This window comes from Streptomyces sp. NPDC037271 (assembly GCF_055603605.1).
This window is the reverse complement of the sequence record NZ_JBVJVN010000001.1, coordinates 431,223-486,729: the sequence shown is the minus strand read 5'-3', so window position 1 is coordinate 486,729 and position 55,507 is coordinate 431,223. Positions and strand designations below refer to the sequence as shown.

At 72.3% G+C, this 55,507-nt stretch carries 54 protein-coding genes (1 of these 54 running past the window's edge); 27 read left to right on the top strand and 27 right to left on the bottom strand.

What is annotated here, in order from left to right; all coding sequences use genetic code 11:
- On the top strand, positions 1-133 hold the 3' portion of the coding sequence (locus ACZ7G3_RS02335) for a maleylpyruvate isomerase family mycothiol-dependent enzyme (RefSeq protein WP_470922887.1). 533 nt of this gene lie to the left of the window's left edge; only the last 133 of its 666 coding nucleotides appear in the window; its start codon lies off the left edge, out of view; its stop codon occupies positions 131-133.
- 27 nt (positions 134-160) lie between these two features.
- On the opposite strand, the gene ACZ7G3_RS02330 is transcribed toward ACZ7G3_RS02335, so the two are convergent.
- Both ACZ7G3_RS02330 and ACZ7G3_RS02325 read right to left on the bottom strand, forming a co-directional pair.
- On the bottom strand, positions 161-760 hold the full coding sequence (locus ACZ7G3_RS02330; protein WP_426597048.1) for a TetR/AcrR family transcriptional regulator: 600 nt from the start codon (positions 758-760) through the stop codon (positions 161-163).
- Between the two features lie 263 nt (positions 761-1,023).
- Positions 1,024-2,064 (bottom strand): NAD(P)-dependent alcohol dehydrogenase, encoded by a 1,041-nt coding sequence (locus ACZ7G3_RS02325; RefSeq protein WP_426597049.1) that lies wholly within the window; start codon positions 2,062-2,064, stop codon positions 1,024-1,026.
- A gap of 170 nt (positions 2,065-2,234) precedes the next feature.
- Between ACZ7G3_RS02325 and ACZ7G3_RS02320 the strand changes: the two genes are divergently transcribed.
- Complete coding sequence (locus ACZ7G3_RS02320) at positions 2,235-3,110, top strand: helix-turn-helix domain-containing protein (protein WP_426597050.1); 876 nt, start codon at positions 2,235-2,237, stop codon at positions 3,108-3,110.
- 282 nt (positions 3,111-3,392) lie between these two features.
- Here the strand turns inward: ACZ7G3_RS02320 and ACZ7G3_RS02315 are convergent, their stop codons facing one another.
- The 3 genes from ACZ7G3_RS02315 to ACZ7G3_RS02305 form a co-directional block, all read right to left on the bottom strand.
- A complete protein-coding gene (locus ACZ7G3_RS02315) occupies positions 3,393-6,782 on the bottom strand; it encodes a S8 family peptidase (RefSeq protein WP_470922886.1) in 3,390 nt (1,129 codons plus the stop codon).
- A 330-nt stretch (positions 6,783-7,112) separates the two neighbouring features.
- On the bottom strand, positions 7,113-8,360 hold the full coding sequence (locus ACZ7G3_RS02310) for a L,D-transpeptidase (RefSeq protein ID WP_426597052.1): 1,248 nt from the start codon (positions 8,358-8,360) through the stop codon (positions 7,113-7,115).
- A 224-nt stretch (positions 8,361-8,584) separates the two neighbouring features.
- The gene (locus tag ACZ7G3_RS02305) at positions 8,585-8,938 is read right to left on the bottom strand and encodes a hypothetical protein (RefSeq protein ID WP_470922885.1); all 354 of its coding nucleotides are present in this window, start codon (positions 8,936-8,938) and stop codon (positions 8,585-8,587) included.
- A gap of 109 nt (positions 8,939-9,047) precedes the next feature.
- On the opposite strand from ACZ7G3_RS02305, the gene ACZ7G3_RS02300 reads away from it, so the two are divergent.
- Complete coding sequence (locus ACZ7G3_RS02300) at positions 9,048-9,365, top strand: hypothetical protein (protein ID WP_470922884.1); 318 nt, start codon at positions 9,048-9,050, stop codon at positions 9,363-9,365.
- A 137-nt stretch (positions 9,366-9,502) separates the two neighbouring features.
- Here the strand turns inward: ACZ7G3_RS02300 and hutH are convergent, their stop codons facing one another.
- The 3 genes from hutH to ACZ7G3_RS02285 all read right to left on the bottom strand — a co-directional run bounded on the left by hutH (position 9,503) and on the right by ACZ7G3_RS02285 (position 13,279).
- Positions 9,503-11,071, bottom strand: coding sequence for a histidine ammonia-lyase (hutH, locus tag ACZ7G3_RS02295; RefSeq protein WP_470923184.1), 1,569 nt, complete (start codon positions 11,069-11,071; stop codon positions 9,503-9,505).
- A gap of 95 nt (positions 11,072-11,166) precedes the next feature.
- Complete coding sequence (locus ACZ7G3_RS02290) at positions 11,167-12,315, bottom strand: GGDEF domain-containing protein (RefSeq protein ID WP_470922883.1); 1,149 nt, start codon at positions 12,313-12,315, stop codon at positions 11,167-11,169.
- A gap of 163 nt (positions 12,316-12,478) precedes the next feature.
- Positions 12,479-13,279: an enoyl-CoA hydratase/isomerase family protein gene (locus ACZ7G3_RS02285; protein ID WP_470922882.1), complete on the bottom strand. Its 801-nt coding sequence runs from the start codon at positions 13,277-13,279 to the stop codon at positions 12,479-12,481.
- 224 nt (positions 13,280-13,503) lie between these two features.
- Between ACZ7G3_RS02285 and ACZ7G3_RS02280 the strand changes: the two genes are divergently transcribed.
- Positions 13,504-14,181 (top strand): hypothetical protein, encoded by a 678-nt coding sequence (locus ACZ7G3_RS02280; protein ID WP_470922881.1) that lies wholly within the window; start codon positions 13,504-13,506, stop codon positions 14,179-14,181.
- 133 nt (positions 14,182-14,314) lie between these two features.
- On the opposite strand, the gene ACZ7G3_RS02275 is transcribed toward ACZ7G3_RS02280, so the two are convergent.
- Both ACZ7G3_RS02275 and ACZ7G3_RS02270 read right to left on the bottom strand, forming a co-directional pair.
- The gene (locus ACZ7G3_RS02275; RefSeq protein ID WP_470922880.1) at positions 14,315-15,466 is read right to left on the bottom strand and encodes an adenylate/guanylate cyclase domain-containing protein; all 1,152 of its coding nucleotides are present in this window, start codon (positions 15,464-15,466) and stop codon (positions 14,315-14,317) included.
- 140 nt (positions 15,467-15,606) lie between these two features.
- On the bottom strand, positions 15,607-16,473 hold the full coding sequence (locus tag ACZ7G3_RS02270) for a biotin--[acetyl-CoA-carboxylase] ligase (protein WP_470922879.1): 867 nt from the start codon (positions 16,471-16,473) through the stop codon (positions 15,607-15,609).
- A gap of 112 nt (positions 16,474-16,585) precedes the next feature.
- Between ACZ7G3_RS02270 and ACZ7G3_RS02265 the strand changes: the two genes are divergently transcribed.
- From ACZ7G3_RS02265 to ACZ7G3_RS02250, 4 genes are all read left to right on the top strand, one after another.
- Positions 16,586-18,178 carry an acyl-CoA carboxylase subunit beta gene (locus tag ACZ7G3_RS02265; RefSeq protein WP_470922878.1) on the top strand — a complete coding sequence of 531 codons (1,593 nt, stop codon included), beginning with the start codon at positions 16,586-16,588 and terminating at the stop codon, positions 18,176-18,178.
- Between the two features lie 10 nt (positions 18,179-18,188).
- A complete protein-coding gene (locus ACZ7G3_RS02260) occupies positions 18,189-18,395 on the top strand; it encodes an acyl-CoA carboxylase epsilon subunit (protein WP_470922877.1) in 207 nt (68 codons plus the stop codon).
- Between the two features lie 110 nt (positions 18,396-18,505).
- Positions 18,506-18,634 (top strand): morphogenic membrane protein MmpB, encoded by a 129-nt coding sequence (mmpB, locus tag ACZ7G3_RS02255; RefSeq protein WP_426597061.1) that lies wholly within the window; start codon positions 18,506-18,508, stop codon positions 18,632-18,634.
- Between the two features lie 48 nt (positions 18,635-18,682).
- Complete coding sequence (locus ACZ7G3_RS02250) at positions 18,683-19,306, top strand: Maf family protein (RefSeq protein ID WP_426597062.1); 624 nt, start codon at positions 18,683-18,685, stop codon at positions 19,304-19,306.
- Here ACZ7G3_RS02250 and ACZ7G3_RS02245 read toward each other — a convergent pair.
- Positions 19,275-19,754, bottom strand: a complete 480-nt coding sequence (locus ACZ7G3_RS02245) for a hypothetical protein (protein WP_470922876.1) — start codon at positions 19,752-19,754, stop codon at positions 19,275-19,277. The genes ACZ7G3_RS02250 and ACZ7G3_RS02245 overlap by 32 nt on opposite strands.
- A gap of 430 nt (positions 19,755-20,184) precedes the next feature.
- Here ACZ7G3_RS02245 and ACZ7G3_RS02240 point away from each other — a divergent pair, with 430 nt between their 5' ends.
- Complete coding sequence (locus ACZ7G3_RS02240) at positions 20,185-21,957, top strand: acetyl/propionyl/methylcrotonyl-CoA carboxylase subunit alpha (RefSeq protein ID WP_470922875.1); 1,773 nt, start codon at positions 20,185-20,187, stop codon at positions 21,955-21,957.
- 267 nt (positions 21,958-22,224) lie between these two features.
- Here ACZ7G3_RS02240 and ACZ7G3_RS02235 read toward each other — a convergent pair whose 3' ends face one another.
- Entirely contained in the window at positions 22,225-23,232 is a 1,008-nt protein-coding gene (locus ACZ7G3_RS02235; RefSeq protein ID WP_470922874.1) for a DeoR/GlpR family DNA-binding transcription regulator, read from the bottom strand.
- A 179-nt stretch (positions 23,233-23,411) separates the two neighbouring features.
- Positions 23,412-24,860 carry an NAD(P)H-quinone dehydrogenase gene (locus tag ACZ7G3_RS02230; RefSeq protein ID WP_426526475.1) on the bottom strand — a complete coding sequence of 483 codons (1,449 nt, stop codon included), beginning with the start codon at positions 24,858-24,860 and terminating at the stop codon, positions 23,412-23,414.
- 84 nt (positions 24,861-24,944) lie between these two features.
- On the opposite strand from ACZ7G3_RS02230, the gene ACZ7G3_RS02225 reads away from it, so the two are divergent.
- The 3 genes from ACZ7G3_RS02225 (at position 24,945) to ACZ7G3_RS02215 (ending at position 28,362) form a co-directional block, all read left to right on the top strand.
- Positions 24,945-25,382 (top strand): gamma-glutamylcyclotransferase family protein, encoded by a 438-nt coding sequence (locus ACZ7G3_RS02225; protein WP_426597066.1) that lies wholly within the window; start codon positions 24,945-24,947, stop codon positions 25,380-25,382.
- A gap of 121 nt (positions 25,383-25,503) precedes the next feature.
- The gene (locus ACZ7G3_RS02220) at positions 25,504-26,340 is read left to right on the top strand and encodes a purine-nucleoside phosphorylase (RefSeq protein ID WP_470922873.1); all 837 of its coding nucleotides are present in this window, start codon (positions 25,504-25,506) and stop codon (positions 26,338-26,340) included.
- A 375-nt stretch (positions 26,341-26,715) separates the two neighbouring features.
- Positions 26,716-28,362 (top strand): phospho-sugar mutase, encoded by a 1,647-nt coding sequence (locus ACZ7G3_RS02215; RefSeq protein WP_470922872.1) that lies wholly within the window; start codon positions 26,716-26,718, stop codon positions 28,360-28,362.
- A 174-nt stretch (positions 28,363-28,536) separates the two neighbouring features.
- Here the strand turns inward: ACZ7G3_RS02215 and ACZ7G3_RS02210 are convergent, their stop codons facing one another.
- Positions 28,537-29,226, bottom strand: coding sequence for a PH domain-containing protein (locus ACZ7G3_RS02210; RefSeq protein ID WP_470922871.1), 690 nt, complete (start codon positions 29,224-29,226; stop codon positions 28,537-28,539).
- A gap of 107 nt (positions 29,227-29,333) precedes the next feature.
- Between ACZ7G3_RS02210 and deoC the strand changes: the two genes are divergently transcribed.
- The 5 genes from deoC (at position 29,334) to ACZ7G3_RS02185 (ending at position 33,256) form a co-directional block, all read left to right on the top strand.
- Complete coding sequence (gene deoC, locus ACZ7G3_RS02205) at positions 29,334-30,305, top strand: deoxyribose-phosphate aldolase (protein WP_426597070.1); 972 nt, start codon at positions 29,334-29,336, stop codon at positions 30,303-30,305.
- A gap of 5 nt (positions 30,306-30,310) precedes the next feature.
- Entirely contained in the window at positions 30,311-31,747 is a 1,437-nt protein-coding gene (locus tag ACZ7G3_RS02200) for an aldehyde dehydrogenase family protein (protein ID WP_470922870.1), read from the top strand.
- On the top strand, positions 31,740-32,639 hold the full coding sequence (locus ACZ7G3_RS02195) for an aldehyde dehydrogenase family protein (RefSeq protein ID WP_470922869.1): 900 nt from the start codon (positions 31,740-31,742) through the stop codon (positions 32,637-32,639). Before ACZ7G3_RS02200 ends, ACZ7G3_RS02195 begins: the two co-directional genes overlap by 8 nt.
- 116 nt (positions 32,640-32,755) lie before the next feature.
- The gene (locus ACZ7G3_RS02190; protein ID WP_426597073.1) at positions 32,756-33,004 is read left to right on the top strand and encodes a type II toxin-antitoxin system Phd/YefM family antitoxin; all 249 of its coding nucleotides are present in this window, start codon (positions 32,756-32,758) and stop codon (positions 33,002-33,004) included.
- Positions 33,005-33,256, top strand: coding sequence for a type II toxin-antitoxin system RelE family toxin (locus tag ACZ7G3_RS02185; RefSeq protein ID WP_470922868.1), 252 nt, complete (start codon positions 33,005-33,007; stop codon positions 33,254-33,256).
- Positions 33,257-33,278: 22 nt separating this feature from the next.
- On the opposite strand, the gene ACZ7G3_RS02180 is transcribed toward ACZ7G3_RS02185, so the two are convergent.
- The gene (locus tag ACZ7G3_RS02180) at positions 33,279-33,638 is read right to left on the bottom strand and encodes a hypothetical protein (protein WP_470922867.1); all 360 of its coding nucleotides are present in this window, start codon (positions 33,636-33,638) and stop codon (positions 33,279-33,281) included.
- 181 nt (positions 33,639-33,819) lie between these two features.
- Between ACZ7G3_RS02180 and ACZ7G3_RS02175 the strand changes: the two genes are divergently transcribed.
- Positions 33,820-34,422, top strand: a complete 603-nt coding sequence (locus tag ACZ7G3_RS02175) for a uridine kinase (RefSeq protein ID WP_470923183.1) — start codon at positions 33,820-33,822, stop codon at positions 34,420-34,422.
- Between the two features lie 239 nt (positions 34,423-34,661).
- On the opposite strand, the gene ACZ7G3_RS02170 is transcribed toward ACZ7G3_RS02175, so the two are convergent.
- Complete coding sequence (locus ACZ7G3_RS02170) at positions 34,662-35,441, bottom strand: SigE family RNA polymerase sigma factor (protein ID WP_470922866.1); 780 nt, start codon at positions 35,439-35,441, stop codon at positions 34,662-34,664.
- A 224-nt stretch (positions 35,442-35,665) separates the two neighbouring features.
- Here ACZ7G3_RS02170 and afsQ1 point away from each other — a divergent pair, with 224 nt between their 5' ends.
- The 5 genes from afsQ1 (at position 35,666) to ACZ7G3_RS02145 (ending at position 39,655) form a co-directional block, all read left to right on the top strand.
- Positions 35,666-36,343 carry a two-component system response regulator AfsQ1 gene (gene afsQ1, locus ACZ7G3_RS02165; protein ID WP_426525625.1) on the top strand — a complete coding sequence of 226 codons (678 nt, stop codon included), beginning with the start codon at positions 35,666-35,668 and terminating at the stop codon, positions 36,341-36,343.
- Positions 36,340-37,974, top strand: coding sequence for an ATP-binding protein (locus ACZ7G3_RS02160; RefSeq protein ID WP_470922865.1), 1,635 nt, complete (start codon positions 36,340-36,342; stop codon positions 37,972-37,974). The genes afsQ1 and ACZ7G3_RS02160 overlap by 4 nt, the downstream gene beginning before the upstream one ends.
- On the top strand, positions 37,974-38,594 hold the full coding sequence (locus ACZ7G3_RS02155) for a hypothetical protein (RefSeq protein ID WP_470922864.1): 621 nt from the start codon (positions 37,974-37,976) through the stop codon (positions 38,592-38,594). The genes ACZ7G3_RS02160 and ACZ7G3_RS02155 overlap by 1 nt, the downstream gene beginning before the upstream one ends.
- Positions 38,595-38,805: 211 nt before the next feature.
- Positions 38,806-39,357, top strand: a complete 552-nt coding sequence (locus ACZ7G3_RS02150; protein ID WP_470922863.1) for a VanZ family protein — start codon at positions 38,806-38,808, stop codon at positions 39,355-39,357.
- A gap of 94 nt (positions 39,358-39,451) precedes the next feature.
- On the top strand, positions 39,452-39,655 hold the full coding sequence (locus ACZ7G3_RS02145; RefSeq protein ID WP_426597080.1) for a PspC domain-containing protein: 204 nt from the start codon (positions 39,452-39,454) through the stop codon (positions 39,653-39,655).
- Positions 39,656-39,830: 175 nt separating this feature from the next.
- On the opposite strand, the gene ACZ7G3_RS02140 is transcribed toward ACZ7G3_RS02145, so the two are convergent.
- Positions 39,831-40,160 (bottom strand): ATP-binding protein, encoded by a 330-nt coding sequence (locus ACZ7G3_RS02140; RefSeq protein WP_426597081.1) that lies wholly within the window; start codon positions 40,158-40,160, stop codon positions 39,831-39,833.
- A 178-nt stretch (positions 40,161-40,338) separates the two neighbouring features.
- The gene (locus ACZ7G3_RS02135; RefSeq protein WP_470922862.1) at positions 40,339-41,565 is read right to left on the bottom strand and encodes an adenosine deaminase; all 1,227 of its coding nucleotides are present in this window, start codon (positions 41,563-41,565) and stop codon (positions 40,339-40,341) included.
- A gap of 145 nt (positions 41,566-41,710) precedes the next feature.
- Here ACZ7G3_RS02135 and ACZ7G3_RS02130 point away from each other — a divergent pair, with 145 nt between their 5' ends.
- Entirely contained in the window at positions 41,711-42,472 is a 762-nt protein-coding gene (locus ACZ7G3_RS02130) for an alpha/beta hydrolase (protein WP_470922861.1), read from the top strand.
- Between the two features lie 49 nt (positions 42,473-42,521).
- Here the strand turns inward: ACZ7G3_RS02130 and ACZ7G3_RS02125 are convergent, their stop codons facing one another.
- Complete coding sequence (locus ACZ7G3_RS02125) at positions 42,522-43,475, bottom strand: LysR family transcriptional regulator (RefSeq protein ID WP_426597084.1); 954 nt, start codon at positions 43,473-43,475, stop codon at positions 42,522-42,524.
- A 63-nt stretch (positions 43,476-43,538) separates the two neighbouring features.
- Between ACZ7G3_RS02125 and ACZ7G3_RS02120 the strand changes: the two genes are divergently transcribed.
- Positions 43,539-44,840, top strand: coding sequence for an MFS transporter (locus tag ACZ7G3_RS02120; protein WP_470922860.1), 1,302 nt, complete (start codon positions 43,539-43,541; stop codon positions 44,838-44,840).
- A gap of 107 nt (positions 44,841-44,947) precedes the next feature.
- A complete protein-coding gene (locus tag ACZ7G3_RS02115; protein WP_470922859.1) occupies positions 44,948-45,952 on the top strand; it encodes a sigma-70 family RNA polymerase sigma factor in 1,005 nt (334 codons plus the stop codon).
- On the opposite strand, the gene ACZ7G3_RS02110 is transcribed toward ACZ7G3_RS02115, so the two are convergent.
- Positions 45,845-46,231: an STAS domain-containing protein gene (locus ACZ7G3_RS02110; protein WP_470922858.1), complete on the bottom strand. Its 387-nt coding sequence runs from the start codon at positions 46,229-46,231 to the stop codon at positions 45,845-45,847. The two genes, ACZ7G3_RS02115 and ACZ7G3_RS02110, sit on opposite strands and share 108 nt — an antisense overlap.
- A 126-nt stretch (positions 46,232-46,357) precedes the next feature.
- Between ACZ7G3_RS02110 and ACZ7G3_RS02105 the strand changes: the two genes are divergently transcribed.
- Positions 46,358-47,278 (top strand): AEC family transporter, encoded by a 921-nt coding sequence (locus ACZ7G3_RS02105; protein WP_470922857.1) that lies wholly within the window; start codon positions 46,358-46,360, stop codon positions 47,276-47,278.
- A 1-nt stretch (position 47,279) separates the two neighbouring features.
- On the opposite strand, the gene ACZ7G3_RS02100 is transcribed toward ACZ7G3_RS02105, so the two are convergent.
- From ACZ7G3_RS02100 to ACZ7G3_RS02070, 7 genes are all read right to left on the bottom strand, one after another.
- Positions 47,280-47,864 (bottom strand): Uma2 family endonuclease, encoded by a 585-nt coding sequence (locus tag ACZ7G3_RS02100; RefSeq protein WP_470922856.1) that lies wholly within the window; start codon positions 47,862-47,864, stop codon positions 47,280-47,282.
- A 102-nt stretch (positions 47,865-47,966) separates the two neighbouring features.
- Complete coding sequence (locus tag ACZ7G3_RS02095; RefSeq protein ID WP_470922855.1) at positions 47,967-49,250, bottom strand: thymidine phosphorylase; 1,284 nt, start codon at positions 49,248-49,250, stop codon at positions 47,967-47,969.
- Positions 49,251-49,279: 29 nt separating this feature from the next.
- On the bottom strand, positions 49,280-49,672 hold the full coding sequence (locus ACZ7G3_RS02090; protein ID WP_426597090.1) for a cytidine deaminase: 393 nt from the start codon (positions 49,670-49,672) through the stop codon (positions 49,280-49,282).
- Complete coding sequence (locus ACZ7G3_RS02085; protein ID WP_470922854.1) at positions 49,669-50,934, bottom strand: ABC transporter permease; 1,266 nt, start codon at positions 50,932-50,934, stop codon at positions 49,669-49,671. The genes ACZ7G3_RS02090 and ACZ7G3_RS02085 overlap by 4 nt, the downstream gene beginning before the upstream one ends.
- Entirely contained in the window at positions 50,931-52,055 is a 1,125-nt protein-coding gene (locus ACZ7G3_RS02080; protein ID WP_073724795.1) for an ABC transporter permease, read from the bottom strand. Before ACZ7G3_RS02080 ends, ACZ7G3_RS02085 begins: the two co-directional genes overlap by 4 nt.
- Complete coding sequence (locus tag ACZ7G3_RS02075; RefSeq protein WP_470922853.1) at positions 52,055-53,614, bottom strand: ABC transporter ATP-binding protein; 1,560 nt, start codon at positions 53,612-53,614, stop codon at positions 52,055-52,057. Before ACZ7G3_RS02075 ends, ACZ7G3_RS02080 begins: the two co-directional genes overlap by 1 nt.
- Positions 53,615-53,836: 222 nt before the next feature.
- Entirely contained in the window at positions 53,837-54,883 is a 1,047-nt protein-coding gene (locus ACZ7G3_RS02070; RefSeq protein ID WP_426597093.1) for a BMP family lipoprotein, read from the bottom strand.
- Positions 54,884-55,507 lie beyond the last annotated feature (624 nt).

Genomic DNA, 55,507 nt, shown 5'->3' with positions numbered 1-55,507 from the left:
GACCGGCTCCGGGCCTCTCGTGTCCGGGCCCACGCTGGCGCTGGTGATGGCCATGACCGGGCGCGCGACGTACTGCGACGACCTCGAGGGCGACGGTGTGGAACTCCTCCGCAGCCGCTGCGGGGCGGGGTGACGCGAGGTCGCGCCGTGCGGCCCCGGGTCATTCCGGCCGGCGCAGCCCCGCGACGAGGAGCCCGACCAGGCGGCGCGCGTCGTAGCGGGGATCGTTCTCCGCGCCGATGCAGAGGTTGCCGACGCCGCGCATGAGCTCGTAGGCGGACAGGTCGGACCGGATCTCGCCGGAGGCGGTCGCGGCGTCGAGGAGCTGGGTGCACACGGGCACGAGGCGGTCGAGGAAGTACGCGTGCAGCGTCTCGAAGCCGGCGTTGTCGGACTGCAGGACGGCGGCGAGTCCGTGCTTGGTGACCAGGAAGTCGACGAAGAGGTCGATCCACCCGCCCAGTGCGGCGTACGGGGTCGGACTGCTCGCCAGGAGCGCCGGGCCGGCCTCGGCGCAGGACTCCACCTGGTGCCGGTAGACGCCGATGATGAGGTCCGCCCGCGTCGGGAAGTGGCGGTAGATCGTGGCCGTTCCGACGCCGGCCCGGGCCGCGATGTCGCGTACCGGCGCCTCGACGCCCGACTCGACGAAGACCGCGGCGGCCGCGTCCAGCAGGGTCTTCTGGTTGCGCCGTGCGTCCGCCCGCCGGGGCCGGGCCGCGTGCGCCGTGGCCTCGTCGCCGTCCTGCTCCTGCACCACGTCGTTTCCTCCGCCACCCGGGATCATCAAACGGGACACTGTTCCGTATCGTCAAGCGGGACAGGGTTCCATTTGACCGCCATGATGCCAGAGCCCGGAGCCGTCACCAAGCTTCGCATCGACATGGGGCGGGAGCGCCGGGTCCTGGCGCCCGGACGGGCAGGTTCCTGTCTCCTGGTGCCTGCCCGTCCGGGCGTCCGCCCTGTGTGTCCACGGCGGTAGGGCCCGGGGCGTCGCGACCGTGCGACAGCCGAGGGGACGGCTCAGATCGTCGCCGTGTCGATCACGAAGCGGTACCGCACGTCGCTCGCCAGGACCCGCTCGTACGCCTTGTTGACCTCGGACGCGGCGATCAGCTCGATCTCCGCGCCGATGCCGTGCTCGGCGCAGAAGTCCAGCATCTCCTGGGTCTCCCGGATGCCGCCGATCATGGACCCGGCGAGGGTCTTGCGGCCGCCGAGCAGCGTGAACAGGTTGAGGGAGACCGGCTCCTCGGGGGCGCCGACGTTCACCAGGGCGCCGTCCGTCTTCAGCAGGCCCAGGTAGGCGCCGAAGTCGAGCGGGGCCGAGACCGTCGAGACGATCAGGTCGAAGGTGCCCGCCAGCTGCTCGAAGGTGGCCGGGTCGCTGGTGGCGTAGTAGTGGTCGGCGCCCAGCTTCAGGCCGTCGTCCCTCTTGCGCAGCGACTGCGACAGCACGGTCACCTCGGCGCCCATGGCGTGCGCGAGCTTGACGCCCATGTGGCCGAGGCCGCCCATGCCGACGACGGCGACCTTCTTGCCGGGGCCGGCGTTCCAGTGCCGGAGCGGGGAGTACGTGGTGATGCCGGCGCACAGCAGGGGCGCGGCCTCGTCCAGCGCGATGCCCTCGGGGATGCCGAGGACGAAGTTCTCGTCGACGACGATCTTCTCGGAGTAGCCGCCGTAGGTCGGCTCCCCGTCCTTGCCCACGGCGTTGTAGGTGCCGATGTTGCCGCTGGCGCAGTACTGCTCCTGGCCGGCCTCGCAGTTGTCGCACTCTCCGCAGGAGTCGACCATGCAGCCGACGCCCACCCGGTCGCCGACGGCGTACTTGGTGACGCCGGGGCCGACCTCGGAGACGATGCCGGCGATCTCGTGGCCGGGGACCATCGGGAAGATGGCCTCGCCCCAGCCCTCCTGTACCTGGTGGATGTCCGAGTGGCAGATGCCGGCGAACTTGATGTCGATCAGGACGTCGTGCTCGCGCACCTCGCGCCGCTCGATGGTGGTCCGCTCCAGCGGGGCCTTGGCGGCGGGCGCGGCGTATGCGGCGACAGTGGTCATGCAGGGTTCTCCGGGAATCTCGTGACAGCGGTGTGGGTATGGCCTCCAGCCTGCCTCCGATCCGGACATCCACCCAGACCACGGCTTTGCCTACGACCAGCGTGCGTACCACCGACGGGGACAGGCTCCGGGGCGTACGACCGGGAATACGACCGGCGATACTGGAGGGTATGGATGGACAGCTGGACCGGCGTGCCGAACTGAGCGAGTTCCTTCGCACCCGGCGGGCCCGGCTGAAGCCGGAGGACGTGGGGCTGCCGTCGTTCGGGCGGCACCGCCGCGTGCCGGGGCTGCGCCGGGAGGAGCTGGCGCAGCTGGCCGGGGTGTCGGTGGCGTACTACACACGCCTGGAGCAGGGCAACGGCCGGAACGTCTCGGCGGAGGTCCTGGACGCGATCGCCCGCGCGCTCCGGCTGACCGACGCCGAGCAGGCGCACCTGACGCATCTGGCGAAACCGAAGCAGCAGCGCCGGCGGTCGGCGGGTGCGCGGGCGCAGCAGCCGGTCCGGGTGGCGCTGCTCCAGCTGCTGGACTCGATCGAGACCGTGCCGGCGTACGTGTCGGGCCGGCGCTCGGAGATCCTCGCCTGGAACCGGATGGCGGCGGCCCTCTTCGGTGACTGGGGCAAGCTGCCGGCCGAGGAGCGGAACTGGGCGCGGCTGGTCTTCCTGAACCCGGACTACCGCGACCTGTTCGTGGACTGGGACCAGAAGGCGTCCGACATGGTCAGCTTCCTGCGCATGGACGCGGGCCGGCACCCGGACGACCCCCGGCTGTCCGCGCTGGTCGGCGAACTCTCCGTGAAGAGCGAGGAGTTCCGGCGGCTGTGGGCCACGCACGACGTCAAGGAGAAGAGCTACGGCGTCAAGCGGATGCGGCACCCGCTGGTCGGTGACCTGACGCTGTCCTTCGAGACGTTCCGCCTGGTCGACGACGACGAGCAGGCCTTCGTCACGTACCACGCCGAGCCGGGCTCCCCGTCGGCTGAGGCGCTGCGGCTGCTGGCGAGCTGGGGGACGGACGCGGCGGCCTCGCTCACGCCGTGAGCTCCGCGGCACGATGCGCGGAGTGATCCGACGCCGCTCGGCGAGCCCCGCGATCCGGTGGAGCGATCCGGTCGAGCGGTCCAGACGAACTGTCCGGTCGAGCGGTCCAGACGGACTGTCCGGCCGTCTCCCCCTGCGGCACGCCCGGGTCGAGCGGCAGCGACTCGTGCGGGATCGCCCAGGAGGTCGGCGAGGGAAACGCGGTGCGGTGCCGCACGCGGCGGCGGCACAGCGGCCCGGCCGGGGCCGTCGGCTCCGGCCAGGCCGTTCGCGTGGCGCGGCCTACCTGCCGTGGTACGCGTCGTAGATCGTGATCACCGACTCGTTCTGCTTCTTGTCGGTGATCGTGGCACGGAAGGAGACGGACTTCCCCTTCGCCGGGTTCCTGACGGTGACCTTGCCCTTCTTGACCGTGGCCTTCTTCCAGGTCTTGCCGTGGTCGTAGGACAGGTGCACGGTGAGGGACTTGAGGTTGCGGCCCGCGGCGGCGCCCTCGACGGTGACCGGGACGGTGACCCGCTTGCCTGCCGTGACCCTGCTGTCCAGGCCGGTGGCCGCTGCGAAGCGGGCGGTGGAGGCGGGCAGCTTGGTGAGTTCGGCCGTCTGCTCGGAGCGGAACGTCCAGCTCGCGTCGATGCGGCTGGAGGCCGCGGCGACCTCCGCGGACCGCTTGACCGACGTCGTCAGCCGGTACCGGGCGTCACCGGAGGGGACCTCGAACCCGTCCTCGCCGAAGAGCGGGTCCTGGTGGGAGCCGACCTTGGTGCCGTTGCGGTAGAGCGTGGTGGCGACCGAGGTGAAGGCCGAGGAGCCCGCGTGACCCTTGCCGTCGGCGAAGAGCGGGAGGGCGCCGGTGATGGTGTCGCCGTCGCGGTAGAGGCCGACGTCCGAGGTGAGGCGCGGACCGAAGACGGCCGTGTTGAAGGTCGCCGTGTAGCTCTTGCCCGCCTTGTAGCGCTGGGGCGTTCCGAGCGTGTAGCCGGCCTCGACGGTCGGGAAGCCCTCGGCGTCCCGGCCGCCGTACTGCTCGAAGCCGAGGTTCCACGTCACGCCGCCCCCGGTGGACAGGTGCAGGGTGCGGATGCCGGGCAGGGGCTGCTCGATGCCGATCGAGGAGCCGCCGAAGCCGCCGGGCAGCCAGCCGACCGCGGAGACCGCGCCCTTCTTCCCGCTCGCGGAGGCGCCGAGGCCGGCCTTGAGGGTGGCCAGCTCGCCCGCCTTGTAGTGCCGGGTGTGGCCGGTGGCGAGCTGTTCGGTCCTGCCGCCGGCGACCAGGTCGTACTGCTCCGTGGCGCTCTTGCTCCAGTGGCCGTCCCACTGCTGGCTGAGCGAGCCGTCGGTGATCCGCGGGCCGAGGTGCCTGGTGCGCAGGCCCTCGTAGGTGTCCAGCCACCAGCCGAAGCCGTAGTGGCCGTCGCCCGTCTCCACCGTGAAGTCGACGGCGGCGAGTTCGGGCTTCGCGGCCTTGTCCGGGACGGTGATGTTCACCGGCTTCGCGGTGCGCGCGTCCAGGGTGACGGTGGTGTTCCCGGTGACGTCCAGTTTCGGCTGGGCGAGCCAGTCGGCGCCCTTCCAGGTCCCCGGGTCGTCGCTCACGCGGATCGCGGAGTTGAGGATGTAACCGCCCTTGGGCACGCGGACGGTGACGGTGCCGTCGGCCTCGTACGGAGTGACCCAGAGGTCCTTGCCGAGGCCGGAGGTGCCGGCCAGGTCGATCTCGTAGTTCGGGGTCGGTTTTCCGTCGCGGCCGATGACCTTCAGGGTGACCTCGTGCGTCTCCACCTCGCGGTGTACGGCGGCGGCGGTGCGGACGGTCTGCCCGCCGCCGTCCGCCGTGACGTACGCGGAGTAGGTGCCGTCGACGGTGCCGCCGAGCCGGGTGTCGGCGGTGAGGGCCACGGAGGCCCTGCCGCCCGCCGGGACGGTGACCGAGGTGGCGCCCAGCTCGAAGAAGCCCGCGGGGGCCGCCTCGCCCCTGGGGTCGGTCGCGGTCGACGTCAGCCTGAGCGTGACGTCCTCGGTGCCGAGGTTGCGGTACGTCAGCTGCTTGGTGACCGGCTTGTCGTCGGTGTGCGGCCACTGCTGGGTGCCGAAGGCGGCCGACACCGGCTCGGCGATCACGGTCTGCCCGATCGCTCGGTCGACCTGGACGCGGCCCGAACCCTGCTGGAAGGGCGTGTACGCGCCGCCCTTCGCCGATCCCGTCAGCGCGCCCTTCAGCTCGGCGTACGTCCAGTCGGGGTGCTGCTGCTTGAGGAGGGCCGCGGCGCCCGCGACGTGCGGGGTCGCCATCGACGTACCGGAGATGGTGACGTATCCGGCGGGCTTCTCGCCCTCCTCGCGGGCGAGGACGCTGTCCTTCGCGGAGGCGGCGGTGATGTCGACGCCCGGGGCGGTCACGTCGGGCTTGATCGCGCCGTCGAGGCCGGGGCCGGTGCTGGAGAAGGAGGCGAGCTCGTCCCCGTCGTCGACCGCGCCGACGGTCAGTGCGGCGGCGGCGCTGCCCGGGGAGCCGACGGTGCGGTCGCCGAGTTCACCGTCGTTGCCGGCGGCGATGGCGAAGAGGATGCCCTTCTCCTCGGAGAGCCGGTTGACCTCGGCTTCCAGCGGGTCGATCTCCGGGGTGTCGCCGCCGCCGAGGCTGAGGTTGACGACGTCGGCGCCCTGCGCGGCCGCCCACTCCATGCCGGCGAGGATGCCGGAGTCGTCACCGAAGCCGTCGTCGTCGAGCACCTTGCCGTTGAGCAGCTTGGCGCCGGGGGCCACGCCCTTGTACGCGGCGCCCCCCTTCGCGCCGGTGCCGGCGCCGGTGCCGGCGGCGGTGGAGGCGACGTGGGTGCCGTGGCCGTGCCGGTCGGTGGCGTCGGGCGAGAGGGAGAAGTTCTTGGACGCGACGACCTGGTTCTTCAGGTCGGGGTGGGTGGCGTCGACGCCGGTGTCCAGTACGGCGATCTTCACGCCCTTGCCGTCGTAGCCGGCGGCCCATGCCTCGGGGGTGCCGATCTGCGGGACGGACCGGTCGAGGCTGGCCCTGCGGACGCCGTCGAGCCAGACGTGCGCGATGCCGGAGGCGGTCTTCCCGCCGTCGGTGACCGCGTCCCACAGCTCGGGCGCGTCCTCGTGCGGGGTCTGTACGGCGTCGGCGTTCAGGGAGGTCAGGGAGCGGCGGAGGGTGCCCGCGTCGCGGACGTCGGCCTTGGTGGCCTTGGCGCCGCCCCGGTAGCCGACGATGACCTTCAGGCCGTTCCGCTGGGCCTTCCGGGTCGTCGCCTTGTTCAGTTCGGTGATGTCGAAGAGGCGCCGGTCCAGTCTGCCGGTGGCGACCAGGCGGGCGGCGTCGGCCGGGACGACGAGGGTGTGCCCGCCGGCCCTGCGGATCTGGACGGGTATGTGCTCGCGGCCCTCGGCCCGCTCCAGACCGACGACGCGGCCCTTGGCGTCGACGGCGACCCGGTCGCCGGTGATCAGTGTGACGCGGTTCCTGACGGTGCCGGCGGCGGCCTGTGCGGCACCGGCCGGCGCCGCCGCGGCGCGGGCGGGCGCCGCCGTACGGTCCCCGTCCGCCGTCCGTGCCCCGTCCGCCGCGGCCGGGCTGGTCATGCCCGCCGCGAGGGCCGCGGCGGCCGCCGTGGCGACCGTGGCCGCGCGGGCCCTTTTCACTTGTCTGCGCAACGTTCCCCCTTGCGGAAGTACCGGGAGAATTCCCCGTTCACCCGGCCGGGGGTGGTCTCGCACGCGTGTGCTCCCCCGGAACTCGGAGTATGTCGAGGGGAGATCAACCGCTCAAGGGCGGAAGCGGCGGCGGCGGGGACGGTCGGGAAACCGCCTGCCAACTGTTACGAGACCGCCGCCCGGCGTTACGTGTTCGCGCGAACTCCGTGATGTGTTCGCGCGAACTCCGCGACGCGTCAAGGGGGTTGAACGCCGGACGCCCGCCACCCCGGTACGGGGCGACGGGCGTCGGACGGTGCGAAGTCGCCGTGCGGCGTGGTGCGTTCGGCGTCAGACCGCCGAACCCGCCTTCCACTGGGCCCAGTCCATGTTCCAGCCGTTGAGGCCGTTGTCCGGGGCGATGGTCTTGTCGCCGGTGTTCTGGACGACGACCACGTCACCGACGATGGAGTTGTCGTAGAACCAGGCGCCCGGCGTGTTCGGGTCGTCGGCGCCCTGGGTGTCGGCCAGGCCCACGCAGCCGTGGCTGGTGTTGGCCTTGCCGAAGATGCCCTTGCCCCAGTAGTTGCCGTGGATGAAGGTGCCGGAGGTGCTCAGGCGCATGGCGTGGGGCACGTCCTTGATGTCGTACTCGCCCTCGCCGTCGTCGTCGGTGAAGCCGACGGTCGCGCCGTTCATCCGGGTCTCCTTGAACTTCTCGGAGATCACCATCTGACCTTCGTAGGTCTTGTTCTCGGGGGAGCCGGCGGAGATCGGGATGGTCTTGACGGTCTTGCCGTCCTGCGTGACCTTCATCTGCTTGGTCTTCGCGTCGACGTACGAGACCTGGTTGCGGCCGATCTTGAAGGTGACCGACTTCTGCTGGACGCCGTAGACGCCCTCGGCGCCCTCGACCCCGTCGAGCGCCAGCTTGAGGGTGACGGTCGCGCCCTCCTGCCAGTAGTCCTGGGGGCGGCAGTCCATGCGCTGGGTGCTGAACCAGTGGCAGGAGACTTCCTGGCCGCTGGTGGTGTTGACCGTGATGCCCTTCTGGACGGCGGCCTTGTCGGTGATCTCCTTGTCGAAGTTGATCGACACGGGCATGCCGACGCCGACGGTGGTGCCGTCGTCCGGGGTGAAGGTGCCGATGAAGCTGTTCTTCTGGGAGACCGTGGTGAACGAGGCGTTCTCGTGGGCGGCGCGGCCCTCCGAGTCCGTCGCGGTCGCCGTCACCTTGTAGGTGGTGGCCCGCTCCAGCTGGCCGCTGGGCTTCCAGCTGGTCTTGTCGGCGGATATCTCGCCGCTGACCACGGTGCCGTCGTTGGCGGTCATCTTCACCTCGGTGAGCGTGCCCTTGCTCACCGTGACGCCCGCGGAGTTGTTGATGGAGGCGTTGTCCGAGTTGTCCTTTGGCGTGATCTTGATCTGGGCCTCGGACGCCTTCTTGGCCGCCGCCTTGTCGGCCTCGGCCTGCGAGGTCTTGCCGTCCCCACCCCCGGAGGTGTCGGCGTCGCTACTGGAACATGCCGTGAGCACCAGCACACCGCCGAGCAGTGCGGACGCGGCCACCAGGCCCTTGCGCCGCTTACCGTCCGTCATCACACGTTTCTCCATCGTTGCCGATTCCGGAAACCCCGAGATTCCCCGTCAAGAACTTCCAACGCTACGACCGGTTCGTCCCGTTCCACATCGCTCGCATGTGTGGGGCATACCACGTTCACCGAAGAAGAGGGGCGATGCGGGGGCCGGTCGGCGCGCCCCGTGAGACGACGAAACCCCGGGCGGTGGTTGCCGCCCGGGGTCACGTATTTCCCCACACTGCGTCAGCCGACCGTCATCTCATCGTCTTCCGGGTCGTTCTCGTCGCCATCTTCCTCGCCGAGGTCCCATTCGGGCGAATCGGGGTCGTAGTCGATCAGCTCGCTGCTCCAGGAGGCCTGCTGGAGGTCGACTCCGGGCACCTGGCTGACCAGGTCGAACGGATCCACGAGATGGGCCAGCGCCTCGGCGGTGTCCTCCGTCACAGCGCGCTCGGCGTGGGTCCGTTCCGCGTCGGACAGGTCGGCGTCGTCGGTGAGCGACTGGAGGGCGGCCCCGGTGACGGCCTCCTCGTCGTCGACCTCGAGGACGAGATCGACACGGATCCGTACAAATCGTGATGTCTCTGGAGTGCTCATGCCCGGAGCGTAAGGCCGGCCGCTCCCGTGACTTTCCTGTGACCCGCGACTTTCACTAACATCTGCCCACACGGCCAATTCGCCAGCGCCACAAGGGGATCGATATTCCGTGTCATCCGCTCGCCGCCCGTTGCTGACCGCCGCCGCCGCAGGCGGCCTGCTGTGCGCCATGTGGTTCGTCCCGTCCGCGAACGCGACCCCCGACACACCCGTGCTCAATTCCGCGTTCACGAGCCCGTCCCCGCAGGTCACCGAGCAGGCCAGAGTCGCGTCCACGGACACGGCGGTCACCGGTGAGGGCACGACCCGCCTGGCCGACACCGGAAGCTTCGACAGCACGCCGTACGTCGTCGGCGGTGCGCTGTGCCTCGGTCTCGGGGTCGGCTTCGTCGGGTATTCGGTGCGCCGGGAACGTCTCGGCCTTTGACAGTCCTTGACGTTCTTTTGGGTTTTTTGACCTGGCGAGGACGTCGACTGCTCAGAGGCAGTGCCAGGCAGTGCCAGGCAGTGCGGTAGGGCCCCGTCAGTCATCCCGACGGGGCCCCGCGTGCTGCGCCGGTTCCGCTAGCGCAGCGGCCCGGTGACCGTCTCCGCCGCCGCGACCAGGTGCCCGGCGCGCACGAACGCGTCCGCCGCCGCGAGGTCGGGCGCCAGGTAGCGGTCCGGCCCGGGACCCTCGACACCGGCCGCCCGTACGGCGTCGATGACGGCCCGCGAGGCCGGGGCCGGGGTGAGACCCTCGCGGAGCTGGAGCGCGCGCGTGGCGGCGTACAGCTCGACGGCGATCACGCGCGTGAGGTTGTCGACGGCCGTGCGCAGCTTGCGCGCCGCCGACCAGCCCATCGACACGTGGTCCTCCTGCATCGCGGAGGACGGGATCGAGTCCGCCGAGGCGGGTACGGCCAGCCGCTTCAACTCGCTGACCAGGGCGGCCTGCGTGTACTGGGCGATCATGAGGCCGGAGTCGACGCCGGCGTCGTCGGCGAGGAACGGCGGCAGGCCGTGGCTGCGGTTCTTGTCCAGCAGCCGGTCGGTGCGCCGCTCGGCGATGGAGCCGAGGTCCGCGACGGCGACGGCGAGGAAGTCGAGGACGTAGGCGACCGGGGCGCCGTGGAAGTTGCCGTTCGACTCCACCCGCCCTCCCCCAGTGCCGAAAGCCTGGGAGGTACCCCCAGGCAGGACGACCGGGTTGTCCACGGCCGCCGCCAGCTCGCGCTCGGCGACCAGGCCGGCGTGGGCCATGGTGTCGCGTCCGGCGCCGGCGACCTGCGGGGCGCAGCGCACCGAGTAGGCGTCCTGGACGCGGGGGGCGTCGTCCTGGTGGTGCCCGGTCAGGCCGGAGCCCTTGAGTACGGCGAGCATGTTGGCGGCGCTGGCGGCCTGCCCGGGGTGCGGGCGGATGGCGTGCAGCTCGGGGGCGAGTACGCGGTCGGTGCCGAGCAGGGCCTCCATGGTCAGCGCGGCGGTGATGTCTGCGGACTTGTAGAGGGTGTCGAGGTCGGCGAGGGCCATGACCAGCATGCCGAGCATGCCGTCGGTGCCGTTGAGGAGGGCGAGGCCCTCCTTCTCGCGCAGCTCGACGGGGGTGATCCCGTGCTCGGCGAGCAGTTCGCCGGCCGGCCGTACGGTGCCGTCGGGGCCCTCCGCGTCCCCCTCGCCCATGAGGGTCAGCGCGCAGTGCGACAGCGGGGCGAGGTCACCGGAGCAGCCGAGGGAGCCGTACTCGTGCACGACCGGGGTGATCCCGGCGTTCAGCACGTCCGCCATGGTCTGCGCGACCTCGGGGCGGACGCCGGTGCGCCCGGAGCAGACGGTCTTCAGCCGCAGGAACATCAGCGCGCGGACCACCTCGCGCTCGACCCGCGGCCCCATCCCTGCGGCGTGCGAGCGGACGATGTTGCGCTGCAACTGGGCCCGCAGGTCCGGGCTGATGTGCCGGGTCGCCAGGGCGCCGAAACCGGTGCTCACGCCGTACACGGGGTCCGGCTTGGCGGCCAGCGCGTCCACGATCCCGCGGGCCGCGGCCAGGGCGGCCACCGCGTCGTCGGAGAGCTCGACCCGGGCGCCGGCGCGCGCCACGGCGAGGACGTCGGACGCCGTGACCCCGGAGGTCCCCACCACCACACTGTGCATATCCATATTCAGGAGCGTACGCACTGAATTCGATGATGTCACGAGGGAGGTACGTCACCAGCGGGCCCCCGTTTCACCCCTTACCGGCGCCGGCCCTACGGTGAGTGCCGCCCGCGGAAGCGCCTGCGCTCCCCGTCCTCCTCCCGGGACGGCTCGTCCGCGAGCCGCACGACGGGGTCGTCGGGTCCCTCGCGGCCGGCGACGACCGGTCCGGCCGACCGTTCGGCCTTGGCGCGGTACTGGGCGGCGTCGGCGAGCCGGAACAGCCGGCGGGCGGAACGAACGGGCCCCACGGGGTCCTCCGTGGACGCGACCCCGCAGGCCACGCCGTCACCGAGCTCCAGTTCGGCCGCCCGGCGGCACAGCTCCTCGGCCGCCTTGACCACCTCGTCGGCGGGCGGCCCGACCGCCAGGAGGCAGAACTCGTCACCGCCGAGCCGCGCCGCGAGCGCCCCCGGCAGCATCGCCCCGCACAGCGACAGCACCGACCCGAAACGCTCCAGGAGCCGGTCGCCGACGGCGTGCCCGTGCGTGTCGTTCACTCGCTTGAGGCCGTTCAGGTCGCATACGGCGAGACTGACGACGACGTCCTCCTCGCGGTGCCGCTCGACGGCCTCGTCCAGGGCGGAGTCGACGGCACGGCGGTTGGCCAGCCCCGTGAGGGCGTCGGTGAACGCGAGGCGCCGGACCTCCTCAAGCCGCTCGGTCTGCGCGATCCCGGCGGCGACGACCGACGCCAGCACGGTGGCGAAGTCGGCGTCGGCCCGCCCGAAGACCCGCTCCCCCACCGGACGGGCCACGTACAGCTCGCCCCAGGCGCGGCCGTGCAGCACGATCGGCGCGACCACACAGCAGCCGCGCCCCCGGCGGCGCAGTGCGGCGACGCGCTGATGGACGTATCCGGGACGCCCGGCGGCGGGCCCCTCGGCCGTCTCCACCCAGGCGTCGGGCTCACCGCCGCCGGCCCACCGCTCGTGCAGGAACTCGGTGATCTCCGCGAACTGGTGCACCGGGTAGGACTCGTCCTCCGGGAACTCCTCCTCGCCCTCGGCCAGCCGGCCGACGTTCACCAGGACCCGGAGGCGGCCCAGCTCGCGCTCCCACACCGACAGTGCGGCGAAGCTGCCGCCCAGCGCCAGGCACGCGCCGAGGGCCGCCGCCCGCCACGCGTCACGCGAGCTGTGCGCGGCGGCCATGCCCTGCGCCAACGCCACGACGGCCGCGAGCCGCCTGTCCTCACCCATCACTCCAGGCTAGGGAGATTCACGCCCGAACGGGACTCAAGCAGGGCGAACGGGGACGATCACCCTGCCGACACCGACACCGACACGGATACCGACACCGACACCGACATCGGCACCGATACGGGCAACGGCACCGGCACGGACGCCCGGCCGCGGAGCGCCCTCACTCCCCCGGCCACCGCGGCGCCCGCTTCTCGTTGAACGCCGCCACCCCCTCCGCCCGGTCCCCCGAGAACGCCACCGCCCGCCACGCCGCGTCCTCGACCTCCAGACCGGCCCGCAGATCCAGCCCGTGCCCGAGCCGCAGCGCGCGCTTGGCCGCCCGCAGCCCCACGGGCGAGTTCGCGGCCATCCGGGACGCCAGGTCCAGCGCCTCCGCCCGGTCCCGCCCCTCGTCGACCAGCTGGTCCACGAGCCCCAGCTCACGCGCTTCCCGGGCCTCCACCCGCCGCGCCGTGAAGACCAGCTCGGCGGGGGGCGCCGCCCCCACCCGCCTCGGCAGCAGCTGCGTACCGCCGCCGCCGGGAATCACCCCGACGGACACCTCGGGCAGCCCCACCACCGCCGTGGAGTCGGCCACGATCACGTCGCACGACAGCGCCAGCTCGAACCCGCCCCCCAGCGCGAACCCGTGCACGGCCGCGACCGTCGGCACCGGAAGCTCCAGCACCGCGGTGTACGCCGCCCGCGCCACCGGCCGCTGCCGCAGCAGATCGGCGTCGGAGAAGGAGTTGCGCTCCTTCAGGTCGGCCCCGACACAGAACGCCCGCTCGTGGGTCGAGGTCAGCACCACCACCCGTACGTCCCGGTCCTCGCCCAGCGCCGCGCACGCCGACCCGACGGACCGGGCCATCGCGGTGGAAACGGCGTTCATGGCCTTCGGCCGGTCGAGCGCGAGCTCCGCGACATGCCCGTCCGCGTGCCGCCGCACCAGGACGAACTCTCCGAACCGCTCCTCGCTCATGACACCCTCCGGTTAACGCGTGTTAACAGTCGACCACCCGATCATCGCAGGCGGGCCCGCGCGGCGGAAGGCCGGACGCGTCCGCGTGCCACCCCGCTCCGCCGCCTCGCGCCGCCCACCCGTTCGAGTGACATCCCCGCCGACCGCCGTACCCCGGCAGGCGGGAGCGCCTAGCCTCGCTCCGCCACGGCGCGGCGGGGGCGCGTGCGCACCGGGGAGGAATCATGACGACGACCGGCACAACCGGTACGACCGGCACGACCGGTACGACCGGTGCAACCGGCACACCGGCGGATCCGCAGCACCCGTGGGGACGCCGCGGCCGGCACCGCAGGCCCCGCCCCCGCAAGGCGCTCCTCGCCGTCGGCGGCCTCGCCCTGGCGGCCGGCACCCTGAGCTTCGTACGCCTGGTGTCCGGGCCCGGCGGCGACGTGGGCGGGATCGGCGCCGAGGCCGGGCCACGCGGAGAGGCGGGCGGGGCGCAGGGCGCCGCGTCGGACCGGACGACGACACCGTCAGCGGCGAGCACCGCCGGTTCGCCCGGGGCGGGTCCGTCGGCGACCTCGGCCATGGGCGGCCCGAGCGGTCTCCCGGGGCCGGGGCCCTCCGCGAACGGCCCGTCGGCGGTGCCCCCCTCCGCGACGACCGCCCCGGACACTCCGAACCCGAGCCGGGGAGCCCGGTCCCCCCTCACTCCGCAGCCGCCACAGCGGGCACAGCCGGGACAGCCAACCCGGCCCCCGCAGCCACCGCGGTCCGGTACGTCCGCGCCGCGCCCCACGCCGGCCCCGTCACCGACCCGCGGCACGCCGCCCGCGCCCGCCCCGGAACCCGGCAGCCCGGACCTGTGCGTGCCGGTCATCGGCCTGTGCGTGGACCGGGACCTGCTCGACGGCGACTGACAGCCGACGGTAGAAGCCCGACGGCTGGCGCCTGACGGGCTGACGGCTGCGGCTGCCGCTGACGGCTGCGGCTGACGGCTGCGGCTGACGGCTGACGCTGCTGACTGCTGAGGCCGACAGCTCCGGCGGCGCCCTACGACTCCCCGCCGTCACCCCGCCGCGTGAGCAGCCAGGGCTCGACCACGCCGAGGCCGCGCACCGGCCGCTGCCACATCGGCTGGAGCGCGAAGCGGTACGCGGGCGGCTCCTCGCCCTCCTTCTCCGCCGCGGCGGCCTCCTCGGCCGCCGCTGCCTCCGAGGCCGGGGCGTCCCGGGTACGGATCAGCTCCTCCGCGAAGGCGGCGTCGACGAGGACGGCGTCCCGGGGGGCTATCGAGGTCAGCCGGGAGGCCAGGTTGACGGTCGTACCGAAGACATCGCCCATCCGGGTGGTCACCGTGCCGAAGGCTATGCCGACGCGCAGTTCCGGCATGGTCTCGTCGTTCGCCATCGTCTCGATGAGGCGCAGGGCGATCTCGGCCGCCGTACCGGCGTCGTCGGCGGCGTAGAGCACCTCGTCGCCGAGGGTCTTGATCAGCCGTCCGCCGCGTGCGGCCACCAGGTCGGCGGCAGTGGTCTCGAAGGCCTCGACCAGCTCGCCGAGTTCCTCCTCCTCCATCCGGCGGGTCAGCCGGGTGAAGCCGACCAGGTCCGCGAAGCCGACCGCGAGACGCCGGTCCACCATCTCCTCGTCGTCACCGGCCTGGACGACCCGGCCGGCCGAGGCGGCGAGCTGGCGCCGCCAGACGTAGACGAGGAACTCCTGCAGTTCGGGCAGGAGCAGCTCGACGATGGGGTAGGTCACCTCGGTGCGCGTCATCCCGGGCTCCGGAGGCTCGGTCAGGCCCTCCAGGAAGGAGTCGATCTGCCACTCGGCCAACCGGGCCGTGGTCTGCCCGGTGGACCGGGCCACCTGCACCGCCATGGCCTCGCTGAGCAGCCCCGCCTCCACCAGGCCGGCCAGGCGCCGCAGGGCGAGGACGTCGGCCTCCGTGAGCGCCTTGACCTGGTTGATGTCGGCGAAGCCCATGGCCCGCCAGAACCGGGTGGCCAGTTCCATGGAGACGCCCGCGCTGCGGGCGGCCTGGAAGGGGGTGTAGCGGCGCTCGGCGCCCAGGATGAGCCCTTCGAGGCGCAGCGCGAGCGGGTCCTCGCCGGAGTCGCCGGAGTCGGCGGACCCCGGGCCGGGCTCGGGGTCCACCCGGCCGTCCCCGTCCGCGCCGGAGCCCGTGTCGTCGACGGTCACGCCTGCTGCCCTTCCGATCTGCTGCGGTCAGGTTCGACCGGCCCCAACTTTACGTCAGGTGTGCCCCAGCTCACTCCCGACGAGCCTGCGGCCGCAGCCTGCGGGTTCCCGTGCGACGGGGGCCGCACGGGCGGGCGTGCTCACGCCGGCCGCAGGTGCACGATGTCCCCCGCCCCCACCGGCTCCTGCATCCCCGCCTCCGTGGCCAGGACCAGCCTCCCGTCGCCGTCCACGGCCACCGCCTCCCCCACGAGCGACCGCTCCCCCGGGAGCTCCGCGCGCACGACCCGCCCGAGCGTCGCGCACCCCGCCGCGTACGTCTCCTGCAGTCCGCTGGCCGCCGGGTCGCCCCCCGCCGCCCGCCACCGCCCGTACCAGTCCTCCAGCGACCGCAGCACCCCGCGCAGCAGGGGGTCCCGGTCGGTGCTCACGGCCCCGGCCAGCGCGAGCGACCCGGCCCGTGCCACCGGGAGCTCGTCCGCCCGCAGGCTGACGTTGATGCCGACGCCGATGACGACCCCGTCGTCACCGGCCCGTTCGGCGAGGATGCCGCCCGCCTTGCGTTCCTCGTCGCCGACCGTCACCAGCAGGTCGTTGGGCCACTTCAGGGCCGTGTCGACGCCGGCGGCCCGGGACAGCGCGGTCGCGACCGCGACACCGGTGAGCAGCGGCAGCCAGCCCCAGCGGGCCACGGGCACCTCGGCGGGCCGCAGCAGTACGGAGAAGAAGAGCCCGGAGCGGGCGGGTGCCGTCCACTGCCGGTCCAGCCGGCCCCGCGCGGCGGTCTGCTCCTCGGCGACGAGGACGACCCCTTCCGCCTGCTTCCCCTCGGCGGCGCGGGCCACGAGGTCGGAGTTGGTGGAGCCGGTGCGCTGCACCACGTCCACCTGCCGCCACAGTCCGCCCTCCCGTACCAGCCCCCGGCGCAGGGCCGTGGTGTTGAGGGGCGGCCGGTCCAGGTCGGACCACCGGTTGCGGGGGGAGTCAGAGGCATCTCGGGGCGTCATGCAAGCCACGATAGGTGTGGGAAAGACCGCACTGCCGATCGGAAGGCCCCCCACTACTCTACGGATGAGTAACCGTCCGCACCCGTTTGAGCAGGCAGGGAGCCGCATCCCGATGTCCGAGCCGGAAGAGCAGCAGCCCGACATCCACACGACCGCGGGCAAGCTCGCGGATCTCAGGCGCCGTATCGAGGAAGCGACGCACGCCGGTTCCGCACGCGCCGTCGAGAAGCAGCACGCCAAGGGCAAGCTGACGGCCCGTGAGCGCATCGGTCTCCTGCTCGACGAGGGATCCTTCGTCGAACTGGACGAGTTCGCCCGGCACCGCTCCACCAGCTTCGGCCTGGACGCGAACCGCCCCTACGGCGACGGCGTCGTCACCGGTTACGGCACCGTCGACGGCCGCCCCGTCGCCGTCTTCTCGCAGGACTTCACGGTTTTCGGCGGGGCGCTGGGCGAGGTCTACGGCCAGAAGATCGTCAAGGTCATGGACTTCGCGCTGAAGACCGGCTGCCCGGTCATCGGCATCAACGACTCCGGCGGTGCCCGCATCCAGGAGGGCGTGGCCTCGCTCGGCGCGTACGGCGAGATCTTCCGCCGCAACACCCACGCCTCCGGCGTCATCCCGCAGATCAGCCTGGTCGTCGGCCCGTGCGCGGGCGGCGCGGTCTACTCCCCCGCGATCACCGACTTCACGGTCATGGTCGACCAGACCTCGCACATGTTCATCACCGGCCCGGACGTCATCAAGACGGTCACCGGCGAGGACGTCGGCTTCGAGGAACTGGGCGGCGCCCGCACCCACAACACCGCCTCCGGCGTGGCCCACCACATGGCGGGCGACGAGAAGGACGCCGTCGAGTACGTCAAGCAGCTGCTGTCGTACCTGCCGTCCAACAACCTCTCCGACCCGCCCGCCTTCCCCGAGGAGGCCGACCTCGCCGTCACCGACGAGGACGCCGGGCTGGACGTGCTCGTCCCGGACTCGGCGAACCAGCCGTACGACATGCACACCGTCATCGAGCACGTCCTCGACGACGCCGAGTTCCTCGAGACGCAGCCGCTGTTCGCGCCGAACATCCTCACCGGCTTCGGCCGCGTCGAGGGCCGCCCGGTGGGTGTCGTCGCCAACCAGCCGATGCAGTTCGCCGGGTGCCTGGACATCACCGCGTCCGAGAAGGCGGCCCGCTTCGTCCGCACCTGCGACGCCTTCAACGTGCCCGTCCTGACCTTCGTGGACGTCCCCGGCTTCCTGCCGGGCGTCGACCAGGAACACGACGGCATCATCCGCCGCGGCGCCAAGCTGATCTACGCCTACGCCGAGGCCACCGTCCCGCTCATCACGGTCATCACCCGCAAGGCCTTCGGCGGCGCCTACGACGTCATGGGCTCCAAGCACCTGGGCGCCGACCTCAACCTGGCCTGGCCCACCGCCCAGATCGCCGTCATGGGCGCCCAGGGCGCGGTCAACGTCCTGCACCGCCGCACCATCGCCGACGCGGGTGACGACGCCGAGGCCACCCGCGCCCGCCTGATCCAGGAGTACGAGGACGCCCTCCTCAACCCCTACGTCGCGGCCGAACGCGGCTACGTCGACGCGGTCATCATGCCGTCCGACACCCGGCGCCACATCGTCCGCGGCCTGCGTCAGCTGCGTACGAAGCGGGAATCCCTTCCCCCGAAGAAGCACGGCAACATCCCCCTGTAAGGAGCCTGACGTGATCAAGGTCGTACGGGGCAACCCCACCCCGGAGGAGCTGGCCGCCGCTCTGGCGGTGGTCCGCGCCCGCGCCGCGACGGCAGCCGCCGAGCCGTCCGGCGCCGAGGGGACGCGCGACGCGTGGTCCGACCCGTCCCGCATCGCGGGCCACCGGCTGCCCCACCCGGGTCCGGCGTCCTGGGGCCGCACCTACTGGCCGGGCTGAGACGTACGCCCCTGGGGCGCGAGGAACCGCCGCACAGCACGGCAACCCCGCGCCCCAAATAAGTACCCGTACTCAAGCGCCGCCCCGGGCCCGAGCCCCACGCTGGTGGCATGCTGTGGTCCGACCCCGAGAACGAGCCGCCCAAGGAACTGCGCGACATGCAGAACATGCTGCGGCGGCTGAGTGTCTTCCTGGCGGTGGCCATGGTCCTCGCGATGATCGTCATCGGCTCGAGCTGAGGCACCGGCGTCCCGGGCGGCCCCCGGCGCCGCCGATACCCTGGTCCCATGACAGACCAGCAGCCGCGCCGCCGACTCGTCCTCGCCTCCCAGTCCCCGGCCCGGCTCGGCCTGCTCCGCCAGGCCGGGCTCGCCCCCGAGGTGCTGGTGAGCGGCGTCGACGAGGACGCCGTCACCGCGCCCACCCCCGCCGAGCTGGCCCTCGCCCTCGCCGAGGCCAAGGCCTCCGTCGTGGCCGCGAAGCCGGAGGTGCACGGCGCCCTGGTGATCGGCTGCGACTCGGTGCTCGACCTGGACGGCCAGGCCCTCGGCAAGCCGGCGGACGCCGAGGAGGCCACCGCCCGCTGGAAGGCGATGCGCGGACGGGCGGGCACGCTCCAGACCGGGCACTGCATCTGGGACACCGCCTCCGGCCGCCACGTCTCGGCCACCGCCTCCACCGTCGTCCGCTTCGGTGAGCCGACCGACGAGGAGATCGCGGCCTACGTGGCCTCCGGCGAGCCCCTGTACGTCGCCGGGGCCTTCACCCTGGACGGCCGCTCGGCCCCGTTCGTCGACGGCATCGAGGGCGACCACGGGAACGTGATCGGCATCAGCCTGCCCCTCGTACGCCGGCTGCTCGCCGAGCTCGGGGTCGGCATCACGGAGTTGTGGGCGCCGACGGCGGGCTGACCGGGGAGCCGTCGTCGCCCCCGCGGTCCCCGGGGAGCCCTGCCGCGGGCTCCTCGCCCGCGTCGTAGGCCACCAGCAGCAGCACGATCAGGGCGAGCACGACGACCATGGACAGGAAGACCCGCGGGCCTGCCAGTCCCCAGGTGAAGGCCCCGAGCAGTCCGTGCACCACGGCGGCGCTGACCAGCAGGATCCGGCCGGGGCCCGCGGGCGGACGGTCGCGCAGTGCCACGAGCAGGGCGACCAGCCCGCAGAGGGCGAAGTAGAGCCCGAAGACGACACCGCCGATCTTCGACGACACGGACATCGCGTCCGGGTCGAGACCCGCCAGGGACATGTTCTGCCGGTCGACGACGACTCCGAGGAACCAGTTCAGCGCCGCGACGCCGGCCGCCTCCGCGAAGAGCACGACCGCCACGGTCCACGCCACCGGCCTGCGCACTGTCACCGGTCCCCGCCCCCTTTCGGCCGCTGCCGCACAGGACAGCCGGTTGCCCCGGGCGCGCCCGCCCGCCGCCCGGCCCGCCACCCCTCGGGGAGGCTCTCCGGGCCGTGCGTCTTCTTCGGCATCCGGAACGCTACTAACGGGTAAACCTCGCGACAAGGGGTCCGCGTCGGGCAAAGAATCATTGGGCCATTCGTAGGGACTCGACAAAGAAACCCGGTGGCACGCAGCACCCTCTTACAGAGACCTTGCCCACACCGGGGGGCTAGGGTTTCTCCGAGGAGTCCTGCGTATCGCGGTACGACAAGGGATTTCGCGGGTCGAGCGAGCCTCGAATCACGCTCCGTGTGGGCAAGCTCACCATTGGGGACGGGTCGAAGTGTCGTGTCGGCAGTCCCTAAACTCGGCTTGTTTCAAGGAGGGAGCCTCAATCGTGCGCAAGGTGCTCATCGCCAACCGTGGCGAAATCGCTGTCCGCGTGGCCCGGGCCTGCCGGGACGCCGGGATCGCGAGCGTGGCCGTCTACGCGGACCCGGACCGGGACGCTCTGCATGTCCGCGCCGCTGATGAGGCGTTCGCCCTGGGTGGTGACACCCCCGCCACCAGCTACCTGGACATCGAGAAGGTCCTGAAGGCGGCGCGCGAGTCGGGCGCGGACGCCATCCACCCCGGCTACGGATTCCTGTCCGAGAACGCCGAATTCGCCCAGGCCGTCCTGGACGCCGGCCTGATCTGGATCGGCCCGCCGCCGCAGGCCATCCGCGACCTGGGCGACAAGGTCGCCGCCCGCCACATCGCCCAGCGGGCCGGCGCCCCGCTGGTCGCGGGCACCCCGGACCCGGTCTCGGGCGCGGACGAGGTCGTCGCCTTCGCCGAGGAGCACGGCCTGCCGATCGCGATCAAGGCGGCGTTCGGCGGCGGCGGCCGCGGCCTGAAGGTCGCCCGCACCCTCGAAGAGGTCCCCGAGCTGTACGACTCCGCCGTCCGTGAGGCGGTGGCCGCGTTCGGCCGCGGGGAGTGCTTCGTCGAGCGCTACCTGGACAAGCCCCGCCACGTGGAGACCCAGTGCCTGGCCGACCAGCACGGCAACGTGGTCGTCGTCTCCACCCGTGACTGCTCGCTCCAGCGCCGCCACCAGAAGCTGGTGGAGGAGGCCCCGGCCCCCTTCCTGTCCGACGCGCAGGTGAAGGAGCTGTACGCGGCCTCCAAGGCGATCCTGAAGGAGGCCGGGTACGTCGGTGCGGGCACCGTGGAGTTCCTGGTCGGCGTGGACGGCACGATCTCCTTCCTGGAGGTCAACACCCGGCTCCAGGTCGAGCACCCGGTCACCGAGGAGGTCGCCGGCATCGACCTGGTCCGCGAGATGTTCCGCATCGCCGACGGTGAGGAACTCGGCTATGGCGACCCCGCCCTGCGCGGTCACTCCTTCGAGTTCCGCATCAACGGCGAGGACCCCGGCCGGGGCTTCCTCCCCGCTCCCGGCACCGTCACCGCCTTCAACCCGCCGGCCGGCCCCGGCGTCCGCCTGGACGCGGGCGTGGAGTCCGGGTCGGTGATCGGCCCGGCGTGGGACTCCCTGCTCGCGAAGCTGATCGTGACGGGCCGCACCCGCGCCGAGGCCCTCCAGCGTGCCGCCCGCGCCCTGGAGGAGTTCCAGGTCGAGGGCATGGCGACGGCGATCCCGTTCCACCGTGCGGTGGTCCGGGACCCGGCCTTCGCCCCGGAGCTGACCGGCTCCACCGACCCGTTCACGGTCCACACGCGCTGGATCGAGACGGAGTTCGTCAACGAGATCAAGCCCTTCACCGCGCCGGCCGGCGCCGAGGCCGACGAGGAGTCCGGCCGGGAGACGGTGGTCGTCGAGGTCGGCGGCAAGCGCCTGGAGGTCTCCCTCCCCTCGTCCCTCGGCATGAGCCTGGCCCGCACCGGCCTGGCGGCCGGCGCCAAGACCAAGCGGCGCGCGGCGAAGAAGTCCGGCCCGGCGGCCTCGGGCGACACCCTCGCCTCCCCGATGCAGGGCACCATCGTGAAGATCGCGGTGGAGGAGGGCCAGGAAGTCCAGGAAGGCGACCTGATCGTCGTCCTGGAGGCCATGAAGATGGAACAGCCCCTCAACGCCCACAAGTCCGGCACCGTCAAGGGCCTGGGCGCCGAGGTCGGCGCGTCCGTCACGTCGGGCGCGGCGATCTGCGAGATCAAGGACTGAGCGAAGGGCCGAGCGTCGGGCCTGACGGAGGCCCGACCGGGCCTGACGGAGGCCCAGCGTGGGCCCGACCGAGGCCCGACGAGGGCCTGACGCAGGCCGACGAGGACCCGACGGAGGCCTGGCGAGGACCCGACGTGGGCCCGACCGAGGCCCGACGGAGGCCTGAGGGCCGTGCGCACGTCCGGGGCGGGGGCGCCCGGTGGACCACAGCGGTCCGCCGGGCGCCCCCGCCGTTGGTGCCGGGGACGCGACGGACCGTGCGGTGGCTCAGCGTCGGCGCATGTCCGCGACGCGTGCCCGTTCCGCCCCGGCGTTCTGCTCACCCAGGGCCGTTGCCGACCGCAGGCCGGCCGCAGCTCCCGGGACCTGACGGCGCGGTCCCGGAAGCGGCACGTCCCGGCGCTGCTGGCGTGCCGGGACGGCATCACTGCCGGAGGTCCCCGAGACCCCCGGGGCCGCGGGGCCGCCTCCCGAGCCGGTCGCCGCTCCCCCCGACGCCCCGGTCACGGCGATCTGCACGCCCTGGTCGGCCAGGGCCTGGAGCTCGGTGGCGGCGCGGTCGTCGTGGGCGGCCGGCTCGTCCGTGACCAGGCGGGTGATGAGGTCCGTGGGCACGGTCTGGAACATGGTGTCCGTGCCCAGCTTGGAGTGGTCGGCGAGGACGACGACCTCGGCGGCGGCCTGCACCAGCGCGCGGTCGACGGACGCCGACAGCATGTTGGACGTGGACAGCCCCCGCTCCGCCGTCAGCCCGCTCCCGGACAGGAAGGCCTTGGACACCCGCAGCCCTTGCAGGGACTGCTCGGCGCCCGAACCGACCAGGGCGTAGTTGGACCCCCGCAGGGTGCCGCCGGTCATCACGACCTCGACCCGGTTGGCGTGGGCGAGGGCCTGGGCGACGAGCAGCGAGTTGGTGACGACGGTCAGGCCGGGCACCCGCGCGAGCCGGCGGGCCAGCTCCTGCGTGGTGGTGCCGGCCCCCACCACGATGGCCTCGCCCTCTTCGACGAAGCCCGCGGCGAGGTCGGCTATGGCCGTCTTCTCGGCGGTCGCGAGATGGGACTTCTGCGGGAAGCCGGACTCTCGCGTGAAGCCACCCGGCAGTACCGCACCACCGTGCCGGCGGTCGAGGAGTCCTTCTGCCTCCAGTGCGCGCACGTCCCGCCGTACGGTCACTTCGGAGGTCTGGACGACGCGGGCGAGCTCACGGAGCGACACGGCCCCGTTCGCTCGCACCATTTCGAGGATCAATTGGCGACGTTCTGCAGCGAACACGAAACTGACAGTAACCCCAACGACCGTCTGCTTTCAGCAGTATGCGCCGAATAACAGAAGTTGTTCGCAGGGCAGGGCGGGAAGTGGTATATGCGCCTACTCCGGCCGCCTATGCCGCCCACACACTCCGCAACTCCCCGTGACCAGCGGGGATCCGGTTCGGGCCGCGGGCTCCCGTCCTAGCCCTCCCCGCCGGCCTTCCGCGTGTGCAACTGCCGTGCCACCTCGGCGATCGACCCCGAAAGAGAGGGGTACACGGTGAAGGCGTTCGCGATCTGTTCGACCGTCAGGTTGTTGTCGACCGCGATCGAGATGGGATGGATGAGTTCCGAGGCGCGCGGTGCCACCACGACACCGCCCACCACGATCTCGGTGCCCGGCCGGCAGAAGATCTTGACGAAGCCGTCCCGGATGCCCTGCATCTTGGCCCGGGGGTTGCGCAGCAGCGGCAGCTTGACGACGCGGGCGTCGATCCGGCCGGCGTCGACGTCCGCCTGCGAGTACCCGACCGTGGCGATCTCGGGGTCCGTGAAGACGTTGGACGAGACGGTCTTCAGGTTCAGCGGGGTCACGGCGTCGCCCAGGAAGTGGTACATGGCGATGCGCCCCTGCATGGCGGCGACCGAGGCGAGCGCGAAGACGCCGGTCACGTCACCGGCGGCGTACACGCCGGGGGCCGAGGTCCGCGACACCCGGTCGGTCCGGATGTGCCCGGAGTCCTTGAGCTTGACCCCGGCCTCCTCCAGCCCCATGCCCTCGGTGTTGGGGATGGCGCCCACGGCCACGAGGCAGTGCGACCCGGTGATGACCCGCCCGTCGGCGAGCGTCACCTCCACCCGGTCCCCCACGCGCTTGGCGGACTGGGCCCGCGACCGCGACATGACGTTCATACCGCGCCGCCGGAACACGTCCTCCAGCACGGCGGCGGCGTCCGGGTCCTCGCCGGGCAGCACCCGGTCCCGCGACGACACGAGCGTCACGCGCGACCCGAGGGCCTGGTAGGCGCCGGCGAACTCGGCACCGGTCACACCGGACCCGATGACGATGAGCTCCTCGGGCAGCTCCTCGAGGTCGTACACCTGGGTCCAGTTCAGGATCCGCTCGCCGTCGGGCCGGGCGTCGGGCAGCTCACGGGGGTGCCCGCCGGTCGCGATGAGCACCGCGTCCGCGGTGAGCGTCTCCTCGCTCCCGTCGGCGGCGCGCACCACGACCTTCCGCGACCCGTCGAGCGCCTGCATGCCCTCCAGCCGCCCGCGCCCGCGCACGACCCGCGCCCCGGCGCGCGTCACGGAGGCCGTGATGTCGTGCGACTGCGCCAGCGCGAGCCGCTTCACACGCCGGTTGACCTTGCCCAGGTCCACGCCGACCACCCGGGCGGTCTGCTCCATGGGCGGGGTGTCGTCGGCGACGATGATCCCCAGCTCTTCGTACGACGAGTCGAAGGTGGTCATCACCTCGGCCGTGGCGATCAGGGTCTTGGACGGCACGCAGTCGGTCAGCACCGACGCCCCGCCCAGGCCGTCGCAGTCGACGACGGTCACCTCCGCGCCGAGCTGCGCGGCCACCAGCGCCGCTTCGTATCCGCCGGGTCCGCCGCCAATGATCACGATCCGAGTCACGTACTCCATTGTCCCGCACCCTTCAACGTGGGGCCGCCCGGGGGCACGTCTGTTACAAGAGCGGCGCCCGGGAGCCTGCCGTACCCTCTCCCCATGTCGCTCTACGCCGCTTACGCCGGCAACCTCGACGCGCGGTTGATGACCCGCCGCGCCCCGCACTCGCCGCTGCGCGCCACCGGCTGGCTGAACGGGTGGCGGCTGACCTTCGGGGGCGAGCACATGGGCTGGGAGGGCGCGCTCGCGACCCTCGTCGAGGACCCGATCTCCCAGGTCTTCGTGGCCCTCTACGACATCGCCCCGATGGACGAGGAGTCGATGGACCGCTGGGAGGGCGTGGGGCTGGACATATACCGCCGTACGCGCGTACGCGTCCACACCCTGGAGGGCGAAGAGGGCGCCTGGACCTACGTCCTGAACGCCTACGAGGGCGGCCTGCCCTCCGCCCGCTACCTGGGCGGGGTCGCGGACGCCGCGGAATCGGCCGGCGCGCCGCACGACTACGTCATGGAGCTCCGCAAGCGCCCCTGCTGAGCCGCGGTCGCCCTCGCCCCACCTGGAACCGGTCCTTCGTCGGAAACGACAGGACAACGATCGCAATCCCGTGAGCTCTGTCATCTACGCGCGTAGGCGTAAACCGGCTACCCTCTTCGGCGTGAACGCATCTCTTCTTCCGGACGACATCCAGGGCGCCACCCCAGCAGACCCGAGGGCCGCCGCCGACGCCGCCGCGGCCCGCCTGCGCGAACTCACCGGCGCCGAGACCCACGACGTCGCCCTCGTGATGGGCTCCGGCTGGGCACCGGCCGTGGACGCCCTGGGCGATCCCGAGGCCGATCTCCAGGTCACCGACCTCCCCGGCTTCCCGAAGCCGGTGGTGGAGGGACACGGCGGCAAGGTCCGCTCGTACGCCATCGGTGACAAGCGCGCGCTGGTCTTCCTGGGCCGCACCCACTACTACGAGGGTCACGGGGTGGCCGCCGTCGCCCACGGCGTCCGCACGGCCGTCGCCGCCGGCGCCAAGACGATCATCCTGACCAACGGGTGCGGCGGCCTGCGCGAGGGCATGCGCCCCGGCCAGCCGGTCCTGATCGGCGACCACATCAACCTCACCGCCACCTCCCCGATCGTCGGCGCGAACTTCGTCGACCTGACGGACCTCTACTCCCCCCGCCTGCGCGCCCTGTGCAAGGAGGTCGACCCCACGCTGGAGGAGGGCGTCTACGCCCAGTTCCCCGGCCCGCACTACGAGACGCCGGCCGAGATCCGCATGGCCCGCGTCATCGGTGCCGACCTGGTGGGCATGTCGACGGTGCTGGAGGCGATCGCCGCCCGCGAGGCCGGCGCGGAGGTGCTGGGCATCTCGCTGGTGACCAACCTCGCGGCGGGCATGACCGGGGAGCCCCTCAACCACGAGGAGGTCCTGCAGGCGGGCCGCGACTCCGCCGCCCGGATGGGGTCGCTGCTGACGCAGGTGCTGGGACGGCTGTAGCCGCCGGTCCACCGACGCCGGTGCGGTGCGGGTGACGCGGCCCACCGCCCACCCGTGCCGCCCCAGCCGCACGACTGCCCGCAGCCCCGGTGCGCGACGGGCGGAGAGCCGCGTACGGCGAGAAGGGGACGTGTCGGGGGGTGTCCGCCCGCAGCGGTTGGCGCGTCCGCGCCGGCACTTCCGTGGCCGACCGATGCCGCGCCGTTCCGAGGACGGACCCCCCCGGCGCGGCCCCGACCCACCACACGACGCACCGAGCCACCCGCACCCCCACCCATCCCGCACAGGCCGCCGCAGGCCCCCGCACCCCCACCCACCTCGCACAGGCCGCCGCAGGCCCCCGCACAGACCACGACCACAGAGAGGCTGACCGACGTGCACGACGACCTCCTCGCACGGGCCAGGGCATGGCTGGCCGAGGACCCCGACGCGGACACCCGCGCGGAACTCGCCGAGCTCATCGACGCCCAGGACCACGACGAGCTCACCGCACGCTTCTCCGGCACCCTCCAGTTCGGCACCGCGGGCCTGCGGGGCGAGCTCGGCGCCGGTCCGATGCGCATGAACCGCTCCGTCGTCATCCGGGCCGCCGCCGGCCTGGCCGCGTACCTGAAGAAGCAGGGGATCGAGCACGGGGACGGCACAGCCGGACTGGTCGTGATCGGTTACGACGCCCGCCACAAGTCCGCCGACTTCGCCCGTGACACCGCCGCGGTGATGACCGGCGCCGGTCTCAGGGCGGCCGTCCTCCCCCGCCCCCTCCCCACCCCCGTCCTCGCCTTCGCCGTACGGCACCTCGGCGCGGTCGCCGGCGTGGAGGTCACCGCCAGCCACAACCCGCCCCGCGACAACGGCTACAAGGTGTACCTCGGCGACGGCTCCCAGATCGTGCCCCCCGCCGACGCCCAGATCGCCGCGGAGATCGACGCCGTACGCTCGCTGAACGACGTGCCCCGTCCGGAGACCGGCTGGCAGATCCTGGACGACTCCGTCCTCGACGCCTACCTCGCCCGCACGGACGCGGTCCTCTCCGAGGGCTCCCCGCGCACCGCGCGCACCGTCTACACCGCGATGCACGGCGTCGGCAAGGACACCCTCCTCGCGGCCTTCGCCCGGGCCGGCTTCCCCTCCCCCGCCCTCGTGACCGAGCAGGCCGACCCCGACCCGGACTTCCCCACCGTGGCCTTCCCCAACCCGGAAGAGCCCGGCGCGATGGACCTCGCCTTCGCGAAGGCCCGCGAGACCGGCCCCGACCTGATCATCGCCAACGACCCGGACGCCGACCGCCTCGCCGTCGCCGTACAGGACGGCACCGACTGGCGCATGCTCCGCGGCGACGAGGTCGGCGCCCTCCTCGCCGCCCACCTGGTCGGCCGCGGTGCGCACGGCACGTTCGCGGAGTCGATCGTCTCCTCCTCCCTCCTCGGCCGCATCGCCGGGAAGGCGGGCCTGCCGTACGAGGAGACCCTCACCGGCTTCAAGTGGATCGCCCGTGTCGAGGGCCTGCGCTACGGCTACGAGGAGGCCCTCGGCTACTGCGTCGACCCCGAGGGCGTACGCGACAAGGACGGCATCACCGCGGCCCTCCTGATCACAGAACTGGCCTCGACCCTCAAGGAGGAGGGCCGCACCCTCCTCGACCTCCTCGACGACCTCGCCGTGGAGCACGGCCTGCACGCCACCGACCAGCTCTCGGTCCGCGTCGAGGACCTCTCCGTCATCGCCGCCGCGATGCGCCGCCTGCGCGAACAGCCCCCCACGCTCCTCGCGGGCCTCCCCGTCACGAAGGCCGAGGACCTCACCCGGGGCACGGACACGCTGCCGCCCACGGACGGCCTGCGCTACACCCTCGACGGCGCCCGGGTGGTCGTCCGCCCGAGCGGCACGGAGCCCAAGCTGAAGTGCTACCTGGAGGTGGTCGTCCCGGTCGCGGCGCGCGCCGATCTTCCCGGAGCACGCGCGAAGGCGACGGACCTGCTGACGGCCCTCAAACGGGACCTGTCGACGGCGGCGGGCATCTGACCGCGCGAAGCTGATCACCCGACCCCGATGGGGTGCCCCCACCCGGAGGCACCCCATCGGGTGATCTTCCCGTACGTGCACCACCGAAGCATCAGGGAGCCGGCGCCGCCCCGTCCTCGTGGTCCCCTGCCCCGCCCGGCAGCGGGCCCGTGCCCGTGCCCGCGCCGTGGAGCGTCAGCCGGTAGCCAGCAGCACAGCGAGCAGCACCGCCCCGGCCGCCGCCGGCGCGACGACCTCGTAGGCCCAGCGCACCGTCACCTCGCCCTGGGAGGTGTCGGCCTGCTTCCGCGCCTCCAGCGTCTCGCGCAGGTCGTCCATGACCTTGTCGGTCTCCGCCCGCACCGGCGCGTCCGCCGCGGCGGACCCGGCACCACCCCGCGCACCGCCCCCGCCGAGACCGCCGAGCATCCCACCGCGTCCCTGGCCGCCCCCGGAGACCCGCCGCGTCTCCCGTCGCGCGGCCTTCTTCCGGGCGCGCAGCGAGACGGGAATGGACCACAGCTGGTACTTGTCGCCGGACTCGGTGAAGACCTCGTTGGAGTAGCCGGACCGGAAGGAGGCGACCTGCCCCCAGGGCAGCACGATCACCCGGAAGGGGTTGCGCACCCGCAGCCGGTCGTCGCCGGCGAAGACGGCGGGCCGCACGGTGTAGGCGGCGATGAGCGGCACGAGGAAGAGCAGCGCCGCGACCGCCGTCCAGGGCGTGCGCCCCTCGCCCGCGACCAGGGCGTCGATGCCGAGCCAGAGGGCGAGGGCGAGCAGCAGGACCCCGCCGGCGAGGCCCGCGGGCGAGCGGTAGATCCGGTCCTTCGACACGGGTACCGGCGGCTGCGGCGGTGGTGACTGGGACTCCGGGGTCGTCATGGTGCCGATTGTGCCCGACGGCCCCGGCGGCGCTCATCGGTGGTGCCGGTCCACGGAACGAGCGCGCGGGACTGTACAGCCGCTACGCGCGTAGATATGCTCGCCTGGTGACCATGCCCACCACTGCATCCGCTGTTCCCGCACACGGACTCGCCGACGTCACCGCGTCCGACAGCACGCTGCGCCGCTTCCTCCACGGGCTGCCCGGCGTCGACACGGTCGGCCTGGAGGCGCGCGCCGCCTCGCTCGGCACCCGTTCGATCAAGACCACCGCGAAGGCGTACGCCATCGACCTCGCCATCTCGATGGTCGACCTGACGACGCTGGAAGGCGCGGACACCCCGGGCAAGGTCCGGGCGCTCGGCGCGAAGGCGGTCCGCCCCGACCCGACCGACCGCACCGCCCCGGCCACGGCGGCCGTCTGCGTCTACCCCGACATGGTGCCCGCCGCCAAGGAGGCCGTCGCAGGCTCGGACGTCAAGGTCGCCTCGGTGGCCACCGCGTTCCCGGCGGGCCGCGCCTCGATGGCCGTCAAGCTGGCCGACGTGCGCGAGGCCGTGACGGCGGGCGCGGACGAGGTCGACATGGTCATCGACCGCGGCGCGTTCCTCGCGGGGAACTACATGAAGGTGTACGACGAGATCGCCGCCGTACGCGAGGCCTGCGGCACGTCCGCCCGCCTGAAGGTCATCTTCGAGACCGGCGAGCTGTCGACGTACGACAACATCCGCCGCGCGAGCTGGCTCGGCATGCTGGCCGGGGCCGACTTCATCAAGACCTCCACCGGCAAGGTCGCGGTCAACGCCACGCCCGCCAACACCCTCCTGATGCTGGAGGCGGTCCGCGACTTCCGCGCGCAGACCGGCGTCCAGGTCGGCGTGAAGCCGGCCGGTGGCATCCGTACCACCAAGGACGCGATCAAGTTCCTGGTCCTGGTCAACGAGACCGCGGGCGAGGACTGGCTGGACAACCACTGGTTCCGCTTCGGCGCCTCCTCGCTGCTGAACGACCTGCTGATGCAGCGCCAGAAGCTGGCCACCGGCCGCTACTCCGGTCCCGACTACGTGACGGTGGACTGATCACCATGGCACCTGTTTTCGAGTACGCACCGGCGCCCGAGTCCCGCGCGGTCGTCGACATCGCCGCGTCCTACGGCCTGTTCATCGACGGCGAGTTCACCGAGGCCGCTGACGGCAAGGTCTTCAAGACGGTCTCCCCCTCCACCGAGGAGGTCCTCTCCGAGGTCGCCGAGGCCGGCGAGGCGGACGTCGACCGCGCGGTGAAGGCCGCCCGCAAGGCCTTCGAGAAGTGGTCGGCGCTCCCCGGCTCCGAGCGCGCGAAGTACCTCTTCCGCATCGCCCGGATCATCCAGGAGCGCAGCCGCGAGCTGGCCGTCCTGGAGACCCTGGACAACGGCAAGCCGATCAGGGAGACCCGCGACGCGGACCTCCCCCTGGTCGCCGCGCACTTCTTCTACTACGCGGGCTGGGCCGACAAGCTCGACCACGCCGGCTACGGCGCGAACCCGCGCCCCCTCGGCGTCGCCGGCCAGGTCATCCCGTGGAACTTCCCGCTCCTGATGCTGGCGTGGAAGATCGCCCCGGCGCTCGCGACGGGCAACACGGTGGTCCTCAAGCCCGCCGAGACGACCCCCCTCTCCGCCCTGTTCTTCGCGGACATCTGCCGTCAGGCGGGCCTGCCCAAGGGCGTCGTCAACATCGTCACCGGCGACGGCCGCGCCGGCGCCGCGCTGATCGCCCACCCCGACGTGAACAAGGTCGCCTTCACCGGCTCCACGGCCGTCGGCAAGGAGATCGCGCGCACGGTCGCGGGCACCCGCAAGAAGCTGACGCTCGAACTGGGCGGCAAGGGCGCCAACATCGTCTTCGACGACGCCCCGATCGACCAGGCCGTCGAGGGCATCGTCAACGGCATCTTCTTCAACCAGGGCCAGGTCTGCTGCGCGGGCTCCCGCCTGCTGGTCCAGGAGTCGATCCACGACGAGCTGCTGGACTCCCTCAAGCGCAGGCTCTCCACCCTGCGCCTCGGCGACCCGCTGGACAAGAACACCGACATCGGCGCGATCAATTCCGCCGAGCAGCTGGCCCGGATCACCGCGCTCGCCGACCAGGGCGAGGCGGAGGGCGCCGAGCGCTGGTCCCCGGCCTGCGAACTCCCGGAGAACGGCTTCTGGTTCGCCCCGACGCTCTTCACGAACGTCACCCAGGCGCACACCGTCGCCCGCGACGAGATCTTCGGCCCGGTGCTGTCCGTCCTCACCTTCCGTACGCCGGACGAGGCGGTCGCCAAGGCCAACAACACCCCGTACGGCCTCTCCGCGGGCATCTGGACGGAGAAGGGCTCGCGCATCCTGGCGGTCGCGAACAAGCTGCGCGCGGGTGTGATCTGGTCCAACACGTTCAACAAGTTCGACCCGACCTCGCCGTTCGGCGGCTACAAGGAGTCGGGCTTCGGCCGCGAGGGCGGCCGCCACGGCCTGGAGGCGTACCTCGATGTCTGACCAGAACCGACTGAGCGTCTTCAAGACCTACAAGCTGTACGTGGGCGGGAAGTTCCCGCGTTCCGAGAGCGGCCGGGTGTACGAGGTGACCGACGCAAAGGGCAAGTGGCTGGCGAACGCCCCGCTCTCCTCCCGCAAGGACGCCCGTGACGCGGTGGTCGCCGCGCGCAAGGCGTTCGGCGGCTGGTCCGGCGCGACGGCCTACAACCGCGGTCAGATCCTCTACCGCGTCGCCGAGATGCTGGAGGGCCGCCGCGACCAGTACGTCGCGGAGGTCGTGGACGCCGAGGGCCTGTCGAAGTCGAAGGCGGCGGCGCAGGTCGACGCCGCGATCGACCGCTGGGTCTGGTACGCGGGCTGGACCGACAAGATCGCCCAGGTGGTGGGCGGCGGCAACCCGGTCGCGGGTCCCTTCTTCAACCTCTCCTCCCCGGAGCCGACGGGCGTGGTCGCCGTCCTGGCCCCGCAGGAGTCGTCGCTCCTGGGCCTGGTCTCGGTGGTCGCCCCGGTGATCGCGACCGGCAACACGGCGGTCGTGGTGGCGTCGGAGAAGTCCCCGCTCCCCGCCCTCTCCCTCGGCGAGGTACTGGCCACCTCCGACGTCCCCGGCGGCGTGGTCAACATCCTCTCCGGCCGCACCGCGGAGATCGCCGCCCCGCTCGCCGCCCACCAGGACGTCAACGCGATCGACCTCGCGGGCGCCGACGAGGCGCTGGCGAAGGAGCTGGAGATCGCGGCGGCCGACAACCTCAAGCGCGTCCTGCGTCCACAGCCTGTGGACGACGCGGACTGGTCGGCGACGCCGGGCACCGACCGCATGACGGCGTTCCTGGAGACGAAGACGGTCTGGCACCCGACGGGTGCGCTGGGCGCGTCCGGCTCGTCGTACTGAGCGGCCACGTCACCACGACCGAGCCGCGCCCTCCCACCGTCCGGGGAAGGCGCGGCTCTTCGTGTCACTCCATCACGGAATTGACCACAAGATGACAGTCGAGCCATCATGTGGACATGACTGAGATCGCCATCAGTGCCGCCCGCTCCCAGCTCGGCGACCTCGTGCGCCGTGCCGCCCACGGCCGCGAGACCATCGCGCTCACCGACCACGGGCACGTGGCCGCCCTTCTCGTGTCGCCGCAGGTGATAGAGGATCTCGAAGACGCCCTCGTGTTCGCCGACTACCAGCGACGCAAGGCGGAAGGAACGCTGGAACCAGGCATTCCGCACGAGGAAGTCGGCCGGATGCTGGGGCTGCGGTAAGTGGCCTACGAGATCATCTGGGAGCCTCGCGCGACCAACGCGGCCGCACGCTTCCTCAAGGAAGATCCCAACGGCCTGTCAGCCGTCTACGAAGCCGTCGACTCCCTCAGTACGCAGCCCCGCCCACAGGGCTCCGTCCCCTACGGATCACCCAACCTGCGACGCCTCCATGTCGGCGACTACCGGGTTCTGTACATCGTCGAGGACGACGTGATCCGCATTGTCGTAGCCCACCTCGGCCGAACCGCCTGACCCCCTCGCCGGGCCGGCCGCGTCAGCGCAGCAGCTCCGTCGCCTGCCCCACCACCGGCACGCCGCCCACCGACCGCGCCTGGGCGACCGGCCCCGTCAGGGCCGTCGAGGTCAGCGGCTGGAAGTCGGCGACCTTCGTGCCCACGCCGTTGTCCAGCGGGTCGACGCCGGTGCCGGCCAGCGGGTTGGGCTTGAGGTCGGCGACCGGACCGGCGGCGTGGCCGACCGTGCCGGTCACCGCCCGGAGGCCCGACCGCGGATCCGGGCCGCCCTCCGCGGAGGCCGTGGCGGCGCCCGCGCCCAGTGCGGCCCCGGCGGTCGCGAGGACGGCCAGGGCACGCCGGACGGCCGGGGTGCGGGAGGAGGACGCGTGTCGGGCCATCGGTGAGCCACCTCGTGCTTCGGAGTACTTCGAAAGCACCGCGGAGAGTAATCGGCGCCGTGCGAAGCGTAGTTGAGGTGTGACGCCTGCTTCAAAGCCGGCCCTCGGGGTCGTACGGCGGCCGTTCGATGCCTCACACTGGTGTCCCGTGAGCTCCCATCCGCCCATACCGACGCGAGTCGTGCTGCTCTGCGGCCCCTCCGGCTCCGGCAAGTCCCTCCTCGCCGCCCGCTCCGGACTTCCGGTGCTGCGCCTCGACGACTTCTACAAGGAGGGCACGGACCCGTCGCTGCCGCTGGTGCCCCAGAGCTCCGACATCGACTGGGACCATCCCGGCTCGTGGGACGCGGACGCGGCCGTCGCCGCCATCACGGAGCTGTGCCGCACGGGCCGTACGCCCGTGCCCGTCTACGACATCGCGCTGAGCGCCCGTACCGGCGAGGAGACGGTCGACATCGGGCGGACCCCGCTGTTCCTCGCCGAGGGCGTGTTCGCCGCCGAACTCGTGTCCCGCTGCCGGGACCTGGACGTCCTGGCCGACGCGCTGTGCCTGAGCCGGGGCCCGCTGACGACCTTCCGCCGCCGCTTCCTGCGGGACCTGCGGGAGGGCCGCAAGTCCGTGCCGTTCCTGCTGCGCCGCGGCTGGCGGCTGATGCGGCGGGAACGGTCGGTCATCGCACGGCAGACGGCCCTGGGCGCCCACGTCTGCGACCGGGACGAGGCGATGGGCCGGCTGGCCGCCGCGGCGGCGGGGCGGTGCGCCACGGCGCGTACGGCGGTGTGACGCGGCCCCTGCCCCAGGCCGCCTGACACAGGCCCCTGACACACAAGAGCGGGACTGGACGGACCCCCCGGCCCTCCAGCCCCGCTCTCTTTGTGCTCCCCCGTGCTTCCCCCCGGTTCCCCCGTATCCCCCCCCGGGGTTGTTCCCCCGTGTCCCCCGTGGTGCTTCCCCGTGAGTAAGAGCCGGGTGTCCTCCCCCTGATACACCCCGGCCCCGACTTTTTTCACGGGGACCGTCCTTCAGGCGACCAACTCGCCGAAGGCGTCCTCCCGGTCACGGCCGAAGCTGAGGACCTCGTCCTCGCGCAGCCGGCGGAGCGACCGCCAGATGCTGGACTTCACCGTGCCGACGCTGATGCCGAGGATGTCCGCGATCTCCGGGTCCGTGCGGCCCTCGTAGTAGCGCAGGACCAGCATGGTGCGCTGGAGCTCGGGCAGCCGGGCCAGCGCCTGCCACAGGACCGTGCGCAGCTCGGTGCCGCGCATGGCGTCCGTGTCGCCCGCCGTCTCCGGCAGTTCCTCGGTCGGGTACTCGTTGAGCTTGCGGCGCCGCCAGGCGCTGATGTGCAGGTTGGTCATGGTGCGGCGGAGGTATCCGCCGACCGCCGCCTTGTCGGTGATCCGGTCCCACGCCCGGTACGTCGAGAACAGCGCGCTCTGCAGCAGGTCCTCGGCCTCGAAGCGGTCGCCGGTGAGGTGGTAGGCGGTGGCGTACAGGGAGGCGCGGCGTTCCTGGACGTAGGCGGTGAACTCCGCCTCCGACAGCGAACGCCGCTCCCCCGGGTCCTCCCCGGACGCCGGCCCCCCGTGCGTCTCCCCCTGACGCGTGTCGACCACCGCCATGTAGGCGGTGTGCTGACGCCCGGCGCCGCGAGCGCACCCCCGCCCTCCCCCACGCTCGAACCCGCTCGCGCGGGAGGGGCCCCCGTCGGCACCGGACTTCTCGGAACCCCGGTGCAGGTGCACGTCGTGCAGACGCGTGACCACTGCGCTGGTGCTGGTGCCCTTCAGCGTGTTCATCTCGCGCCCCCCGTCGTGGACTTCCGGTGTTCGGCCTGCTGTGTTGCCTGTGCCGAAAAGCTTGCCCCGGTGACTTCATGGCCGTGTCCGCCGACTGTCACAGACCTGTCACAGGGGTCCGCCACGGTTGCGCCACCGTTCCTTCACAGGGTCCGGCGGCGTGTCGGGGCCCCATCCGGACCCACAGGTCGAACCGCACCCCCTCCATGGGCCAGAATGAGCCCGTGCCTTCCCTGTTGCTGATCGAGGACGACGACGCCATCCGTACGGCCCTGGAGATCTCCCTGAGCCGCCAGGGCCACCGGGTGACCACCGCTGCCAGCGGTGAGGACGGTCTGAAGCTGCTGCGCGAGCAGCGGCCGGACCTGATCGTGCTGGACGTGATGCTGCCCGGCATCGACGGTTTCGAGGTGTGCCGTCGCATCCGGCGCACCGACCAGCTGCCGATCATCCTGCTGACCGCGCGCAACGACGACATCGACGTGGTCGTCGGTCTCGAGTCGGGCGCCGACGACTACGTCGTCAAACCCGTCCAGGGCCGGGTGCTGGACGCCCGGATCCGGGCCGTGCTGCGGCGCGGGGAGCGGGAGTCGACCGACTCGGCGAGCTTCGGCAGCCTGGTCATCGACCGGTCCGCGATGACCGTGACGAAGAACGGCGAGGACCTCCAGCTCACGCCGACCGAGCTGCGGCTGCTCCTCGAACTGAGCCGGCGGCCGGGGCAGGCGCTGTCCCGGCAGCAGCTGCTGCAGCTGGTGTGGGAGCACGACTACCTCGGCGACTCCCGGCTGGTGGACGCCTGCGTGCAGCGGCTGCGCGCCAAGGTCGAGGACGTGCCGTCGTCCCCGACCCTGATCCGTACCGTGCGTGGTGTCGGCTACCGGCTGGATCCGCCTCAGTGACACAGGAACACCAGGGGGGTCCACGCGGCTGGGTCGCGGCTCGCAAGGGAGTCTGGTCCTGGCTGCGCTTCACCAGCCTGCGTCTGCGGCTGGTGCTGGTCTTCGGGCTGGTCGCGCTCACCGCCGCCGTGTCCGCGTCCGGCATCGCCTACTGGCTGAACCGGGAGGCGGTGCTCACCCGCACCCAGGACGCCGTGCTGCGCGACTTCGAGCGGGAGATGCAGAACCGGGCGGGCGCGCTGCCCGAGCACCCCACCCAGGACGAGTTGCAGCACGCCGCGGGGCAGATGGCGGGCAGCGGCCAGCGGTTCAGCGTGCTGCTGGTCGCCGAGAGCGCCGACGGCACCGCCGTGTACGGCAGTTCCGGCGGCCTGGGCGGCTTCTCGCTGTCCGACATACCCGAGTCGCTGCGCACGGCGGTGAACAAGGAGCAGCAGGTCACCAAGGCCAACAAGCACCCGTACCACCTGTACTGGCAGCGGATCACCGAGGACGACACGCCCCAGCTCGTGGCCGGCACGAAGGTGATCGGCGGCGGGCCGACCGGCTACATGCTCAAGTCCCTGGAGCCGGAGGCCAAGGACCTGAACTCGCTCGCCTGGTCGCTGGGGATCGCGACCGCGCTCGCCCTGCTCGGCTCCGCGCTGCTCGCGCAGGCCCTCGCGACGACCGTGCTGAAGCCGGTGCACCGGCTCGGGGTCGCGGCACGGCGGCTGGGCGAGGGAAAGCTGGACACCCGGCTGCGCGTGTCCGGCACCGACGAACTGGCCGATCTGTCACGGACGTTCAACAGCGCCGCCGAGGCACTGGAGAAGCGGGTCGCGGACATGGCCGGCCGGGAGCAGGCGTCGCGGCGCTTCGTGGCGGACATGAGCCACGAGCTGCGTACACCGCTGACGGCGATCACCGCGGTCACGGAAGTGCTGGAGGAGGAGCTGGAGTTCGAGGGCGGCGGCTTCGACCCGATGATCGAGCCCGCCGTACGACTGGTGGTCAGCGAGACGCGGCGGCTGAACGACCTCGTGGAGAACCTGATGGAGGTCACCCGCTTCGACGCGGGCACCGCCCGGCTGGTCCTGGACGACGTCGACGTCGCCGACCAGATCACCGCCTGCATCGACGCCCGCGCCTGGCTGGACGCCGTCGACCTGAACGCCGAGCGCGGCATCCACGCCCGGCTCGACCCGCGCCGCCTCGACGTCATCCTGGCCAACCTGATCGGCAACGCGCTCAAGCACGGCGGGTCGCCGGTGGGGGTGTCGGTGACGCGGGCGGACGACGAGGTGGTCATCCGGGTGCGGGACCACGGGCCCGGCATCCCCGAGGACGTCCTGCCGCACGTCTTCGACCGCTTCTACAAGGCGAGCGCCTCCCGGCCGCGCTCCGAGGGCAGCGGGCTCGGCCTGTCCATCGCCCTGGAGAACGCGCACATCCACGGCGGGGAGATCACCGCCTCCAACTGCCCCGACGGGGGCGCGGTGTTCACGCTGCGACTGCCGCAGGACCCGTCTCCGCCCGCGGAAGAGGACGCCGAGGACGCCGAGGACACGGGGGGCTCCGGCGGCCCCGCCGGAGCCGAGGGCGCCTCGGGTGACGAGAGCACGGGCAAGGACGCGAAGGGACAGGTCTGATGACCGCACGCCGCCTGCCGGCACTCCCCGGGCTGGCCGGTCTGGCCGCGCTGGCCGCGCTGCTCGCCGGGTGCGGCATCCGCGCCACGGAGGTACCCACGGACTACGGTCCCGCGCCCTCGCGGGTGCGCTGCTCGCTCGCCGAGCCGGACGTGTCGGCGCGGACGGCGCCCGGCGTGCCCGTGCAGGTGTTCCTGCTCTGCGGCTCGTCGCTGGTGGCCGTGGACCGGACGGTGCGGGTGCCGGACGGCGCGGCGGACTCCGGGCGGCGCGTGCTGGTGGCCCAGGCGCTGCTGAACCAGCTCGCGGCACCGTCGCCGGCCGCGGAGAAGGAGGCCGGCTACACCACGGACGTGAGCCGCGGGATCACCGTGACCGGCCCGCGCCCCGGCGACCCCGAGGACACGTTGCGCCTCGGCACCGACCCCGACGACCTCACCTCGTACGCCCTCGCCCAGGTCGTCTGCACCCTCTCCGACTCGGCCGCGGCCGAGGGCGACGGCTCCGTCGTCCTGGCCGGCCCCTCCGACCGGCCCGCACGCCGCTACGTCTGCACGGACGAGGTCCGCGCCAGGCCGGGCAGCAACGAACCGCCGTCCGGCGAGGTCGCGGGCGGCTGACGTGCGGACATGCCGTGCTGACGGCCGGCGGCCGGCGGCCGGCGGCCGGTGACGCGCGGCCGGGGCGCCGGACCGGGCCCGGCGGTGGGGCCGACGCCCCGGGGGTGGGGCCGGCGCCCCGGGGGACGGCGGGCGGGCCATGTGGCGCAAGCCTCACCCTTGCGAGGGAGGGACCGGAACCGAGTACGGCGGCGGCCGCGTCTAGGGGTGCGTGCAGCGTCATGGGTTCCTCGGCGGCAGCGTCGCGCTCCGCATCCGTGTGACAGGAAGTGTCCTCCTGGTCGCACATCTCGCGTTCGTCGCCTGGTACACGCTGCGGCCACTCGACGTCCCCTGGGTGCTGCCGCCCAACCTGGAGCCGGGCGCCGGGATCCGCGCCGATCTGGCGCTCGGCTGGCCCGCGGCGGCCCATTCCCTCGGCGGGGCGCTCGCGCTGCTGGCGCCCCTGGGGGTGCTGCTGCCGATGGCGGGCGGCCGGCTGGCCGTCTCGCCGCTCGCCTCCCTGCTGCGCACCACGGCCGCGGGGGCCCTGTTGTCGCTGGGCATCGAACTGCTGCAGACGGGGGTGCCCGGTCAGGTCGTCGACGTCGACTCACTGCTGCTCAACACGGCGGGCGTGGCCCTCGCGCACCTCGCCCTGGTACCCGCGGGCCGCGCCCGGCTCCGTCGCAGGTCCCGGCGGGGCGGCCGGGAGGGCGTCCGCCGGGAGGAGCCCACTCAGGGTCGGACCCCGACGATTCCCAGGGTCGGAATCGCACCGTAGAGCGACGCTTTGCTCCGTTCGTCTCCGTAGCGTGGAAGGCAGATGAAGGGGAAGCCGAACGGCAGCCCCACCACACGCTCACGAAGGAGCCGCGATGTCCCGCCTCGCCCGCCCCACCAACGGCCGCATGATCGGCGGAGTGTGCGCCGCGCTGGCCCGGCGCTTCGGCACCTCCACCACCACGATGCGGGTGATCTTCCTGGTCTCCTGCCTGCTGCCCGGCCCTCAGTTCCTGCTCTACATCGCCCTGTGGTTCCTGCTGCCGTCCGAGGAGAAGGCCGCCCGCACGGCCTGGTGACGGACCCATGGCCTGGTGACGGGCCATGGCCTGAGGAAGGCCCGTACGGGGCTGTGCCGGCGGGCTGACGGACGTACCTCCCCTCTGGTACACCGACGGGGCGCACCCGGTGACACCGGGTGCGCCCCGTCGGCGCGTGGGAGGAGGCGGGCTCAGCCGCCGTCCGGGAGGCCGTTCAGACCAGGCCCTTGGCCGGCATGCCGCCGAGCAGGCCGGCGACCGGCTGGACCGGAAGGTCGGAGAGCTGCTCGGCGACCACCTGATCGGCGAGCGGCGGCGCGGCGGTCAGACCCTCACCGGCGATGTGGCGGGTCTGCTCCAGCCCGTTGGCCGTGAGGGGCGCCACATCGGAGAGGGTCTCCGCGGGGAGCGTCCGGGCCACGGAGTCCACCGCCTGGGTGGCGTCCGGGAGCTCCGGGGCCGCGGTGGCCGTGCCCGCACCGACGGCGGCGAAGGCGGCACCGAGGGCGGCGACACCGAGGGTCTTGACAGCAGACTTCTTCATGAAATGCGTCCTCGAAATGGGATGACGGGGATACAAGCGGTACTCGACCGTAAACATGCGGCACCCCCCGCGGCAAACATCGAAATGCGGATGGATTGTGAAACCCCGTCCCCATTTCCGTATTACCGTAGCCCCCCTATCAGCCCTCACCGTCCGAGAAACCGCTGATGGCAGCCCTCTACTGGAACAGCCATTCGGATTTCAGCTCCGCGTAACCGGGCTTGATCACGTCATTGATCATGGCCAGTCGTTCATCGAAAGGAATGAACGCTGATTTCATCGCATTGACGGAGAACCACTGCATGTCGTCGAGCGTGTAACCGAACGCGTCGACAAGGTGCTCGAATTCCCGGCTCATGCCGGTGTGGGACATCAACCGGTTGTCGGTGTTGACGGTGACACGGAACCGCAGCCGGCGCAGCAGCCCGATGGGGTGCTCGGCGTAGGAGTCGGCCGCCCCGGTCTGCAGGTTGGAGCTGGGGCACAGTTCGAGCGGGATGCGCTTGTCCCGGACGTACGAGGCGAGCCGCCCGAGCTCGACCGTGCCGTCCTCGTGGACCTGGATGTCGTCGATGATGCGCACGCCGTGCCCGAGCCGGTCGGCGCCGCACCACTGCAGGGCCTGCCAGATGGACGGCAGCCCGAAGGCCTCGCCGGCGTGGATGGTGAAGTGGTTGTTCTCGCGCTTGAGGTACTCGAAGGCGTCCAGGTGCCGGGTGGGCGGGTACCCGGCCTCGGCCCCCGCGATGTCGAAGCCGACGACACCCTGGTCCCGGTACCGGTTGGCGAGTTCGGCGATCTCCAGGGCGCGGGCGGCGTGCCGCATGGCGGTGAGCAGGGCGCCGACACGGATCCGGTGGCCGTTGTCCCGTGCCCGGCGCTCGCCCTCCCGGAACCCCTCGTCGACGGCCTCGACGACCTCTTCCAGGGTCAGCCCCCGTTCGAGGTGCTGCTCGGGGGCGTACCGCACCTCGGCGTAGACGACGCCGTCCGCGGCGAGGTCCTCGGCGCACTCGGCGGCGACCCGGACCAGGGCGTCGCGGGTCTGCATGACGCCGACGGTGTGCGAGAAGGTCTCCAGGTACCGCTCCAGCGACCCGGAGTCGGCGGCCTGCCGGAACCAGGCGCCGAGCCGGCCGGCATCGGTCTCGGGGAGGTCCCCGTAGCCGGTCGCCCGGGCGAGTTCGACGACCGTGGAGGGACGCAGTCCGCCGTCGAGGTGGTCGTGCAGCAGAACCTTCGGCGCCCGGCGGATCTGGTCCGGCGCCGGAGTCCTCGCGGTGTTCTTCGCGGCGGCCTGCGCGGTGCTCGTCGTGGCGGCCTGCGCGGTGCTCGTCGTGGCGGCCTTCGCGGTGGTCGTCGTGGCGGCCTGCGCGGCGGTCTTCGCGGTGCTCTGGCTCGTCATTTCCGCACCCTAACTCCTACGCGCGTAGAGCGCGGGGCGAACGCGCGTAGCCGACGAGCCCGGCCGCGGTGTACGGATCCGACGATATGTAACGGTGACTGCGCGGACGGGTGGCGTACACCTGGACTTCTGAGAATCTTCTGCCATGGCACAGCAAGCGACGCCGGTCCGTCGGGCCCGGCTGGGGCGAACGCTCGGTCCGGACGGAACGGCGGTGAGCGGTGTGGTGCTGCTGCTCCCCGGTGGCGACGAGGTCTCCAGCCGCAAACCGTCCCCGCTGCTGGCGGCCTCCTCCGTACGCGCGTTGGGGCGCCGGCTGGCACGCGCGGGTCGGGGGGAGGGCCTGGCCACGCATGTCGTGCACTACCGCTACCGCGGCTGGAACGGCACGGAGGCCCACCTCGCCCGGGACGCCGACTGGGCCGCGGACGAGGCCGTACGGCGCTACGGCGACGTACCGGTCTGCCTGGCCGGCGTCGACATGGGCGGACGGGCGGCACTGCGCGCGGGCGGACACGAGGCCGTCAACTCGGTGCTGGCGATCGCACCCTGGCTGCCCGACGAGGACATGGCCGCGCCACCCGAACCGGTGAAGCAGCTCGCCGGGCGCCAGGTGCTGATCGTGCACGGCACGAACGACGAACGCAGCGACCCCGAGCTCTCGTTCCGGCTGGCCGCCCGGGCGAAGAAGGCGAACCGTTCCGTGTGCCGGTTCGAGGTGCACTCCGACGGCCACGGTCTGCGGCACTACCGGGAGGAAGTCGCCGCGCTGGCGGAGGACTTCGTGATGGGCGTGCTGTTCGGGCAGTCGTTCTCCCGGCCGGTGGAGGACGCGCTGGCCGCTCCCCCGCCGCTGGGGCTGCGGATGCCGTTGGCGGTGGGGTTCGGGAAGTCGTTGCGGCGTTAGAAGGCTCGCGTCCCGGGCCGGCCGGGGTCAGGAGGGAGCAGGTGGCGGGTCAGGAGGGGAGCAGGTGGCCCCTCCTCGACAGCAGGAACTTCTTGAACGCCGCCACCGGGGGCGTGTCCGTACGGCCCGCCAGCCAGGCCACACCGATCTCACGGGCCGCGCGCGGGGCCGTGACCGTCAGCTCGACCACGCCGGGGCGGGGCACCGCGGGCGGCGGCAGCAGGGCGACGCCGAGACCCGCCGCGACCAGACCGCGGAGCGTCTCCGCCTCCTCCCCCTCGAACGCCACCCTGGGCCGGAAACCGGCCTCCTTGCACAGGGCGTCGGTGATGCGGCGCAGGCCGTAGCCCGGCTCCAGGGTCACGAAGGCCTCGTCGGCGGCCTCGGCGAGGCGCACGCGCCTGCGCCCGGCCAGCGAGTGGTCGGCGGGGACGACCAGGCGCAGCTTCTGCTCGTCGAGGCGGCGGGCGACCAGGTCGGGGGCGTCCGGGACCGGGGAGGTGAGGCAGAGGTCGAGTTCGCCGGCGCGCAGTCGCTCCAGCATGGCCTCGCCGTAGTTCTGGACGAGGCTGAAGCGGACGCGGGGGTGGTCGGCGCGGAAGGCGTGCAGCAGACCGGGTACGGTCTCGGCGCCCATCGTGTGCAGGAAGCCGAAGGCGACCTTGCCGGTGGCCGGGTCGGCGTCCGCGCGGACCTCGTCGGCTGCGCGCTCCACCTCGGCGAGGGCGCGTTCGACGGAGCCGAGGAAGGTGCGTCCGGCGACGGTCAGCGCCAGGGTGCGGCCGCGGCGCACGAACAGGTCGACGCCCAGGTCCGCTTCGAGGCGGACGAGGGCGCGGGAGAGCGTCGACTGAGGGACGTTCATCTCCTGGGCGGCCCGGGTGACGTGCTCGGTGCGGGCCACGCCGGCGAAGTGCGCGAGGCGGGGCGCGAGCAGCGCGACGATGTCTTCTGTGTCACCGGAAGGTGACAGGCGGGCCTGTGAGCTCTGCTGATGCACCATGGGAACGATTATGGCCATTCCATGCATTGGACGGATGAGTCGCGGGCTTCGTACGGTCCCGGTATGACTCCCGCCGATACCGGGGCGTCCACCACCGTGGGCGCCGCTGCATCCGTCTCCGACGCCTTCGAGACCCGCGACTCGCGCATGACCCCGGGCGGCCCCGGCTACCGCCGGATGAGTTTCGCCCTCTTCCTCGCGGGCGTCGCGACCTTCGCCCTCCTCTACTCCACCCAGGCCCTGCTGCCGCTGATCTCGGGCGACATGGGCGTCACCGCGGGCGACGCGAGCTGGACGGTGGCCGCCGCGACCGGCGGCCTCGCGGTGTTCGTCCTGCCGATGAGCGCGCTGTCGGAGCGCTTCGGACGGCGCACGGTCATGACGGCGTCGCTGGCGGTCGCGGTGACGGTCGGACTGCTGGTGCCCTTCGCCCCGTCGCTGCCGGCGCTGGTCGCGCTGCGCGCGGTGCAGGGCGCGGCGCTGGCCGGACTGCCGGCCTCGGCGACGGCGTACCTGGCGGAGGAGGTCACCCCGCGGGCGCTGGTCACCGCCATCGGCCTGTTCGTCGCGGGCAACAGCGTGGGCGGGATGAGCGGCCGGGTCATCACCGGCTGGGTCGCCCAGGAGTGGGGCTGGCGGGTCGCCGTCGGCGTGATCGGCGTGGTGGCGGTGGCGTGCGCGGTGGCCTTCCGGCTGCTGCTGCCCGCGCCGAAGCACTTCACGCCGGGCTCGCTGCGCCCGCGCGTCCTGGTCCGCACGGTCCGCGGCCACCTCGCCGACCCGCTGCTGCGCCGCCTGTACGCGATCGGCGCGCTGTTCATGACGGTGTTCGGCGGCGTCTACACGGTGATCGGCTACCGCCTGGCGGAGGCGCCGTTCTCGCTCCCGCAGGGCCTCATCGGCTCGATCTTCCTGGTCTACCTGGTCGGTACGGTGTCGGCGTCCACGGCGGGCCGGCTGGTGGGCCGCCTCGGCCGCCGCGGCGCGCTGTACCTGGGCGGCTCCACGACCGCGGCGGGGCTGCTGCTCTCCCTCGCCCCGTCCCTGCCGCTGGTCCTGCTGGGCCTGGTGCTGATCACGGCGGGCTTCTTCGCCGGGCACGCGGTGGCCTCCTCGGCGGTCGGCAAGACCGCCACGCACGGCCGCGCCCAGGCCTCGGCGCTGTACCAGTCCGCCTACTACGTCGGCTCCAGCGCGGGCAGCACGGTCGGCGCGATGGCGTTCCACTCCGGAGGCTGGGCCGGGACGGTCGGGGTCGGGCTGCTGGCGGTGCTGGGCGTCGTGGCGATCACGGCGCTCGGTTCGCTCGCGGCGCGGCGGCAGGCCGGGGGCACGCCGGTGCGCGCCTTGAGCATGCCTCGCTGACCTGCGCGTTTCCTGACTGCACAGGCCATTGTCAGTCCGCTGCGGTAGCTTCCGAAGTGCGAGGCGCGAAGACGCGCACGAAGGGACGCCACAGGGGTGGGTGGACGATGACCAACGGCACCGTGACGACGGAGCTGGATTCCGCGCTGGAGAAGCACCGGGTCGAGCTGACGGGGTACTGCTACCGGATGCTCGGCTCCTCCTTCGAGGCCGAGGACGCGGTCCAGGACACCCTGGTCCGCGCCTGGCGGAGCTACGACAAGTTCGAGGGCCGCTCCAGCCTCCGTTCCTGGCTCTACCGGATCGCGACCAACGTCTGCCTGGACATGCTGACCGCGGGCAACAAACGGGCCCGCCCGATGGACCTGACGGACTCGACGCCCCTCGCCCGGGCCGCCCTGTCCCCCCGCCCGGACAGCACCTGGCTGGAGCCGATGCCGGACGCCCGCGTACTGCCCTCGACCGCCGACCCGGCCGAGGCCGCCGTCGCCAAGGAGTCGGTGCGGCTCGCCTTCATGGCCGCGCTGCAGCAGCTGCCGCCCAAGCAGCGGGCGGTGCTGATCCTGCGCGAGGTGCTGGCGTGGAGGGCGAGCGAGGTCGCCGAGCTGCTCGGCACCTCGGTCGCGTCGGTCAACAGCGCCCTGCAGCGCGCCCGCGCGACCCTCGCCGAGCGGGAGGAGCGGGGCGACGGCGCGGCGGTGTCCGACCCGCTGGACGAGGAGCAGCAGAAGCTGCTGGAGCGCTACGTCGCGGCCTTCGAGGGCTACGACATGACGGCGCTGACGGCGCTGCTGCACGAGGACGCCGTGATGACGATGCCGCCGTTCGACCTGTGGCTGGCCGGTCCGGCGGACATCACCGGTTTCATGACGACGCTCGGCGCGGCGTGCGCGAACTCGCGGCTGGTGCCGGTCCAGGCCAACGGGCTGCCGGCCTTCGCGCACTACAAGCCGGACGAGGAAGCGGGCGGCTACGCCCCCTGGGCGGTCCAGGTGCTGGAGATCTCAGACGGCCGCATCACCGGGTTCCACTGCTTCCTCGACACCAAGCGGTGGTTCCCGCTGTTCGACCTGCCGCTCCGTCTCGAAGCGGAGGCCGACGAGGTCCAGTAGGGCGTGCAGGGCGGGGTCGGGGTCGCGCAGCCGGATCCGGCCCCCGGCCCGCCGGGCCGTGAGCTCCAGGCGGGCCAGCAGATCGACGACGGCGAGCCCCGGCGGTCCCAGCCCGCCGACGTCGCAGACGACCACCCCGGCCCGGGTGGTTTTCAGCAGTGCGCGCACCTCGTCACAGAGCCGGGGTGTCTCCCCTCGGGAGACGGGCCCCGGCAGCACGAGTACGGCGGGTGTCACGGCGTCCACGTGCGGTAGACCCGGGGCGGGCCGGGAACTCATCGGTGCCCACCATCAGAGATCACATTGACCTGGGCACGCCCCTGCCCGGAGGGTTTGCTGTATGCCCCACGCATCCCCTCCCCGCGCCATGCCCCACCAGGTCCGTCCGCTCGGCGGGGAGGTGCCGTGCAGGGGGTACTGACCGGCTTCGCGGTCATCGCGGTCGTCATCGCCGTCGGTTACGTGCTCGGTCTTCGGGGCCACCTCGGGCCCCAGGGGCGCGAGGTCCTGACGAAGCTCGCCTTCCATGTGGCCTCGCCGGCCCTGCTGTTCACCACGCTGGCGACCGCCGACCTGTCGGTGGTCTTCTCCAGCCGGCTGCTGGTGACGGCGCTGTCCACGGCCGCGGTGGCCGGGGTCTTCGTCGCGGTGGGTGTCGTACGGGGCTGGGGCGTGGGCCGGACGACGATCGGCGCGCTGTGCTCCGGTTACGTCAACTCCGGCAACCTCGGTATCCCGATCGCCGTGTACGTGCTGGGCGACGCCTCGCTGGTGGCGCCGGTCCTGCTGTTCCAGCTGGTGCTGGTGACGCCGGTGGCGGTGACGCTCCTGGACCTGTCGGGCGGGGACGGGAAGGGCCCGCTGTGGCGGCGGCTGCTGACGCCGCTGCGCAATCCGATAGCGCTGGGCTCGCTGGCGGGCGTCGCGGTGGCGGCGAGCGGCCTGCGGGTGCCGGACCCTGTGATGGACCCGCTGACCCTGATCGGCAACATGTCCGTGCCGGCGGTCCTGCTGGCCTTCGGCATCGGCCTGTGCGGCTCCACGATGCCGCTGCGGGGAGTGGAACGGCGGCCCGTGCTGCTCGCGGTGGCGTTGAAGACGGTGGGCCAGCCCGCGGTGGCCTGGGCGCTGGCGTCCGGGGTGTTCGGACTGCGGGGCGCGCAACTGCTGGACGTGGTGGTGACGTCGGCGCTGCCCGCGGCACAGAACCTGTACACGTACGCGTCGACGTACGGGGTGGGCGAGCGGCTGGCGCGGGACGCGATTCTCGTGTCGACGGTGGTTTCGGTGCCGGTGCTGGTGGGGGTGGCGGCGGTGCTGGGGTGAGTCAGGCCTCGGGGAACTCGCTGGTGTCGATGGTCAGGTCGAAGGGGGCGGGGAGGGTGAGGGGGTCGCCGAACTTGGCGGCGCTCAGCACCCGGTAGACGTCGCCCTTCGGTTCACCGTAGAGCGTCGCGGTGGGCCCGCCGGGGGCCCAGCGGTCGACGAGGAGGTAGAGCGGGATACCGGCCGTGGCGTAGGCGGCCGGCTTGCTGACGCGGTCGTGGCGGGCGTTGGACTTCGAGGTGACCTCGACGACGAGTTCCGCGAGTGCGGCGGGGATGTGGGTGTCGGACTCGGTGTGATCGGGCAACTGTGCCACCACGATGTCCGGGATCAACATCCCCAGGCGGGACGGCACCGCGAGTGCGAGCGTCTGATATACCCCCCATTCACCAGGAATCACCGAATACAAGCGGCGCTGAATTCGTTCGGCGATGGCGTTGTGAGGCAGTCCCGGAGCTGGTGACACGGTGATGATCCCCTCAATGATCTCCACCTTGCTGCCCTCGGGCCATTCCATCTCCTCCCAGAACCGGACGAGGTCGTCCCAGTTCTGATCGGGCTCCTGGCTCACGGTGAGTGCGCTCATGGCGGTTCTCCTTCGGTGCGTCACCGATCCCAGCATGCCGAACGGGACCGGCAGAGGTCTACCGATCCCGTTCACCCGAAGGGGGGGGGGGGAAGCGCCTGGTCAGGCGATACGTTCCCGCACCACCGGCGAGGCGGTGAAGTCCGTGCCCGCCGGAGCCACGTCGTAGGAACCCTCCACCGCCGCGAGCGCGTACTCGAAGCGGTCCGGGGTGTCGGTGTGCAGGGTCAGGAGGGGCTGGCCCTCGGTGACCGTGTCGCCGGGCTTGGCATGGAGTTCGACGCCCGCGGCGGCCTGCACCGGGTCCTCCTTGCGGGCGCGGCCCGCGCCCAGGCGCCAGGCGGCGACGCCGATGTCGTAGGCGTCGAGGCGGGTCAGGACGCCGGAGGCGCCCGCCTTGACGACGTGCTGCTCCTTCGACGTGGGCAGGGCCGCGTCCGGGTCGCCGCCCTGGGCCGCGATCATGCGGCGCCAGACGTCCATCGCGGAGCCGTCGGCGAGGGCCTTCGCCGGGTCGGCGTCCGGCAGGCCGGCCGCGGCCAGCATCTCGCGGGCCAGGGCGAGGGTCAGCTCGACCACGTCGGACGGGCCGCCGCCGGCCAGGACCTCGACCGACTCGCGGACCTCCAGGGCGTTGCCCGCCGTGAGGCCGAGCGGGGTGGCCATGTCCGTGAGCAGGGCGACGGTCTTCACGCCGTGGTCCGTGCCGAGGCCGACCATCGTGGAGGCCAGCTCGCGGGCGTCCTCGATCGTCTTCATGAAGGCGCCCGAGCCCACCTTCACGTCCAGGACCAGGGAGCCGGTGCCCTCGGCGATCTTCTTGGACATGATGGAGGAGGCGATCAGCGGGATCGCCTCGACCGTGCCGGTCACGTCCCGGAGGGCGTACAGCTTCTTGTCGGCGGGGGCGAGGCCGTCGCCGGCCGCGCAGATCACCGCGCCGACGCCGTCCAGGACGTTCAGCATCTCCTCGTTGGAGAGGAGGGCGCGCCAGCCGGGGATGGACTCCAGCTTGTCCAGGGTGCCGCCGGTGTGGCCGAGGCCCCGGCCGGAGAGCTGTGGGACGGCCGCGCCGCAGGCGGCGACCAGCGGGGCGAGCGGCAGGGTGATCTTGTCGCCGACGCCGCCCGTGGAGTGCTTGTCGGCGGTCGGGCGGGACAGGGAGGAGAAGTCCATGCGCTCGCCGGAGGCGATCATCGCGGCCGTCCAGCGGGCGATCTCGCCGCGGTTCATGCCGTTGAGCAGGATCGCCATCGCGAGCGAGGACATCTGCTCGTCGGCCACCGCGCCGCGCGTGTACGCGTCGACGACCCAGTCGATCTGCTCACCGCTGAGTTCGCCGCGGTCCCGCTTGGTGCGGATGACGGAGATGACGTCCATGGCCATACCTGGCTTTCCTTACGGGGTTGCGGGTGTTACTTGGTGAGGTGGTCGGGGCCGAAGGCCTGCGGGAGCATCTCCGACAGCGGGAGCACCCCCGCCGGGGTCTCCAGCAGCAGCTCCGGGCCGCCGAACTCGTACAGCAGCTGCCGGCAGCGGCCGCACGGGACGAGGACCGCGCCGTGGCCGTCGACGCAGACGAAGTGCGTCAGCCGGCCGCCGCCGGTGAGCTGGAGCTGGGAGACGAGGCCGCACTCGGCGCACAGGCCGATGCCGTAGCTGGCGTTCTCCACGTTGCAGCCGGTGACGGTGCGGCCGTCGTCGACCAGGGCGGCGGCGCCGACGGCGTACCCGGAGTACGGGGCGTAGGCCCGGGCCATCGCCTCGCGGGCCGCCGTGCGCAGCGCGCCCCAGTCGACGTCGGTCATTTGCCCTGCCCCTTCCGGTACTGCATGCCGTTCGCCTTGGGCATGCGCAGCCGCTGGGCGGACAGCGCGAGGACGACGAGGGTGATGACGTACGGCGTGGCGGAGACGACCTGGTTGGGCACGTCGTCGGTGGTGGCGTACCAGGCGAAGACGAGGGCGCCGACGACCACCGTGATCGCGGCCTTGACGTACTTCTTGCGGATCGCGAGCCAGATGGCGCCGGCGACCAGCAGCAGCGCGCCGAGCAGCAGCAGGGCGTGCACGTTGGCGGAGCCGCCGCGCAGGTTGAGGCTGTCGGTGTAGCCGAAGAGGCCGGCGCCGATGGCGAGGCCGCCCGGCATCCAGTTGCCGAAGATCATGGCCGCGAGGCCGATGTAGCCGCGGCCGCTGGTCTGGCCCTCCAGGTAGAAGGGGTTGGCGACGATGGAGAGGAAGACGCCGCCGAGGCCGGCCAGGCCGCCGGAGATGATCACGGCGAGGTACTTGTACTTGTAGACGTTGACGCCGAGGGACTCGGCGGCGACCGGGTTCTCGCCGCAGGAGCGCAGGCGGAGGCCGAACGGGGTGCGCCACAGGATGTACCAGCTGGCGGGGATCAGCGCGACGGCGATCAGGGTGAGCCAGGAGACGTCGGTGACCAGGCCGCCGAGCAGGCCGGCGATGTCCGAGACGAAGAACCAGTGCTGGTCGTTGAGGCTTTCCAGGCCGTCGGAGAGGCCTGGAACCGAGAAGTGGCCCAGCGAGTCGACCGGCGGGGACTGCTTGGCGGAGCCGCCCTGGTGGCCCTCGAAGGCGAGCGGGGCGAGGTAGCGGGTGGCGCCGAGGGCGAGGATGTTGATGGCCACGCCGGAGACGATGTGGTTGACGTTGAAGGTGATCGTCACGATGGCGTGCAGCAGGCCGCCGAGCGCGCCGCCGACGATGCCCATCAGGACGCCGGTCCACGGGCCCCACTGGAAGCCGGCCCAGGCACCGAACCAGGTGCCGAGGATCAGCATGCCCTCGAGGCCGATGTTGACGACGCCCGCGCGCTCGGCCCACAGGCCGCCGAGACCGGCGAGGCCGATCGGCACGGCGAGCTGGAGCGCGGTGGACATCTGGCTGACGTTGGTGATGCCGTTGGCGCCGGTGATCAGGCGGACGATGGAGGTCAGTGCCAGGGCACCGGCGATGATCAGCAGCAGGACGGGCAGCGAGATCCGGCGGCCGGCCGGGGCCCCGTGCTCCAGCGTGGGCTGGTTGAGGTCGGTCGCGGTGGTCATCGGCCGGCCACCTCCTTCTTGGTGTTGTCGGTGGCGCCGAGGACGTGTCCGGCGGCCAGCTCGGCGCCGACGCGGCGCTGCTGGCGGCGCAGGCCCCACTCGCGGACGGCCTCGTAGGAGACGACGACGGAGAGGACGATCAGGCCCTGCATGATGACCGCGATCTCCTTGTCGTAGCCGTGGAAGTCCAGCTCGGGCGAGGCCTTGTCGAGCCAGGCCCACAGGAGGGCGGCGAAGGCGATGCCGACCGGGCTGTTGCGGCCGAGCAGGGCGATGCCGATGCCGAGGAAGCCGATGCCGGTGGGGAAGTTGAGGCTGTAGGTGTGGGTGTCGCCGAGCAGGATCGGCAGGCCCGCGAGACCGGCGAGGCCGCCGGAGAGGAGCATCGCGGTGAGCACCATGCGCTTGGGGTTGACGCCGCTGGCCGCGGCGGCGGACTCGGAGGCGCCGGAGGCGCGCAGGTCGAAGCCGAAGCGGGTGCGGTTGAGGACGACCCAGTAGCCGATGCCGAGGAGGACGGCGAGGATCACCAGGCCGTAGATCTCGCCGGCCGCGCCCATGTCGATGCCGGGGATCCAGCCGGACTCGTGCATCTCGCCGGTGGTGTTGTTGTTGCCGATCTTGACGCCGAAGACGTCGGGCAGCCACAGGTAGCCGATGACGGAGGTCGCGATGGCGTTCAGCATGATCGTCGCGACGACCTCGCTGACGCCCCGGGTCACCTTGAGGACGCCGGCGATGCCGGACCAGAAGGCGCCGGTGAGGACGGCGGTCAGCAGGAGGAGCGGGATCTGGAGGAAGGCGGGGAGGTTCGCGTGGGCGCCGACGATCGCGGCCATCATGGCGGCGAGCTGGTACTGGCCGTCGACGCCGATGTTGAACAGGTTCATCCGGAAGCCGATGGCCACCGCCAGGGCCGCGATGTAGTACATCGACGCCTGGTTGATGATCAGGACCTGGATGTCGGAGAACCCGGCCTGCTCGAACATGAGGGCGAACGGTTCGACCGGGTTCTTGCCCGAGGCGATCAGGACGATCGCGCTGAGCACGAAGGCCACGGCGAGTGCGATGACCGGTCCGGCCACCGCGAGGAGCACGCGCTCCTTGTCGAACTTCTTCATCAGCGGGCCTCGTCTTCCGCACCCGGGCCGCCGTCGGCCGGGGTCTCTTCGTGTTCGAGGTGTCCGGAGGCGGCGCCGGTCATCGCCGAGCCCAGCTCCTCGGGGGTGATGGTGGCCGGGTCGGCGTCCGCGACCAGCCGGCCGTCGTAGATCACCCGGAGGGTGTCGGACAGGCCGATCAGCTCGTCCAGGTCGGCGGAGATCAGCAGCACGGCCAGGCCCTCGCGGCGGGCCTCGCGGATGTGGTCCCAGATCGCGGCCTGCGCGCCGACGTCCACACCGCGGGTGGGGTGGGCGGCGATGAGGAAGCGCGGCTTGTGGCTCATCTCGCGGCCGACGATCAGCTTCTGCTGGTTGCCGCCGGACAGGGAGGCGGCGGTGACGTCGATGCCGGGGGTGCGGACGTCGTACGTCTCGACGATGCGGCGGGTGTCCTCCTGGGAGCCCTTGGGGTCCAGCCAGACGCCCTTGCTGTTGGGCTTCTCGGTGACGTGGCCGAGGATGCGGTTCTCCCAGAGGGGTGCCTCCAGGAGCAGGCCGTGGCGGTGGCGGTCCTCGGGGATGTAGCCGACGCCCTGCTCGCGGCGCTTGCGGGTGGGCAGCGCGGTGATGTCCTCGTCGAGGAAGCGGATGGTGCCGGAGTCGGCGTGGCGCAGGCCGATGAGCGCGTCGACCAGCTCGGTCTGGCCGTTGCCCTCGACGCCGGCGATGCCCAGCACCTCGCCGGCGTGGATGGTGAAGGTGATGTCGTCGAGCAGGGCCTTGCCGCCGGGGGCCGCGAGGCGCAGCTTGTCGACGGCGAGGACCTCGCGGTCGGTGACCGTGGACTCGGCGGTCTCCGGGGTGGGCAGCTCGCTGCCGACCATCAGCTCGGCGAGCTGGCGCGGGGTGGTCTCGGCGGGGACGGCGGTGCCGACCGTGGTGCCGCGGCGGATGACGGTGATCTCGTCGGCGACGGAGAGGACCTCGCCCAGCTTGTGCGAGATGAAGATGACCGACAGGCCCTCGGCCTTCAGTTCGCGCAGGTTGTCGAAGAGCGCGTCGACCTCCTGCGGGACCAGGACGGCGGTGGGCTCGTCGAGGATGAGGGTGCGGGCGCCGCGGTAGAGGACCTTGAGGATCTCCACGCGCTGGCGGGCGGCGACGCCGAGCTCCTCGACGAGGACGTCGGGGCGCACGCCGAGGCCGTACCGCTCGGAGATCTCCTTGATCTTCCGGCGGGCCCTGGCGCCGATGCCGTACAGCTTCTCGCTGCCGAGGACCACGTTCTCGAGGACCGTGAGGTTGTCGGCGAGCATGAAGTGCTGGTGGACCATGCCGATGCCGCGGGCGATGGCGTCGGCGGGCGACGAGAAGGCGACCTGCTCGCCGTCGATCGCGATGGTGCCCTCGTCCGGCTTCTGCATGCCGTAGAGGATCTTCATCAGGGTCGACTTGCCGGCGCCGTTCTCGCCGACGAGGGCGTGGACGGTGCCCTTGCGGACGGTCAGGTGGATGTCGTGGTTGGCCACGACACCGGGGAAACGCTTGGTGATCCCGGCGAGTTCGACGGCGGTCACCGATTCGTTGACCGCCGCTCCGGCCGGAGGGCTGCTGGACGCGTTGATGGCGCACTCTCCTGGGGACGGGGGCCGTCTACGCGCGTAGCGCCCCTACGGCATCTAAAAGCGGCGGCGGCACATCGACACGACGGGGTACGGGGAGGGCCCCGGAGGCGTCCTCCCCGTACCCCGTCGAGCGGTGCGACCACCGCGGTTACACGCTGTTCGAGGTGTTGCTGCTCAGCTGCTCTTGACCTTGATCTCGCCGCTGACGATCTTCTCCTTGGCCGTCTCGATGGCTGCCTGGAGCTCGGCGTTGTCCGCGAACTTCGGGTTGGAGTTCGAGAGGCCGACCTCGCCGGACTTCAGATCGCCCCGAACGATACCGGTCTCGGGCTTGCCGTCCTCGACCGACTTCGCGAGGTTGTACACCGCCTTCGCGACGTCCTTCGTGGCCGAAGTCAGGATGTAGTCCTTGTACTTCGCGAGGGCGTCCTGCTTGTACTGGTCGGAGTCGACGCCGATCGCCCAGACCTTGTTGGCGGCGGCGGCCTCGATCACGCCCTGACCGGACAGACCGGCCGCGGCGAAGACGACGTCGGCCTTCTTCTCGATCTGGCCCTCGGCGGCGGTCTTGCCCTTGTCGGGGCTGGAGAAGCCGCCCTCCTCCGCGGTCTGCGTCAGGTACTGCGAGACCACCTTGACCTTGGGGTCGGTGTCCGTGACGCCCTGCTTGAAGCCGGCCTCGAACTTGTGGATCAGCGGGATGTCCACGCCGCCCACGAAGCCGACCGTCTTGGTCTTGGTGCTCTTGGCGGCGGCGACACCGGCGAGGTAGGAGGCCTGCTCCTCGTTGAAGACGAGGTCGGCGACGTTCTTCGCCTCGATCGTCGCGTCGTCCACGATGCCGAAGGTGACGTCCGGGTACTTCTCCGCGGCGCTCTTCAGGGCGGCGGCGTACGCGTAGCCGACGCCGATGACCGGGTTGTGGCCCTGCTTGGCCAGGGAGACCAGGCGCTGCTCCTTGTCGGCGTCGGTCTCGCCGTCGGTGGGCTCGACGTCGGCCGTCTCGTAGCCGAACTCCTTCTTCGCCCGCTCGAGGCCCGCGTACGCGGCGTCGTTGAAGGACTGGTCGCCCTTGCCGCCGACGTCGTACGCGATGGCGAGCCCCTTGTCGCCCTTGGACTCCGACCCGGAGGAGGTCGAGGTACCACCGCAGGCGGAGAGGGCGAGGGCCAGGGAGGCGGTCGCTGCGCCTGCGACCGTGATCCGGGAAATCCGGCGCATGTCTGGTGCTCCTGTCGTACAAAGCGCCGGACGGTTCGGCTACGGCGCTGGCTTCGCCGCAGATTAACGCGCGTAGACCTGCCTGAAAACCCCTTCTGTCCACCTTGTTATGCGCCCGTGAGCAAGGCGCCGCGGACGGGGGCCCGGCGGCGGCCGGGGGCTTGCCGGACGCAAACGGAGGGTGGCGGAGGGTGACGCCGGGGGCGTGTGCGCGGGTGTGCCCGGCGGTGAGCGGTGGTGGTCGGCATGCGGAGGGTGTCCGGCGGTGAGCGGTGGTGGCCGACACACGGGGGAGACGTCCGGCAGCGAGCCGCAGTGGCCGACGTACGGGAGACGTCCGGCAGCGAGCCACGGCGGCCGACATGCGGGAGGCGTCCGGCAGCGAGCGGCGGTGGCCGGCATGGGTGGGGGGCGGCGGTGGGGGGCGACGGTGGGGGGCGACGGTGGGGGGCGACGTGGGGGGCGGCGGTGCGTGGCACGCCGGAGCGGGGGGGGGGGGGGGGGGGGGGCGCCCCCCCCCCCCCCCCCCCCCCCCCCCCACGCCCCCCCCCCCCCCCCCCTTCCCCCCCCCCCCCCCCCCCCCCCCCCACCCCCCCCCCCCCCCCCCCCCGACCCCCACTCCGA

Bases quoted from the DNA above. Each gene is read 5' to 3' on its own strand.
- ACZ7G3_RS02265 (WP_470922878.1), top strand. From the start codon at position 16,586: ATGTCCGAGCCGGAAGAGCAGCAGCCCGACATCCACACGACCGCGGGC.
- ACZ7G3_RS02190 (WP_426597073.1), top strand. From the start codon at position 32,756: ATGACTGAGATCGCCATCAGTGCCGCCCGCTCCCAGCTCGGCGACCTC.
- ACZ7G3_RS02305 (WP_470922885.1), bottom strand. From the start codon at position 8,938: ATGAGCACTCCAGAGACATCACGATTTGTACGGATCCGTGTCGATCTC.
- ACZ7G3_RS02270 (WP_470922879.1), bottom strand. From the start codon at position 16,473: ATGACGCCCCGAGATGCCTCTGACTCCCCCCGCAACCGGTGGTCCGAC.
- ACZ7G3_RS02320 (WP_426597050.1), top strand. From the start codon at position 2,235: ATGGATGGACAGCTGGACCGGCGTGCCGAACTGAGCGAGTTCCTTCGC.
- ACZ7G3_RS02135 (WP_470922862.1), bottom strand. From the start codon at position 41,565: ATGACGAGCCAGAGCACCGCGAAGACCGCCGCGCAGGCCGCCACGACG.
- ACZ7G3_RS02070 (WP_426597093.1), bottom strand. From the start codon at position 54,883: ATGCGCCGGATTTCCCGGATCACGGTCGCAGGCGCAGCGACCGCCTCC.
- ACZ7G3_RS02130 (WP_470922861.1), top strand. From the start codon at position 41,711: ATGGCACAGCAAGCGACGCCGGTCCGTCGGGCCCGGCTGGGGCGAACG.
- ACZ7G3_RS02120 (WP_470922860.1), top strand. From the start codon at position 43,539: ATGACTCCCGCCGATACCGGGGCGTCCACCACCGTGGGCGCCGCTGCA.
- ACZ7G3_RS02115 (WP_470922859.1), top strand. From the start codon at position 44,948: ATGACCAACGGCACCGTGACGACGGAGCTGGATTCCGCGCTGGAGAAG.
- ACZ7G3_RS02170 (WP_470922866.1), bottom strand. From the start codon at position 35,441: ATGAACACGCTGAAGGGCACCAGCACCAGCGCAGTGGTCACGCGTCTG.
- mmpB (WP_426597061.1), top strand. From the start codon at position 18,506: ATGCTGTGGTCCGACCCCGAGAACGAGCCGCCCAAGGAACTGCGCGAC.
- ACZ7G3_RS02325 (WP_426597049.1), bottom strand. From the start codon at position 2,064: ATGACCACTGTCGCCGCATACGCCGCGCCCGCCGCCAAGGCCCCGCTG.
- ACZ7G3_RS02155 (WP_470922864.1), top strand. From the start codon at position 37,974: ATGACCGCACGCCGCCTGCCGGCACTCCCCGGGCTGGCCGGTCTGGCC.
- ACZ7G3_RS02290 (WP_470922883.1), bottom strand. From the start codon at position 12,315: ATGGGTGAGGACAGGCGGCTCGCGGCCGTCGTGGCGTTGGCGCAGGGC.
- ACZ7G3_RS02110 (WP_470922858.1), bottom strand. From the start codon at position 46,231: ATGAGTTCCCGGCCCGCCCCGGGTCTACCGCACGTGGACGCCGTGACA.
- hutH (WP_470923184.1), bottom strand. From the start codon at position 11,071: ATGCACAGTGTGGTGGTGGGGACCTCCGGGGTCACGGCGTCCGACGTC.
- ACZ7G3_RS02250 (WP_426597062.1), top strand. From the start codon at position 18,683: ATGACAGACCAGCAGCCGCGCCGCCGACTCGTCCTCGCCTCCCAGTCC.
- ACZ7G3_RS02090 (WP_426597090.1), bottom strand. From the start codon at position 49,672: ATGACCGACGTCGACTGGGGCGCGCTGCGCACGGCGGCCCGCGAGGCG.
- ACZ7G3_RS02140 (WP_426597081.1), bottom strand. From the start codon at position 40,160: ATGAAGAAGTCTGCTGTCAAGACCCTCGGTGTCGCCGCCCTCGGTGCC.
- ACZ7G3_RS02100 (WP_470922856.1), bottom strand. From the start codon at position 47,864: ATGAGCGCACTCACCGTGAGCCAGGAGCCCGATCAGAACTGGGACGAC.
- ACZ7G3_RS02085 (WP_470922854.1), bottom strand. From the start codon at position 50,934: ATGACCACCGCGACCGACCTCAACCAGCCCACGCTGGAGCACGGGGCC.
- ACZ7G3_RS02200 (WP_470922870.1), top strand. From the start codon at position 30,311: ATGGCACCTGTTTTCGAGTACGCACCGGCGCCCGAGTCCCGCGCGGTC.
- ACZ7G3_RS02230 (WP_426526475.1), bottom strand. From the start codon at position 24,860: ATGGAGTACGTGACTCGGATCGTGATCATTGGCGGCGGACCCGGCGGA.
- ACZ7G3_RS02125 (WP_426597084.1), bottom strand. From the start codon at position 43,475: ATGGTGCATCAGCAGAGCTCACAGGCCCGCCTGTCACCTTCCGGTGAC.
- ACZ7G3_RS02225 (WP_426597066.1), top strand. From the start codon at position 24,945: ATGTCGCTCTACGCCGCTTACGCCGGCAACCTCGACGCGCGGTTGATG.
- ACZ7G3_RS02280 (WP_470922881.1), top strand. From the start codon at position 13,504: ATGACGACGACCGGCACAACCGGTACGACCGGCACGACCGGTACGACC.
- ACZ7G3_RS02080 (WP_073724795.1), bottom strand. From the start codon at position 52,055: ATGAAGAAGTTCGACAAGGAGCGCGTGCTCCTCGCGGTGGCCGGACCG.
- ACZ7G3_RS02180 (WP_470922867.1), bottom strand. From the start codon at position 33,638: ATGGCCCGACACGCGTCCTCCTCCCGCACCCCGGCCGTCCGGCGTGCC.
- ACZ7G3_RS02145 (WP_426597080.1), top strand. From the start codon at position 39,452: ATGTCCCGCCTCGCCCGCCCCACCAACGGCCGCATGATCGGCGGAGTG.
- ACZ7G3_RS02195 (WP_470922869.1), top strand. From the start codon at position 31,740: ATGTCTGACCAGAACCGACTGAGCGTCTTCAAGACCTACAAGCTGTAC.
- ACZ7G3_RS02285 (WP_470922882.1), bottom strand. From the start codon at position 13,279: ATGAGCGAGGAGCGGTTCGGAGAGTTCGTCCTGGTGCGGCGGCACGCG.
- ACZ7G3_RS02095 (WP_470922855.1), bottom strand. From the start codon at position 49,250: ATGGCCATGGACGTCATCTCCGTCATCCGCACCAAGCGGGACCGCGGC.
- ACZ7G3_RS02210 (WP_470922871.1), bottom strand. From the start codon at position 29,226: ATGACGACCCCGGAGTCCCAGTCACCACCGCCGCAGCCGCCGGTACCC.
- ACZ7G3_RS02310 (WP_426597052.1), bottom strand. From the start codon at position 8,360: ATGACGGACGGTAAGCGGCGCAAGGGCCTGGTGGCCGCGTCCGCACTG.